General features: G+C 62.5%; 59 protein-coding genes and 1 tRNA gene (1 of these 60 cut by a window edge). 34 read left to right on the top strand and 26 right to left on the bottom strand.

The window, feature by feature from the left end:
- The 3 genes from CFB17_RS08325 to CFB17_RS08315 form a co-directional block, all read left to right on the top strand.
- Positions 1–279: the 3' end of a lysine-2,3-aminomutase-like protein gene (locus CFB17_RS08325; RefSeq protein WP_088561059.1), read on the top strand. It extends 774 nt beyond the left edge of the window; 279 of the gene's 1,053 nt are visible here — the last part of the coding sequence; its start codon lies off the left edge, out of view; its stop codon occupies positions 277–279.
- A gap of 137 nt (positions 280–416) precedes the next feature.
- A complete protein-coding gene (locus tag CFB17_RS08320; protein ID WP_088561057.1) occupies positions 417–587 on the top strand; it encodes a DUF1328 domain-containing protein in 171 nt (56 codons plus the stop codon).
- A 132-nt stretch (positions 588–719) separates the two neighbouring features.
- The gene (locus CFB17_RS08315; protein ID WP_088561055.1) at positions 720–2,039 is read left to right on the top strand and encodes an amidohydrolase family protein; all 1,320 of its coding nucleotides are present in this window, start codon (positions 720–722) and stop codon (positions 2,037–2,039) included.
- On the opposite strand, the gene CFB17_RS08310 is transcribed toward CFB17_RS08315, so the two are convergent.
- The 10 genes from CFB17_RS08310 to CFB17_RS08265 form a co-directional block, all read right to left on the bottom strand.
- Complete coding sequence (locus CFB17_RS08310; protein WP_088561054.1) at positions 2,015–2,926, bottom strand: DnaJ C-terminal domain-containing protein; 912 nt, start codon at positions 2,924–2,926, stop codon at positions 2,015–2,017. The genes CFB17_RS08315 and CFB17_RS08310 overlap by 25 nt on opposite strands.
- 191 nt (positions 2,927–3,117) lie before the next feature.
- Positions 3,118–3,567: an Hsp20 family protein gene (locus tag CFB17_RS08305; RefSeq protein ID WP_088561052.1), complete on the bottom strand. Its 450-nt coding sequence runs from the start codon at positions 3,565–3,567 to the stop codon at positions 3,118–3,120.
- Between the two features lie 163 nt (positions 3,568–3,730).
- Positions 3,731–4,354 (bottom strand): urease accessory protein UreG, encoded by a 624-nt coding sequence (gene ureG, locus CFB17_RS08300; RefSeq protein WP_407642404.1) that lies wholly within the window; start codon positions 4,352–4,354, stop codon positions 3,731–3,733.
- Positions 4,348–5,067 (bottom strand): urease accessory protein UreF, encoded by a 720-nt coding sequence (locus CFB17_RS08295; RefSeq protein WP_243389810.1) that lies wholly within the window; start codon positions 5,065–5,067, stop codon positions 4,348–4,350. Before CFB17_RS08295 ends, ureG begins: the two co-directional genes overlap by 7 nt.
- Positions 5,027–5,476: an urease accessory protein UreE gene (ureE, locus tag CFB17_RS08290; RefSeq protein WP_088561048.1), complete on the bottom strand. Its 450-nt coding sequence runs from the start codon at positions 5,474–5,476 to the stop codon at positions 5,027–5,029. The genes CFB17_RS08295 and ureE overlap by 41 nt, the downstream gene beginning before the upstream one ends.
- Positions 5,477–5,478: 2 nt before the next feature.
- A complete protein-coding gene (gene ureC / locus CFB17_RS08285) occupies positions 5,479–7,185 on the bottom strand; it encodes an urease subunit alpha (RefSeq protein ID WP_088561046.1) in 1,707 nt (568 codons plus the stop codon).
- Positions 7,186–7,233: 48 nt separating this feature from the next.
- Positions 7,234–7,539, bottom strand: a complete 306-nt coding sequence (locus CFB17_RS08280; RefSeq protein WP_088561044.1) for an urease subunit beta — start codon at positions 7,537–7,539, stop codon at positions 7,234–7,236.
- Positions 7,540–7,552: 13 nt separating this feature from the next.
- Positions 7,553–7,855: an urease subunit gamma gene (locus CFB17_RS08275; protein ID WP_088561042.1), complete on the bottom strand. Its 303-nt coding sequence runs from the start codon at positions 7,853–7,855 to the stop codon at positions 7,553–7,555.
- An 18-nt stretch (positions 7,856–7,873) separates the two neighbouring features.
- Positions 7,874–8,722, bottom strand: a complete 849-nt coding sequence (locus CFB17_RS08270; protein ID WP_088561040.1) for an urease accessory protein UreD — start codon at positions 8,720–8,722, stop codon at positions 7,874–7,876.
- Positions 8,716–9,000: a hypothetical protein gene (locus CFB17_RS08265; protein WP_133063868.1), complete on the bottom strand. Its 285-nt coding sequence runs from the start codon at positions 8,998–9,000 to the stop codon at positions 8,716–8,718. Before CFB17_RS08265 ends, CFB17_RS08270 begins: the two co-directional genes overlap by 7 nt.
- A gap of 121 nt (positions 9,001–9,121) precedes the next feature.
- Here CFB17_RS08265 and CFB17_RS08260 point away from each other — a divergent pair, with 121 nt between their 5' ends.
- The 7 genes from CFB17_RS08260 (at position 9,122) to CFB17_RS08230 (ending at position 16,845) form a co-directional block, all read left to right on the top strand.
- Positions 9,122–10,354, top strand: coding sequence for a mitochondrial fission ELM1 family protein (locus tag CFB17_RS08260; protein WP_088561036.1), 1,233 nt, complete (start codon positions 9,122–9,124; stop codon positions 10,352–10,354).
- Positions 10,355–10,431: 77 nt separating this feature from the next.
- A complete protein-coding gene (gene msrA, locus CFB17_RS08255; protein ID WP_088561034.1) occupies positions 10,432–11,091 on the top strand; it encodes a peptide-methionine (S)-S-oxide reductase MsrA in 660 nt (219 codons plus the stop codon).
- Positions 11,092–11,542: 451 nt separating this feature from the next.
- Positions 11,543–12,934, top strand: a complete 1,392-nt coding sequence (locus tag CFB17_RS08250) for a cytochrome ubiquinol oxidase subunit I (protein WP_207761985.1) — start codon at positions 11,543–11,545, stop codon at positions 12,932–12,934.
- A 5-nt stretch (positions 12,935–12,939) separates the two neighbouring features.
- Positions 12,940–13,956, top strand: a complete 1,017-nt coding sequence (gene cydB / locus CFB17_RS08245) for a cytochrome d ubiquinol oxidase subunit II (protein WP_088561030.1) — start codon at positions 12,940–12,942, stop codon at positions 13,954–13,956.
- A gap of 235 nt (positions 13,957–14,191) precedes the next feature.
- On the top strand, positions 14,192–14,857 hold the full coding sequence (locus CFB17_RS08240; RefSeq protein ID WP_088561029.1) for a glutathione S-transferase family protein: 666 nt from the start codon (positions 14,192–14,194) through the stop codon (positions 14,855–14,857).
- Entirely contained in the window at positions 14,838–15,986 is a 1,149-nt protein-coding gene (gene queG, locus CFB17_RS08235) for a tRNA epoxyqueuosine(34) reductase QueG (protein WP_088561027.1), read from the top strand. Before CFB17_RS08240 ends, queG begins: the two co-directional genes overlap by 20 nt.
- Positions 15,979–16,845, top strand: coding sequence for an SDR family oxidoreductase (locus CFB17_RS08230; protein WP_088561026.1), 867 nt, complete (start codon positions 15,979–15,981; stop codon positions 16,843–16,845). Before queG ends, CFB17_RS08230 begins: the two co-directional genes overlap by 8 nt.
- Here the strand turns inward: CFB17_RS08230 and CFB17_RS08225 are convergent.
- Positions 16,840–17,595, bottom strand: a complete 756-nt coding sequence (locus CFB17_RS08225; protein WP_088561024.1) for an alpha/beta fold hydrolase — start codon at positions 17,593–17,595, stop codon at positions 16,840–16,842. The genes CFB17_RS08230 and CFB17_RS08225 overlap by 6 nt on opposite strands.
- Positions 17,596–17,750: 155 nt before the next feature.
- Here CFB17_RS08225 and thrS point away from each other — a divergent pair, with 155 nt between their 5' ends.
- From thrS to CFB17_RS08210, 3 genes are all read left to right on the top strand, one after another.
- Positions 17,751–19,739, top strand: coding sequence for a threonine--tRNA ligase (gene thrS, locus CFB17_RS08220; RefSeq protein WP_088561022.1), 1,989 nt, complete (start codon positions 17,751–17,753; stop codon positions 19,737–19,739).
- Positions 19,740–19,897: 158 nt separating this feature from the next.
- On the top strand, positions 19,898–20,425 hold the full coding sequence (infC, locus tag CFB17_RS08215) for a translation initiation factor IF-3 (RefSeq protein ID WP_088561020.1): 528 nt from the start codon (positions 19,898–19,900) through the stop codon (positions 20,423–20,425).
- Complete coding sequence (locus tag CFB17_RS08210; RefSeq protein ID WP_088561018.1) at positions 20,422–22,200, top strand: aminopeptidase P family protein; 1,779 nt, start codon at positions 20,422–20,424, stop codon at positions 22,198–22,200. Before infC ends, CFB17_RS08210 begins: the two co-directional genes overlap by 4 nt.
- On the opposite strand, the gene phnF is transcribed toward CFB17_RS08210, so the two are convergent.
- A complete protein-coding gene (phnF, locus tag CFB17_RS08205) occupies positions 22,197–22,931 on the bottom strand; it encodes a phosphonate metabolism transcriptional regulator PhnF (protein WP_243389808.1) in 735 nt (244 codons plus the stop codon). The genes CFB17_RS08210 and phnF overlap by 4 nt on opposite strands.
- An 86-nt stretch (positions 22,932–23,017) precedes the next feature.
- Between phnF and phnG the strand changes: the two genes are divergently transcribed.
- The 9 genes from phnG to CFB17_RS08160 all read left to right on the top strand — a co-directional run bounded on the left by phnG (position 23,018) and on the right by CFB17_RS08160 (position 29,763).
- Entirely contained in the window at positions 23,018–23,479 is a 462-nt protein-coding gene (phnG, locus tag CFB17_RS08200; protein WP_088561014.1) for a phosphonate C-P lyase system protein PhnG, read from the top strand.
- Entirely contained in the window at positions 23,479–24,084 is a 606-nt protein-coding gene (phnH, locus tag CFB17_RS08195) for a phosphonate C-P lyase system protein PhnH (protein WP_088561013.1), read from the top strand. Before phnG ends, phnH begins: the two co-directional genes overlap by 1 nt.
- Complete coding sequence (locus tag CFB17_RS08190) at positions 24,075–25,169, top strand: carbon-phosphorus lyase complex subunit PhnI (protein WP_088561011.1); 1,095 nt, start codon at positions 24,075–24,077, stop codon at positions 25,167–25,169. Before phnH ends, CFB17_RS08190 begins: the two co-directional genes overlap by 10 nt.
- Positions 25,166–26,047, top strand: a complete 882-nt coding sequence (locus tag CFB17_RS08185; protein WP_088561009.1) for an alpha-D-ribose 1-methylphosphonate 5-phosphate C-P-lyase PhnJ — start codon at positions 25,166–25,168, stop codon at positions 26,045–26,047. Before CFB17_RS08190 ends, CFB17_RS08185 begins: the two co-directional genes overlap by 4 nt.
- Entirely contained in the window at positions 26,044–26,820 is a 777-nt protein-coding gene (phnK, locus tag CFB17_RS08180; protein WP_088561008.1) for a phosphonate C-P lyase system protein PhnK, read from the top strand. Before CFB17_RS08185 ends, phnK begins: the two co-directional genes overlap by 4 nt.
- Entirely contained in the window at positions 26,817–27,542 is a 726-nt protein-coding gene (gene phnL / locus CFB17_RS08175) for a phosphonate C-P lyase system protein PhnL (RefSeq protein WP_088561006.1), read from the top strand. Before phnK ends, phnL begins: the two co-directional genes overlap by 4 nt.
- Positions 27,539–28,684, top strand: coding sequence for an alpha-D-ribose 1-methylphosphonate 5-triphosphate diphosphatase (locus tag CFB17_RS08170; protein ID WP_088561004.1), 1,146 nt, complete (start codon positions 27,539–27,541; stop codon positions 28,682–28,684). The genes phnL and CFB17_RS08170 overlap by 4 nt, the downstream gene beginning before the upstream one ends.
- Positions 28,681–29,238 (top strand): phosphonate metabolism protein/1,5-bisphosphokinase (PRPP-forming) PhnN, encoded by a 558-nt coding sequence (phnN, locus tag CFB17_RS08165; protein ID WP_207761984.1) that lies wholly within the window; start codon positions 28,681–28,683, stop codon positions 29,236–29,238. Before CFB17_RS08170 ends, phnN begins: the two co-directional genes overlap by 4 nt.
- 126 nt (positions 29,239–29,364) lie before the next feature.
- Entirely contained in the window at positions 29,365–29,763 is a 399-nt protein-coding gene (locus CFB17_RS08160) for a response regulator (RefSeq protein WP_088561002.1), read from the top strand.
- Here CFB17_RS08160 and CFB17_RS08155 read toward each other — a convergent pair.
- A complete protein-coding gene (locus CFB17_RS08155; RefSeq protein ID WP_088561295.1) occupies positions 29,749–30,492 on the bottom strand; it encodes an IclR family transcriptional regulator in 744 nt (247 codons plus the stop codon). The two genes, CFB17_RS08160 and CFB17_RS08155, sit on opposite strands and share 15 nt — an antisense overlap.
- Before the next feature lie 191 nt (positions 30,493–30,683).
- On the opposite strand from CFB17_RS08155, the gene CFB17_RS08150 reads away from it, so the two are divergent.
- The 5 genes from CFB17_RS08150 to CFB17_RS08130 all read left to right on the top strand — a co-directional run bounded on the left by CFB17_RS08150 (position 30,684) and on the right by CFB17_RS08130 (position 36,210).
- Positions 30,684–32,000: an MFS transporter gene (locus tag CFB17_RS08150; protein WP_088561000.1), complete on the top strand. Its 1,317-nt coding sequence runs from the start codon at positions 30,684–30,686 to the stop codon at positions 31,998–32,000.
- A 14-nt stretch (positions 32,001–32,014) separates the two neighbouring features.
- Positions 32,015–33,196, top strand: coding sequence for an L-rhamnonate dehydratase (rhmD, locus tag CFB17_RS08145; RefSeq protein WP_088560998.1), 1,182 nt, complete (start codon positions 32,015–32,017; stop codon positions 33,194–33,196).
- 25 nt (positions 33,197–33,221) lie between these two features.
- Complete coding sequence (locus CFB17_RS08140; RefSeq protein ID WP_088560996.1) at positions 33,222–34,079, top strand: fumarylacetoacetate hydrolase family protein; 858 nt, start codon at positions 33,222–33,224, stop codon at positions 34,077–34,079.
- Complete coding sequence (locus CFB17_RS08135; protein WP_088560993.1) at positions 34,076–34,828, top strand: SDR family NAD(P)-dependent oxidoreductase; 753 nt, start codon at positions 34,076–34,078, stop codon at positions 34,826–34,828. The genes CFB17_RS08140 and CFB17_RS08135 overlap by 4 nt, the downstream gene beginning before the upstream one ends.
- Before the next feature lie 98 nt (positions 34,829–34,926).
- A complete protein-coding gene (locus CFB17_RS08130) occupies positions 34,927–36,210 on the top strand; it encodes an MFS transporter (RefSeq protein ID WP_088561294.1) in 1,284 nt (427 codons plus the stop codon).
- An 85-nt stretch (positions 36,211–36,295) separates the two neighbouring features.
- Here the strand turns inward: CFB17_RS08130 and CFB17_RS19610 are convergent, their stop codons facing one another.
- From CFB17_RS19610 to CFB17_RS08080, 10 genes are all read right to left on the bottom strand, one after another.
- A complete protein-coding gene (locus CFB17_RS19610) occupies positions 36,296–36,433 on the bottom strand; it encodes a helix-turn-helix domain-containing protein (protein ID WP_279311733.1) in 138 nt (45 codons plus the stop codon).
- 282 nt (positions 36,434–36,715) lie between these two features.
- Complete coding sequence (mgrA, locus tag CFB17_RS08120) at positions 36,716–37,747, bottom strand: L-glyceraldehyde 3-phosphate reductase (protein ID WP_088560991.1); 1,032 nt, start codon at positions 37,745–37,747, stop codon at positions 36,716–36,718.
- Between the two features lie 86 nt (positions 37,748–37,833).
- Positions 37,834–38,424: a hypothetical protein gene (locus tag CFB17_RS08115; RefSeq protein WP_088560990.1), complete on the bottom strand. Its 591-nt coding sequence runs from the start codon at positions 38,422–38,424 to the stop codon at positions 37,834–37,836.
- Between the two features lie 345 nt (positions 38,425–38,769).
- A complete protein-coding gene (locus tag CFB17_RS08110; RefSeq protein WP_088560988.1) occupies positions 38,770–39,984 on the bottom strand; it encodes a M24 family metallopeptidase in 1,215 nt (404 codons plus the stop codon).
- Positions 39,981–41,201 carry a M20 family metallopeptidase gene (locus CFB17_RS08105; protein WP_088560987.1) on the bottom strand — a complete coding sequence of 407 codons (1,221 nt, stop codon included), beginning with the start codon at positions 41,199–41,201 and terminating at the stop codon, positions 39,981–39,983. The genes CFB17_RS08110 and CFB17_RS08105 overlap by 4 nt, the downstream gene beginning before the upstream one ends.
- A 10-nt stretch (positions 41,202–41,211) precedes the next feature.
- The gene (gene nikE, locus CFB17_RS08100; RefSeq protein WP_207761983.1) at positions 41,212–42,888 is read right to left on the bottom strand and encodes a nickel ABC transporter ATP-binding protein NikE; all 1,677 of its coding nucleotides are present in this window, start codon (positions 42,886–42,888) and stop codon (positions 41,212–41,214) included.
- Positions 42,885–43,703 carry an ABC transporter permease gene (locus CFB17_RS08095; RefSeq protein ID WP_088560985.1) on the bottom strand — a complete coding sequence of 273 codons (819 nt, stop codon included), beginning with the start codon at positions 43,701–43,703 and terminating at the stop codon, positions 42,885–42,887. The genes nikE and CFB17_RS08095 overlap by 4 nt, the downstream gene beginning before the upstream one ends.
- Positions 43,696–44,646 (bottom strand): ABC transporter permease, encoded by a 951-nt coding sequence (locus CFB17_RS08090; protein ID WP_088560983.1) that lies wholly within the window; start codon positions 44,644–44,646, stop codon positions 43,696–43,698. Before CFB17_RS08090 ends, CFB17_RS08095 begins: the two co-directional genes overlap by 8 nt.
- A 4-nt stretch (positions 44,647–44,650) precedes the next feature.
- The gene (locus CFB17_RS08085; protein ID WP_133063867.1) at positions 44,651–46,201 is read right to left on the bottom strand and encodes an ABC transporter substrate-binding protein; all 1,551 of its coding nucleotides are present in this window, start codon (positions 46,199–46,201) and stop codon (positions 44,651–44,653) included.
- Positions 46,202–46,276: 75 nt separating this feature from the next.
- Entirely contained in the window at positions 46,277–47,449 is a 1,173-nt protein-coding gene (locus CFB17_RS08080) for a M24 family metallopeptidase (RefSeq protein ID WP_165769497.1), read from the bottom strand.
- Positions 47,450–47,654: 205 nt separating this feature from the next.
- Between CFB17_RS08080 and CFB17_RS08075 the strand changes: the two genes are divergently transcribed.
- From CFB17_RS08075 to CFB17_RS08055, 5 genes are read left to right on the top strand one after another with little or no spacing between them, the layout of a single operon-like run.
- Entirely contained in the window at positions 47,655–48,314 is a 660-nt protein-coding gene (locus CFB17_RS08075; protein ID WP_088560977.1) for a GntR family transcriptional regulator, read from the top strand.
- Positions 48,311–49,624 carry a Zn-dependent hydrolase gene (locus CFB17_RS08070; RefSeq protein ID WP_088560975.1) on the top strand — a complete coding sequence of 438 codons (1,314 nt, stop codon included), beginning with the start codon at positions 48,311–48,313 and terminating at the stop codon, positions 49,622–49,624. Before CFB17_RS08075 ends, CFB17_RS08070 begins: the two co-directional genes overlap by 4 nt.
- Positions 49,625–49,626: 2 nt before the next feature.
- Positions 49,627–50,586 (top strand): NAD(P)-dependent oxidoreductase, encoded by a 960-nt coding sequence (locus CFB17_RS08065; RefSeq protein ID WP_088560974.1) that lies wholly within the window; start codon positions 49,627–49,629, stop codon positions 50,584–50,586.
- Positions 50,559–51,347: a 5-oxoprolinase subunit PxpB gene (gene pxpB, locus CFB17_RS08060; protein ID WP_407642393.1), complete on the top strand. Its 789-nt coding sequence runs from the start codon at positions 50,559–50,561 to the stop codon at positions 51,345–51,347. Before CFB17_RS08065 ends, pxpB begins: the two co-directional genes overlap by 28 nt.
- A complete protein-coding gene (locus tag CFB17_RS08055; protein WP_088560972.1) occupies positions 51,347–52,309 on the top strand; it encodes a 5-oxoprolinase subunit C family protein in 963 nt (320 codons plus the stop codon). The genes pxpB and CFB17_RS08055 overlap by 1 nt, the downstream gene beginning before the upstream one ends.
- 22 nt (positions 52,310–52,331) lie before the next feature.
- Here the strand turns inward: CFB17_RS08055 and CFB17_RS08050 are convergent, their stop codons facing one another.
- Positions 52,332–53,093, bottom strand: a complete 762-nt coding sequence (locus CFB17_RS08050; RefSeq protein WP_088560970.1) for a LamB/YcsF family protein — start codon at positions 53,091–53,093, stop codon at positions 52,332–52,334.
- A 114-nt stretch (positions 53,094–53,207) separates the two neighbouring features.
- Here CFB17_RS08050 and CFB17_RS08045 point away from each other — a divergent pair, with 114 nt between their 5' ends.
- Positions 53,208–53,909 carry a type 1 glutamine amidotransferase gene (locus CFB17_RS08045; RefSeq protein WP_088560969.1) on the top strand — a complete coding sequence of 234 codons (702 nt, stop codon included), beginning with the start codon at positions 53,208–53,210 and terminating at the stop codon, positions 53,907–53,909.
- A 21-nt stretch (positions 53,910–53,930) separates the two neighbouring features.
- On the top strand, positions 53,931–55,061 hold the full coding sequence (locus CFB17_RS08040) for a M24 family metallopeptidase (protein ID WP_088560967.1): 1,131 nt from the start codon (positions 53,931–53,933) through the stop codon (positions 55,059–55,061).
- Between the two features lie 16 nt (positions 55,062–55,077).
- Here the strand turns inward: CFB17_RS08040 and CFB17_RS08035 are convergent, their stop codons facing one another.
- The gene (locus CFB17_RS08035; protein WP_088560965.1) at positions 55,078–55,422 is read right to left on the bottom strand and encodes a LysR family transcriptional regulator; all 345 of its coding nucleotides are present in this window, start codon (positions 55,420–55,422) and stop codon (positions 55,078–55,080) included.
- Positions 55,423–55,536: 114 nt separating this feature from the next.
- Positions 55,537–55,613, bottom strand: a tRNA-Met gene (locus tag CFB17_RS08030).
- Between the last annotated feature and the right edge of the window lie 2 nt (positions 55,614–55,615).

Genomic DNA, 55,615 nt, shown 5'->3' with positions numbered 1-55,615 from the left:
GTGGAGGCGCGCATCAAGCCCTATTATCTGCATCACCTGGATCTGGCGCCTGGGACCGGCCATTTTCGCTCAAGCGTTGCCGCGGGACAATCGATCGTGAAGGCACTGCGCGGCCGCTGGTCGGGCCTTTGTCAACCTGCCTACGTCCTCGACATCCCGGGCGGCTACGGGAAATCGCCGCTTCAGCCAGCCTACGCCGATCCTGAGGAGGGTGGCTACACAATCGAGGATTTCGAAGGACGACGGCATTTCTATCCTGATGACGTCAGCGATCAATAGGCATTACAAGCTTGGCCTGATACTGCCTGAAGGTCTCGATGAGCGATGTTGGACGGAACCGTCCTGGCAGGCATTCGTTCTCGGCCAAGCTATCCCACGACGTCTGGTATCGCCGCTAAAGAAGAAGGATCGAAAACATGCTTCGATGGGCTCTCATCTTCCTCGTCATTGCGCTCATCGCGGGCGTGCTCGGATTTGGAGGCATTGCCGCCGGAGCAGCGCAGATCGCCAAGATCATTTTCATCGTCTTCATCGTACTTTTCCTGATCGGCTTGATCATGCACGTGGCGCGCGGCCGAAGCGTCTGACCCTGCGGCTGGAGACTTGCCATCTAGCTTGAAGGCTCGACTTCGGTCTCGCATCCTGCGCTCCTGCTAGAGGATGGCGGCCGTTCAAGCCTTGAAGGCTGATGGAAGTCGCTTGCGGGACCAGGAGAGAGAATGAGCGCCGATCTAGTCGTTCGCCGGGCCACGTTGCCGGACGGACAAACGAACCAGGACATCATCATAGCCGAAGGTCGGATCGCCGAGATCCGACCTTCGAGTGATACTCATGGCGAACGCGAGATCGACGCGGCTGGCAAACTCGTCACCGCGCCTTTCATCGACTGCCACTTTCATATGGACGCGACCTTGTCATTGGGCCTGCCCCGGCTCAATCGCTCGGGCACACTGCTCGAAGGGATCGCCCTCTGGAGCGAACTGAAGCCGCTGTTGAAGGTAGAGGCGGTCGTCGAACGGGCGCTTGCCTATTGCGACATCGCTGTTGCTCAAGGCGTCGGCGCCATTCGCAGTCATGTCGACGTCTGTGACGACCGACTAGTCGGTGTCGAAGCCCTTTTGGAAGTCAAGCGCCGTGTCGCGCCTTATCTCGAGCTACAACTCGTGGCTTTCCCACAAGACGGGCTCTATCGCTCGCCAACTGCCTTGGCCAACCTTGTCCGTGCTCTCGACATGGGCGTCGAGGTTGTGGGTGGCATTCCCCATTTCGAGCGAACGATGGCGGAGGGCGCGCGCTCCCTTCGCCAGCTTGTCGAGATTGCTGCGGAACGTGGGCTGATGGTCGACATTCATTGTGACGAGAGCGACGATCCCATGTCGCGGCATATTGAGACGCTCGCCTACGAGGCGGAACGTAACAAGCTGCAAGGCAGGGTGACCGCATCGCATACTACATCCATGCACAGCATGGACAATTACTACGTCTCCAAGCTGTTGCCACTCGTCGCCGAGGCTGGTGTCGCGGCGATTAGCAATCCACTGGTCAACATGGCGATCCAGGGACGGCAGGACACCTATCCAAAGCGTCGGGGTCTAACACGCGTGCCGGAGATGCAGGCCCACGGGATTCCCGTAGCGTTCGGCCAGGATTGCTGCATGGATCCCTGGTACGCGATGGGATCGGGCGACATGCTGGACGTGGCACATATGGCCGTTCACGCACTGCACATGACGAGCCAGGATGAAATCCGTCGTTGCTTTGAGAGCGTTACCACCACGCCGGCGCAAATCTTGGGACTGAAGGGCTATGGCCTGCAGGTGGGTGCAAAGGCAAACCTTGTGCTGCTTGAGGCCGCTGATCCCTTCGAGGCCATCCGTCTGCGGGCAACTCGCCTTCAGGTCATTCGCGAGGGTCGGATCATTGCTTCGACACCGCCACGCCATGCCAGTCTATCGCTAGCCGGACGGCCGGAACGTGTCGAATTCATGCACCAGCCTCTCGCCCGAATGGTGGATCAATCCGCAGCTTCGGCGGGCTGATGGGCGTCGGCCCAGTTTCGCAATTGATCGTCGATCGTCGATGGAAGTTCGACCATCACCCGGACGAGTTGGTCACCATCGAGCTTTCCCTTGACGCCCGGAATGCCTTTGCCACGCAGACGCAAGATCTTACCCGAACTCGTACCCGGCGCCACCTTCAGGCTCACCTGACCGGTCAGGGTCGGGACCCTGAGCCTACCGCCTGCGATGGCCACGGTGAGCGGCAAAGGACAATCAATGAGAATGTCCCGCCCGTCGCGCTTGAACTGCGGATGATCGCGAACCGTTACCTCCACCAGCGCGTCGCCAGCGCCTCCTGCTCCCGACCGGCCCTTGCCGCGTAGGCGCAGCACGTTCCCCGTCTCGGTACCCGCTGGAATATTGAGGTCGAGTGTGCTGCCGTCAGGCAAGTTGACGCGCTTCTTCGCGCCAAGCGCGGCGTCGACAAAATCGAGATCGAGTGAGAGGCGAATATCTTCGCCCATCGACGGCCGTCCGCGTGCACCGCGCCCACCTCCGACACTGCCGAACAAATCGTTCAGCACATCCTCAAAGCCGCCTCCGCCCTGAGAAAAATCAAAGCGCATACCGGCACCGGGCCCGGCTCCGGCACCATTGAAGCCGCCACGTGGATTGAAACCGCCTCCGGCGAACCCCCGCTCCCGGCCGTCCTCATCAATCTCGCCGCGATCGTAAAGCGCCCGCTTATTCTTATCGAGAAGAATATCGTAGGCAGCCGTAACGTCCTTGAACGTGTCCTCAGCCTTCTTGTCGCCCGGATTAACGTCCGGATGATATTTCTTGGCGAGCTTTCGATATGCCTTGGTGATCTCGGCGTCCGTGGCATTACGCTCGACGCCAAGCTTGTCATAGAGAGACCGAGCCATCTGCCATCCATTACCTAGTTGTCAGCGAAGCCCGCTATCAACCGTCTCGTTACTTCACTCTCTGCCCCGCCAGGACGGCGTATAGTTGACAGAAGCGGGCGCAGCTTTGACGCCACGCCCGCCTATGTCGGATCGGTTACTGTCTAGACCACGTGGACCGCAATAGCGATAACCTATGCGATCCTGGCCTGTCACGCAGCCTGGGAAATCGACCTGTCGGCGGGCACAGTGGCTTTACCGATCGCAATCGTACGAGGCTTTAGAGCCTCGGGGATCACCCGCTCAAGTTCGATCTCCAACACCCCGTTGGCTAGATTGGCCGACTTGACCTGCACATGCTCGGCCAGCGCAAAGCGCTGTTCGAAAGCGTTGTGGGAGATTCCTCTACGGATCCATTTGAGCCCGTCGGAGGCACTCTCCTCGCTCTGTTTGGGCTCACCGCGAACGATCAACGTGCCGTCATCGACGGTAAGACTGAGTTCCGTCTCCGCATAGCCAGGCACGGCTAATGCAAGCTTGAAATTATGCTCGCCCTGGGCGACGAGATCATAAGCAGGCGCCAATGGCTTGCGCGCTCCATTGGCAGGAAAGAGTTCGAGACCGCGGAAAGGATCGAAGCTGCTGTTGAAGACGATTGACATAACTACCCTCCATTGAGCGATAGATCAGAGACGCACCCACCAAGTCGAGCCACGTCACTTCTTACAAAACGCTACGCCCAACACTTTGGCACGCTGCGTGTCATACATTTGGGAAGCTGCCGCTCTCCGTCAAGATGCATCGGTCCGCGCCGCCACGGAAAATTCAGGCAGCCCTCAGCCCGCCTTCACGGGCGATGAATGCGACCACTTCGGCTACGCCCTGGTTCGCCTTGATGTTGGTGAAGACCCAGGGACGCTCCTTGCGCATGCGCGCCGTATCGGCTGCCATGACGTCGAGAGACGCCCCCACCATTGGCGCAAGGTCGATCTTGTTGATCACGAGTAGGTCCGATCGAGTAATACCTGGGCCACCTTTCCGCGGGATCTTCTCCCCGCCTGCCACGTCGATCACGTAGATGGTAAGATCGGCCAGTTCAGGACTGAAGGTGGCCGCTAGATTGTCGCCGCCCGATTCGATCAAGAGGAGTTCCAATCCCTCGAAGCGACGGTTCAGATCGGCAATGGCGGCCAGGTTGATCGAGGCATCCTCACGGATGGCGGTATGTGGGCAACCACCGGTCTCGACGCCGACGATCCGCTCGGCATCAAGAGCTCCTGAGACGGTCAGGAGCCGCTGGTCTTCCTTGGTATAAATGTCGTTGGTGACGACAGCCATGTTCCAGCGGTCGCGCATGGCCTTGCAAAGCATCTCGCAAAGGGCGGTCTTGCCGGAGCCCACCGGGCCGCCAATGCCAACGCGAAGAGGTCCATTCGATGCATTCATGATCTGAAAAGCCTCGTATATTGCGTTTCATGCCGCATCGAGCACCAGTCGACCATCAACGTGGCGGTACCGAGATCGTCCAGTGGTGCGAGACGGGCCGCCTCGGCCATCTCGACACATACAGGCTCGAGATTGGCAACGATGCGCTGTCCATCGGTCTGGCCCAATGGGATGAGACGGACTCCGGCCGACGTCAAATTGGCGACAAAGGCATGCAGATAGGCTTCGAGCGCCGGCAGCATCGGAATGGCTGCTACCGCGGCGGCGGCACCGACGGCAATCGGGTAGGCCGGCAGCCTGTCGGGGAGAAGCTCCGCCAGTCGCTCAAGGTCCGGCCAGGCCGCGAGCGTGGTTGTACGAAACGCCTCGCCCTGCGAGAGGGTCTCCAGAGCCAGTTCACGTGTCGGAGCCAGCGCTTCGCCAAGATCACGCAGGCCCACGAGCGTCGGCCGGTCACCTAGCGCCGCAGCCGCGTAAGCATGGGCGCAAAGGATGGCGTCAATTCGGCCCCCGCCATGCCGAAGGACATCATCGAGCCAGTCCTCAAGGCTTGAGCGATCGCCAACGAGCCGTTGCTCCACCGCCCATTCGAGACCATGACTATAGCTGAAGGCGCCGACCGGATAGGCAGGCGAAAGCCAAGCCATCAGGCGATAGAGCCAGGCCGCGGCCGCCTCAGTGGTCATGGTCGTGGCGACCATGATTATGCGTGGCATAGGCACCGCTCTCGGGGTCGAACGCCGCCCGATGCCGCTCGCAGATCAGACCCAATCCGGCAAGCATCGCTTCGAGCACGTGGTCGGGATGAAGACGCAGGCGTCCGGGCAGGATCTGTACTGGCGTGTGGCGATTGCCCAGATGCCAGGCGATGCGGGCAAGTTCGAGCGGCTCGGCCAGCGCCACCTCGATCACGTCCTCCGGCGCGGCGCGAACACGCACGGCAGTTCCGTCATCGAGGGCCAGGACATCGCCCTCCCGGAGGGCGCGCGCCTCCGGAAGGTCGAGAAGAAACTCTGCTCCCTGGTCGGTCGTCAGGCGAAGCCGGCGGCGATGACGCGCGCCATGGTCGAGCGTGACGGTGGCACTGGGCTCGATATCGCCGGTCAGGTGAGTGGCGCGTCGCATGGTCAAAAGAGAAAGTAGCGCTGCGTCATCGGCAGCTCGGTTGCAGGCTGGCAGGTCAATAGTTCGCCATCGGCACGCACCTCGTAGGTTTCGGGATCGACCTCGATATGCGGCGTGGCGTCATTCAGAACCATGGAGGCCTTGCCGATGCCGCCACGCGTGTTCCGCACCGCCGACAAAGGCCTGGTCAGGCCGAACGCATGGGCGATGCCCGCCTGCACGCCAGCGTCGCTGACGAAATGAAACGCGACCTGCGCCGTGGCCTTGCCATAGCCGGCGAACATCGGTCGGTAATGGACCGGTTGGGGCGTGGGGATCGAAGCATTCGGATCGCCCATCGGCGCCGTGGCGATCATGCCGCCCTTGATGACGAGGTCCGGCTTCACACCAAAGAATGCCGGTGACCAGAGGACGAGGTCGGCAAGCTTGCCCTTCTCGATCGACCCCACCTCGTGCGCGATGCCCTGGGCTAGGGCACAGTTGATCGTATATTTGGCAATGTAGCGCCGGACGCGAAGGTTATCGGCGCCATCCTTGTCGCCCGGCAGCGCGCCCCGCTGCTGCTTCATCTTGTGCGCCGTCTGCCAAGTGCGGATGACCACCTCACCTACCCGTCCCATGGCCTGGCTGTCCGAGCTCATCATCGAGATGGCGCCCAGATCGTGCAGGATATCCTCCGCTGCGATCGTCTCCTTCCTGATCCGGCTCTCGGCGAAGGCCACGTCCTCGGCGATATTCTTCTTCAGGTGATGGCAGACCATGAGCATATCGAGATGCTCGTCGATCGTGTTGACCGTAAAAGGCCGCGTCGGGTTGGTCGACGAAGGCAACACGTTGGGGAGACCCACGACCTTTAGGATGTCCGGCGCATGCCCCCCGCCAGCCCCTTCGGTATGGAAGGTATGGATCGTTCGCCCCTTAAAGGCGCCGATCGTATTCTCGACGAACCCCGATTCGTTCAGCGTGTCGGTATGGATGGCAACCTGGATGTCATATCGGTCCGCGACGTCCAGGCAGCAATCGATAGCACCCGGCGTCGTGCCCCAGTCCTCATGCAGCTTCAAACCACAGGCACCAGCTTCGACGACCTCGTGGAGGGCGCCTGGCAAGCTCGCATTGCCCTTGCCGAAGAAACCGAAATTCATGGGCCATGCCTCGGCCGCCTGTAGCAGTCGGGCCATGTGCCAGGGGCCGGGCGTGCAGGTCGTGGCAGCCGTACCGGAAGCTGGTCCGGTCCCACCGCCAAAGAGGGTCGTAATTCCGGCTGTCAGGGCCTCCTCGATGATCTGTGGGCAGATGAAATGGACATGCGTGTCGATGGCGCCCGCCGTCAGGATCTTGCCCTCGCCGCCGATCACCTCCGTACCGGGACCAACGATGATGTCGACCCCGGGCTGGACGTCGGGATTGCCTGCCTTGCCGATCCCGGCAATGCGGCCATCCTTGATCGCCACGTCAGCCTTGATGATCCCCCAGTGGTCGATGATGATGACGTTGGTGATGACCGTGTCGACCGCACCGTCCTGGCGGGTCACCTGGCTTTGGCCCATGCCGTCGCGGATCACCTTGCCGCCGCCGAACTTGACCTCTTCGCCATAGATCGTGCGGTCGGCCTCGATCTCGATGAACAGGTCGGTATCGGCCAGGCGAACCCGATCGCCGGTCGTGGGGCCATACATGTCGGCATAGATGACACGGCTGAGCTTCATGTGGGGCCTCCGAGGCCAAGACGTCTTGGGATGGAAGAAGGGCCTGGCCTAGAGGGCGCCCATCACTTTCTGATTGAAGCCGAAGATCTTGCGTGCGCCACCGATTTCGACCAGCGCCACCTCGCGGCGCTGGCCGGGTTCGAAGCGAACCGCGGTGCCGGCGGGGATCGCCAGACGCATACCCCTGGCCTGATCGCGATCGAAGGCCAGCGCATCGTTCGTCTCAAAGAAATGATAGTGCGAGCCCACCTGGATCGGCCGGTCTCCGGTATTGGCGACGGCAAGTGTTATCGTCCGCCGTCCGGCGTTCAACTCGATTTCGCCGGGCATGGTGATAATCTCTCCGGGTATCATGACGATGCCCCTTTCATCGGATGGGTTCGTGCACGGTAACGAGCTTGGTGCCGTCCGGGAAAGTCGCCTCGACCTGGACGTCGTGGATCATCTCGGCAATCCCTGGCATGACCTGGTCGCGGCTTATCACCTTCGCGCCCTCGCTCATGAGTTCGGCCACCGACCGGCCGTCCCTCGCCCCCTCGACGACGAAGTCGGTGATGAGCGCAACGGCCTCGGGATGGTTCAGCTTGACCCCACGCTCGAGACGACGTCGCGCCACCATGGCCGCCATGCTGATAAGCAGCTTGTCCTTCTCGCGGGGCGTCAGATTCATGACCGGATTCGTTCTTTCTCAACAGGACCAGAGACGGGGCAAGGGCACGGTAGCGCCTGCCAAAGCAGATCGAAAGCGGCTGAGCAACAGGCTCATTGCCATGCGCAGTTGATCGCCATCGGCAGCTAGGCAACGCAGAGCAAGAAGCTCGCCACGCGCCGAGCAGCCAGCGCGGATCGGCAAGGCTTCGCACCATTCGCGGACGGCCTCCTGCCGGCTTTCGGCGTCGGCCCCGACATAAAGGATGCTGGCAAAAGCGCGCGCACCATCCAGGAGCGCGGGTCGCCGGCCAAGAGCGCCAATCGCTCCAGTGAGCCGCAAGCGGTCGGCCCAGATCGGCTGTCCTTCGCGCCGGATCATCCAGGAATCAGCGAACTGCCCCCGCTCCACGACCTCGCCGCGTGCCGTCCTGCCAAGGACGACGCTCTCGGCGGCAAGGAGCGTGGCCCCGGGTGCCAAGTCGACCTCGAAGCTGCGCTCAAGCATGCCACTCTCGAACAGGATCGTTTCCTGCGGCAGCCATTCGACATGGCTTCCCAATGCGGCATCCAGACGGACGTCAAGCCGTGCCGCCGCCATCCCGTGGCGTGCCCGGTAGACCTTTTCGGCTGCCTGGCTCGTAAGCAGAAGGCGCGCCTTTTCTCCTGCCTTGACCCGCAGAGTAAGACGGTCACCGTCGGTGAGGCCACCGGCACTGTTGATCCAGACCGCCTCGAAGCCGGCTGGATCGTCGGCACGCGGAAAACGCAGCTTGGCAGCACCCTCTTCCAAAGCGTGTGCCAGCCGCGTCCGGCCATCTTGCCACTTGACCTCCAACTCGGCCCGGCCCTGCGCGCGCGGGAGAAAAGCAGGCTCATCCTTCACCACGCCTTGAGAAAACCACCGGGCGCACCCACGGCCTCCCGATCAGCCAGGGCCAGACCGTGTAGGTCATGGGAACCGTCCGTGACATAGAAGGCTGGTCGTGCCGTGCGCCCGGCAGCTCGATTGAGAGGAGGTTCGCCGGCAACCGCCGCCGCAACGGGACACGTGCCTTGCAGCCTTGCCAGGATGATGCGTGCTCGCTCAGACCGCCCGAGGCAAAGGGCAGCCCGACCATCGATGACCTTGTCCGCGCCTTGATGCGGCAAGTGCTCCTCGTTCAAGATCGACCCCATCCGGATGCCCTTCCTTAAGGTGGCGGGGCCTGCTTAGCCCAGGGCGACGGCTTCATGAAGATGCCAGGGCGGATTTACAGCCGATGCGTTGCGCCCTAGACGACCGCCCATGTCGAAGAACGAATCCGTCGCAGCCGAAGACGCCGTTGCCTCCCCAGAATGGCGGCCCCCGCGCACCTGGCTGATGATGGGACATAAAGCCGGCGACAATTCGCAGATCCTGGCACTGGCCGAGGCCCTGGGCTGGCCGTTTGAGATCAAGCGGCTCGCGTATCGCAAGACTGAGATCCTTACCAACCTTTTCGCTGGCCCGACCCTTAAGGGACTGATCCAATCGAGATCCGACCGGTTGGAACCACCCTGGCCGGAATTGATCATCTCCGCCGGCCGTCGCAACGAACCATTGGTGCGCTGGATCCAGCGCGAAGCGGGCGGCCCGGATAAGGTCAAGCTTGTCCATGCCGGCCGTCCCTGGGCACTGCATGAATGCTTCGACCTGATCGTTACGACACCGCAATACCGGCTGCCGGAGAAGCCCAATATCCTGCAAAACGAGGCCCCTTTGCATCGTGTCACAAAGGCGCGCCTCGATGCCGCGGCGGCAAGGCTGGCGCCTGCCCTGGCCGATCTGCCGCGCCCTTTCATCTCGGTGATCATCGGCGGCAATGCCGGCCCCTACGTGCTCGACCGGGAGAATGGCGCCCTTCTGGGATATCACGCTTCCAAGCTGGCCGAATCCATGGGCGGCTCGCTCCTCGTCACGACCAGCGCCCGCACGCCGGCCAAGGCCATCGATGCCTTCATGAGCGAAATCCGCGTCCCTGCCTTCGTCTATCGCTGGCGCAAGGACGACCCCGACAATCCTTATTTCGGCATCCTGGCGATGGCTGACAGACACATCGTCACGGCGGACTCGATGTCGATGATGGTCGAGGCCTGCGTCACCCGAAAGCCTGTGCTGCTCTTCGATTTCAGTCGCGGGCCCGGTAATCACCGTCCGCCCTTGCCGACGGATCATCGACTTCAAGGAAGCAGTTGGCTGGAGCGCCTGCAGGACTGGAAGCTTCAGCCCTACAGCTTCCGCTTCGGACTTCGCTACGCACCCACGCGGCTCACACGCGACGTCACGCTGATCCACAAGCGCCAGGTTGAAATCGGCCGCTGCGTCTGGCTTGGAGAACCCTGGCCGGACGACCGTCCCTTGCCGCCACCCATGGCCGATGTGGAACGCGCGGCGGACCGCGTCCGGGCCTTGTTCGATCCGGCGAACCGGACGACGACGCGCCGTGTGCCCAAGGGGCCGCCCCTGATGCCCGCGTTTTTGAGGCGCTTTTTCCAATAAAGAGCCGCAGCCACTAGCCGACGTTGATGCAGCCTCACTCCAACCCCATTTAGCTGTATGGCAAAGGGGAGATCGCCATGGTGTTCGGCTATCGTAAGAAAGCGGAAATGGTGGACGCGGCCGACGCGCTCGCGGGGCGCCCGGCACGGCCCTTCAAGCTCTCGGGCCGACATGCGGTATCTGGCCATTCAATATTCGCTCCCTATCCCGAAGGGATGGAGCAGGCGATTTTTGGCCTGGGCTGCTTCTGGGGCGCTGAGCGGCTCCTTTGGAACCAACCGGGAGTCCATGTCACCTCGGTCGGCTATGCAGGTGGCTTCACGCCAAATCCGACATACGAGGAAGTTTGTACGGGTCAGACGGGGCATGCGGAGGTTGTTCACGTCGTGTTCGACCCGAAGGTCATCTCCTACGAGGCCCTCCTCAAGATCTTCTTCGAAGCTCATGATCCAACGCAGGGCATGCGTCAGGGCAATGATGTGGGCACGCAGTATCGCAGCCTGATCCAGACCTTCGATCAGGTCCAGGCCGAGACCGCTCGGTCAACCATGGCGGCGTTCGATAAAGCGCTTGCCGAAGCGGGCCATGAGAGGGTGACGACAACGATCGAGCCCGCAGGTGAGTACTGGTATGCGGAGGAAGACCACCAGCAGTATCTGCACAAGGTTCCTTGGGGCTATTGCGGCCTCGCTGGGACTGGCGTGACCTGCCCCACGGGCCTGATCGCCGCAGCGTGACGAATAGCCTGGACGGCGGGCGATCCTTTCGGCCTCCCTCGCCTTACAGTGAGCGGCGCTGGCTCGCCCTCGTCGCAAAGCGCCATGACTGATTGGCGGTTTGGCCGCTCGCTGCTTAGCTCCCTATGCCATACGGGCCAAAGCGCGCCCTTTGGTTTTCAAATCGATGCATTCATCTTCCTTTTCAACGTATCTGCGCCGTGCCTGGCGCGTTCAATGTCCTAAGCTCGCCGGGCCCAGGGCTTCTCAGGTGTTTGTCCCTGCAGGCGGGCCGAGCCGCTGATCAAGTCAATCGCGCAATTCTCGTCGTCCTCGGGGTTTGTCGCGCTATTTTAACCATTTTGACTGGCCCACAAGGCCATACCGGGGCTCGTCTCACCGCGCGAAGTCGTCCATATTGGAAAGTGACGGATTAAAAGCGCTGCAGGCTTAGTGCAAAGGGCGAGGGATCATGGATTCTCTTGACGCGGCGACCCTGGCACGAATTCAGTTCGCCTTCACCGTCTCGTTCCACATCCTCTTCCCGGCCTTCACGATCGGACTGGCCAGCTACCTTGCGGTGCTGGAGGGCCTGTGGCTAACGACGAAACGCGCGATCTACCTCGAACTCTTTGAGTTTTGGGGAAAGATCTTTGCCGTCACCTTTGGCATGGGCGTGGTCTCGGGCATCGTCCTTTCTTATCAATTCGGCACGAACTGGGCACGCTTTTCCGATGCGACAGGGCCGGTGTTGGGCCCCCTCCTCGGCTACGAAGTTCTGACCGCCTTTTTCCTTGAGGCGGGCTTTATCGGCATCATGCTGTTCGGACGAAAGAAAGTCGGGCCGAGACTGCATTTCCTGGCGACACTCCTGGTGGCGATCGGCACGCTGATTTCGGCATTTTGGATCCTGTCCGCCAATAGCTGGATGCAAACACCGGTCGCCTTCGAAATCGTCAACGGCCAGTATAGGCCGCTGGATTGGTGGGCGGTGATCTTCAATCCCTCTTTCCCTTACCGCCTCGTTCACATGGTACTGGCCGCCTATCTGACGACGGCCTTCGTCGTCGGCGCTACAGGCGCCTACCATCTTTTGCGCCGCCCGGGCGATGAGAGCGCCCGAATCATGCTCTCAATGTCCATGTGGATGGCCGCCATCGTAACGCCAATCCAGATCATCGCCGGCGATTTGCACGGGTTGAACACGCTTGAATATCAGCCGGCCAAAATTGCGGCCATGGAAGGCCATTTCGTGCCGGACGATGGGCCGGTACCGCTGCTCCTCTTCGGATTGCCCGACAACGAGGCGGCTACGGTCCGTTATGCCTTCGGCATCCCCTATCTGGGCTCGCTGATTCTGACTCACTCGCTGAGCGGAGATTTTCCGTCGCTGAGCGAGTTTCCGCGTGAACAGTGGCCAGACTCCCGCTCGCTCTTCTGGTCGTTCCGTCTGATGGTCGCCCTGGGCATGCTCATGCTGGCCATCGGCGTCACCAGCCTGTGGCTACGCCTCAAGGGCCGGCTCTACGATACGCGATGGTTTCTGAAAGTCTGCCTTATGGCAGGGCCGATCGGCTTTCCCGCCATTCTGTTCGGCTGGTACACTACCGAACATGGCCGTCAGCCCTGGCTGGTCTATGGAGAGATCCGCACGGCCGATGGCATCTCCGCCGTCTCGACATCAGCGGTACTAACGACGCTGATCATGTTCGTCGTCGTCTACTGCCTCGTCTTCTCTGTCGGCGCCATCTACATGATCCGCATGATGGCCAAGGGTCCCGGGCGTCTGCGCGACGATCCGCGCGGGCCCCAACGATCGGCACGGCCGCTCTCGGCGGCCGCCAGCCTCGACGCGACGGAGTAGCGAAGATGGACTGGAGCTACGACCTCCCCCTCATCTGGACGGCGCTGATCGGCATCGCTGTCTTCATGTACGTGCTGATGGATGGGTTCGACCTCGGCGTCGGCATCCTCTTTCCCTTTGCCAGGGGCGAGCGGGAACGGGACATCATGATGAACAGCGTGGCACCCATCTGGGACGGCAACGAGACCTGGCTCATTCTGGGCGGCGGCGGTCTGCTCGGCACCTTCCCGATTGCCTATGCCGTGCTTTTGGAAGCCCTCTATATGCCGCTCATCGTCATGTTGCTCGCCTTGATCTTTCGCGGCGTGGCATTCGAATTCCGCTTCAAGAGCCGTCGCAACAAGCACCTCTGGTCCGCCGCGTTCGCGCTGGGCTCGGTCATCGCGACCTTTGCCCAGGGCGTGGTCCTCGGTACTTTCATCCAGGGCTTTGAGGTGGATGTCGCCAACCGCATTTTCACCGGCACGGCACTTACGTGGATCTCACCGTTCGCCCTCGTCTGCGGGGCTGCCCTGGTCGCGGGCTATGCTCTTTTGGGAGCTACCTGGCTCATCATGAAGACCGAGGAAGAATTGCAGGCTTGGTCCTTTGAGATCGTCGCGCCTATCGGGCTCCTGGTAATGATCGGGATCGGGATCGTCTCGCTCCTGACTCCCTTCATCAATCCGCATATCTATCAGCGCTGGTTCGCGTGGCCGAACCTTCTCTATTTGTCACCCGTGCCGGTCCTGGTCGTGCTGACCGCCTTCCTTTTCTGGCGAGCGGTCGAGAATCGCCACGATTACTGGCCATTCCTGCTGGCCATGGCGTTGTTTGCCCTCTCCTATCTGGGGATTGGCATCAGCATGTTCCCCCATATCATCCCCTATAGCGTGACGATCTGGGAAGCAGCCTCACCACCCATGAGCCAAGGCTTCCTGCTGGTGGGCGCCTTGGTGCTCTTACCCGTCATCCTGGCTTATACCGGGTACAGCTATTGGGTATTTCGCGGCAAAGTAGCTGATGCTGAGGGTTATCATTGAGTCGTTCGCGGGGTGCTCTGGCAAATTCGCGCGGCCGGCGTCTACTCTGGTTTGCAGGCCTGTGGCTGGCTGGCGTATGCGTCGTTGCGATCGTCGCCTTCGTGCTTCGCGGACTTTTTAGCTTGGCCTGAAAGCCTGTTCGGCAACCAGGAAGCTTGCCAGGGCGCTCGGCATCGTCTTTCTATGCGCCGACACGGTCCCTTTTGCCCAACCCGGGGCCGACGACACGGACCTCATGCTGCGCCTTTATCACGTTCCCCTTTGCCCATATTCACGCAAGATTCGTCTGGCCTTGCGCGAGAAGAATCTCGTGGCCGAGCTGATCGAGGTTGAGCCCTGGGAGCAAAAAGACGAGTTCCTGGCGCTTAACCCGGCTTCGGAAGCCCCTGTGCTCGTCGATGACGACCTCGTGATCTGCGATTCGCAGGCGATCGCGGACTATCTCGAGGAGGCCTTCCCCGAGACGACGCTCTATGGCCGCTCCCTTGAGGAGCGTAACGAGACGCGACGGCTCGTTGCTTGGTTCGACACGAAGTTCACCCGCGAAGTGACCGACCCACTCTGGCGCGAAAAGATCGTCAAGCGCTGGGCGAGGCGTGGCTTTCCTCGCACCGATGGCCTACGCGAGGCGGTGGCCAATATCCGCTTCCATCTGGCTTACATCGATTGGCTCTACCAAAGCCGTCGGTGGCTGGCAGGCGATCAGCTCACCATGGCCGATCTGGTGGCAGCAGCGCATCTCTCGGTGCTCGATTACATGGGCGATATCAACTGGGAGCACGCTGGCGCGGCGCGCGACTGGTACGCCAAGATGAAGTCGCGCCCTTCCATGCGGCCGATCCTTCTTGAGCGGGTCCGCATGCTCACGCCGCCCGCGCATTATGACGATCCGGATTTCTAAGGCCGAGTTGCCTGGGCGTATCCGCGAGCGCGCTGAGGCGCTCGGGTTTTCAAGCATCCGCTTCACCAAGGCGGACCTGCCGCCTGTCGTCCAGGACCGTTACCGTCAGGCGATCGGCCTCGGCCGACATGGCAGCATGGCCTGGCTAGCGGCCGAGCCAGATCGTCGCTCCTCGCCCGTCCACCTCTGGCCGGAGGCGCGATCGGCCATCACGCTGGCCATGAATTACGGTCCAAGCGCTGATCCGCGCCCCGAGCTCGAGGCCAAGGGCCGCGCCTATATCTCCGTCTATGCGCGCCACCGCGATTATCATGAGGTGATCAAGGGAAGATTGAAAGAACTCGGGCAGTGGCTGCACCGTGTTGGAGGCGGCGAGATCAAGGTCTTCGTCGACACCGCCCCTCTCCTGGAGAAGCCGCTGGCGCAACAGGCCGGGCTTGGTTGGCAGGGCAAGCACACGAATCTCGTCTCTCGCCAGTTCGGCTCCTGGCTCTTCCTGGGCGAGATCCTCACGAGCATCGACCTGCCGTCCGATCCGCCGGAGGCCGACCATTGCGGCCAGTGTCGCCGATGCCTGGACGTCTGTCCGACGGCCGCCTTCCCAGCACCCTATCAACTCGATGCCCGGCGTTGCATCAGCTATCTGACGATCGAGCATAAGGGCCCGATCGATCGGGAATTCCGCCATCTCCTGGGAAACCGGATCTATGGTTGCGACGATTGCCTGGCCGCCTGCCCCTGGAACAAGTTCGCCAGCGCCGCCAGCGAGGTGAAGCTCGCGGCACTACCGGACCGTGTGACCCCTAGCCTGGAAGAACTGTCCCACCTGGACGATGCCAGTTTCAGGGTCCGTTTCAGCGGCAGTCCGATCAAACGCATCGGTCGCGACCGATTCATGCGAAACGTCGTCCTGGCGATGGGCAACAGTGGCGATGCGAGATTCGTTCAACCCCTGACGCGCCGCCTGGGAGATGCCTCGCCCCTCGTAAGGGGTGCTGCCGTCTGGGCGCTGGCGCAACTCGTGTCCCAGGCGGAACTGGAATCGTTTGCCAGCGCCCATGCCGGCGAGTCCGATCCCTCGGTTCGAGAGGAATGGCGTCAGGCCAGCAGGGACAAGGCCTTTGCCTGAAGTCCTCTTCTGCTTTGGTCTGGGCTACACGGCCAAACGATTGGCCGCGGCCCTGGCGTCGAAAGGATGGATCATTCGGGGAACGGCGCGTACAGCCGCGAAGGTCGCAGAACTCCGTCAGGAGGGGATCGAGGCCTTCGAATTCGCCGGGCTCGGGCCCTTGCAGGAGGCGTCGACCGCTCTCTCCAGCGTGACGCATGTCCTGCACTCGATTCCGCCAGATCCAGAGGGCGATCCCGTGCTGAGGTGGCACGCGGCGGACTTGGCCGCCCTCCCTGGCCTTGCCTGGCTGGGCTGGCTAGGGAGCACCTCGGTCTACGGTAATCGCGATGGTGCCTGGGTCGACGAGGAGACGCCGCTCCTGCCGGCGATCGCGCGCGCGGATCGCAGGGCGGCGGCCGAGCGGGACTGGCTCGCCAGTGGGCTGCCCACGCATATTTTCCGGCTGGCCGGGATCTACGGACCCGGTCGCAATGCTTTCGTCACGCTGCGCCAAGGCACGGCTAGGCGCATCGTCAAACCGGGCCAGGTCTTCTCGCGAATTCACGTGGACGATATCGTTCGAGTGCTCATGGCCTCGATCGCCAAGCCCTCGCCCGGACGAATCTACAATGTTTGCGACGACGAGCCGGCACCGTCCCAGGACGTCGTTGGCCATGCGGCGAAACTGATGGGCGTCCCGCCGCCACCGGAACTGCCCTTCGAGACGGCGGAGCTGCCGCCGATGGCCCGAAGCTTCTACAGCGCCAATCGCAGGGTGCGAAACGAGAGAATCAAGCGGGAGCTTGGCGTGACCCTCGCCTTTCCCACCTATCGAGAGGGTTTGGCGGCACTTCTGCGCGAGGCGGAGAACTCATAGGTCCGCCTGTTGCATCACCCGGTCGACTGCCTGCTCGAGACGATAAAGATCGTCCGGCCGTGAGAGACGGTGATCACCGTCCTTCACGAGCTCGACCGTAACGGCGCGGCTCTCGAGACAACTGGCCAGCTCCAAAGCGGTGCTCCAGGGAACCTCGCGGTCCTCCTGGCCGTGCAGCAGATGGACCGGGCAGCGAATGGCAATGCTGTCCTGCATGACCAGATGCCGGGCAGCGTCGCGCATGAATCCCGCCGTCAGCGGCAAAGGCTCGCCATATGGATTAGGCACAAGCAGCTTGCCGTCGCGCGCGAGTGTGGCCCGCGCTTCTGCATCGAGTGCTGGCTCGACAACGCGGGCAGTGAAGTCGGGAGCGGCGGCAATCCCTATCAAGCCTCGGATGCGCTGGGGGAGCCGCAGCCCCGCAAGCAGCGCCTGCCAGCCGCCCATCGACGAGCCCACAAGGATGAAGGGCCCGTCAACGACCTGTTCCAGCATCGCCATCGTGTCGGCGTGCCAGTCGCCGATCCCATGCTCCTCGAACAGGCCCTCGGAGCGTCCATGACCGCGATAGTCAAAACGCAGGAAATTCTGGCCCCTGCTCCGACAGAGATCGGCCAAGTGACTGGCCTTGCTGCCGGTGAGATCCGAACGCAGCCCTGAAAGGAAGACCAACGTCGGCCCGTCGCCGGGAATCCGCTCGAACGCCAGACGATAGCCGGCGCCGACCTTGAGATAATCGACCTCGCTCATGCGCCAGAAGATGGCTTGGCTTCGGCAGGAGGGCAACGTTTCGCGCGCAGAAGTACCATATCTGAGCTCCTGCCCTCCCATTCCGTCGTGCGGCGTGGCAGGATGCGCGCCCTTTCCACCGGGCCCCTGGCCCCAGCTCGAGTTGTCCGACCATCATGTCCAATGTCGTCGATTCCGCAAAGCCCGAGGAACGGGCAGGCGTTGCTCACGCCAGCGGGAACAGGGTTGCCATCACCCTGCCTGACGGGACGACGCGGACCTTCGACGCGCCGGTCACCGGCAAGGAGGTCGCAGCCTCGATCGGCCCGGGCCTTGCCAAGGCCGCTTTAGCGATCGAGGTGGACGGCGTGTTACGCGATCTCGATTGGCCCATCCTGGCCGATGCGCACGCTAAGATCGTGCGCGCGCAGGATGCGGACGCGCTGGGCCTTATCCGGCATGACGCCGCGCATGTGATGGCAGAGGCCGTACAGGCTCTCTTCCCCGGAACGCAGGTAACGATCGGCCCCGCGATCGAGAATGGCTTCTACTACGATTTCTATCGCGCCGAGCCGTTTTCGAGCGAGGACTTGACGAAGATCGAAGCGAAGATGGCTGCCATCGTCGCTGCCGATCGGCCATTTCGCCGGGAGGAAGTCAGCCGGGAAGAGGCCCGGGAGCGCTTCGCCGCGATGGGCGAGGATTTCAAGCTCGAGTTGCTGGATGCCATCCCGGCGGATCAAAGGATCACCCTTTATCATCAAGGCGAGTGGTTCGACCTTTGTCGCGGACCGCATGGGCCATCGACCGGCCGGATCGGCGCTTTCAAGCTCATGAAGGTGGCCGGCGCCTATTGGCGCGGCGATGCGCGCAATCCGCAGTTGCAGCGCATCTACGGCACGGCATTCGCGACGAAGAAAGAACTCGACGCCCATCTGCACCAGCTCGAGGAGGCGGAGCGCCGCGATCACCGCCGGCTCGGCCGCGAGATGGATCTCTTTCATATTCAGGAAGAGGCAGCGGGCTCGGTCTTCTGGCATCCCAAGGGTTGGACGCTCTATCGGATCGTCGAGGACTACGTGCGACGTCGCATCGCCGCCGATGGCTATCAGGAGGTGCGTACGCCGCAGCTGGTCGACCGCGTCCTCTGGGAACGCTCCGGGCACTGGGACAAGTTCAGGCAAAACATGTTCACGGTCGAGACCGAGGACGATCGCGCGCTTGCAATCAAGCCAATGAACTGCCCCTGCCATGTGCAGATTTTCAACCAGACGCTGCACAGCTATCGCGATCTTCCGCTAAGAATGGCGGAGTTCGGCTCTTGCATGCGCAACGAACCTTCTGGCGCTCTTCACGGCATTATGCGGGTGCGCGCTTTCACCCAGGACGACGCGCACATTTTCTGCACACCGGAGCAGATCGGCGAGGAAAGCCGGCGTTTCTTCGAGCTGCTGAAGAGCATCTATGCCGATTTCGGCTTCACCGACGTCAAGGTGAAGTTCTCGGATCGTCCCGAGGTGAGGGCTGGCAGCGACGAAGTGTGGGACCAGGCGGAGGCAGCTCTCTCGGCGGCTGTCGAGGGTGCCGGGATGGAGACCACCCTCAATCCGGGCGAAGGCGCCTTCTATGGGCCCAAGCTCGAGTTCGTCTTAAGGGACGCGATCGGCCGGGATTGGCAGTGCGGCACACTGCAGGTCGACTTCATCCTGCCCGAACGGCTCGATGCCGAATATGTGGGCTCCGACGGTGCCCGGCATCGACCGGTCATGCTGCACCGGGCGGTGCTGGGTTCGCTCGAACGGTTCATCGGCATGCTGATCGAGGAGCATGCCGGGCGCATGCCCCTTTGGCTGGCCCCGGTCCAGGTCGTTGTCGCTACCGTCACGAATGAGGCCGACGCCTACGCCTACGAGGTGCGGGATCTGCTGAATGCCAAGGGCGTGCGGGTCAATGTCGACACCAGCCCGGATAAGATCTCCTATAAGGTCCGGCAACATAGCCTGGCCAAGGTGCCGCTTCTCCTTGCTGTGGGCGCACGTGAGGCGGCTGAGCGGACGGTGAGCCTGCGGCGCCTGGGTAGCCAGTCGCAGGAGAGCTTGTCCCTTGACGCCTTTCTTGCATTGTGCCAGCGGGAGGGCGCAGCGCCCGATCTCCGCACGTCTTGAAAACGCGCCAGCGAAGGCTCACGTGAGTTTGGCTGTCTTTCGCATGAAAGGACGGTCATTCTATTGCATAATCGGCAGTGTCGGTTCGGATGATCGACCTGTTCTTCAGCCGGCCATGCCGGATTAGTCGCCACAACGTCGGAGGATGACGGGCACATATGTCTCAGCAGCAGCGCAGCAGCGAAGAATATCGGATCAATGGTCTCATCGATGCACGGGAAGTACGACTCGTCGATGCGGACGGATCTATGATCGGTGTCGTTCCCCTTCGCGACGCTTTTCTTCGTGCCGAGGATGCCGGGCTGGACCTTGTTGAGGTCTCGCCCACTGCAACCCCGCCCGTTTGTAAGATTCTCGACTATGGCAAGTTCAAGTACGAGGCGCAGAAGAAGGCTGCCGCCGCGCGCAAGAAGCAGCGCGTGATCGAGGTCAAGGAAATCAAGATGCGTCCGAGCATCGATGACAATGACTACTCGATCAAGATGAAGAAGGTGAAGGAGTTCCTCGACGAAGGCGACAAGGTCAAGGTGACTATGCGCTTTCGTGGTCGTGAGATGGCCCACCAGCACTTGGCCATGGACATCTTGAATAAGGTTAAGGACGAGGTCGCCGAGCTTGGCAAGGTCGAGCAGATGCCCAAGCTCGAGGGCAGGCAGATGATCATGGTGATGGCGCCCTTGAAGTGAGCAGCCGAGCCGAAAGGCTGACGGCGCTCCGCGGCTGGTTGCAGGAACGCGGTCTCAGCGGTTTCTACCTGCCACGAACCGATGAGTTCGGCAGCGAGTATCTGCCGGCCAATGCTGAACGCGCGGCTTGGCTCACGGGTTTCACCGGATCGGCGGCGGTCGTCGTAGTGTTGACCGAGAAGGCGGCGGTCTTCTCCGACGGCCGCTATACCGTGCAACTTGCCGCTGAGGTGGACCCCGAGCTTTTCGAGCGTCGCCATCTCGTGGAGGAGCCGCCGTCCGCCTGGATTGCGGCACGCGTGCAGCCCAAAGCCAGGATCGGCTACGACCCGATGCTGATGCGTCGCGCCGAGATCGCGCGGCTCCGATCGGCGCTGGAACCCGTTCAGGGCGAACTGGTAGCCTTGGATACGAATCCGCTGGATGAGGTCTGGATCGATCGTCCAGGTCCGCCCAAGGCTCCGGTCAGCCTTCAGGACGAACTCTACGCCGGTGAGCCGAGCGCCGCAAAGCGCGGCAGAATCGGCGGCGAGGTTGCCGAAAAGGGTGCGGACGCCCTGTTCGTAACGGCAGCTGATTCGATCGCGTGGCTGCTGAATATTCGCGGTCGCGACATTCCTTTCAATCCGTTATGCCTCAGTCATCTTCTCCTCGAAACGGACGGCAGATGCCGCTGGTTCGTCGATCCGGACAAGCTGCCAACGGGCTTTCGACTGGACAACGCTGTGGCCGTCGAGCCGCCCTCGGCATTGGCTGCAGCACTTGCCGACCAGAAAGGACGGCGCGTCTTCGTCGATACGACCCTCGTGCATGAAGGCTATCTGCTCAAGCTCGAGGCGGCCGGTGCCAGGCTCGTCACCGGCGATGATCCAATCGTGCGCGCCAAGGCCAGAAAGAATGCCAGGGAGATCGATGGAGCAATAGCGGCACAGCTCCGTGATGGTGCGGCCGTCTCGCGCTTCCTTGCCTGGGTCGACGCACAGCCGGTCGGCAGCATCGACGAATTGGCGGCCGCCGAACGACTTTTGGCATACCGGCAGGCGGACCCTTTGTTTCGCGGCGAGAGCTTCCCGGCAATCTCGGCCTATGGGCCGAATGCGTCGCTGCCGCATTACCGCTGTTCGCCCGAGACCAATCGGCCATTGAGTGGCGGCGCGCTCTACCTGATCGACAGCGGCGGCCAATACCAAGATGCCACCACCGACATCACCCGGACCGTGGCCGTAGGCGCCGTGCCGGACGAGATGAAGACGCACTTCACGCTCGTCCTCAAGGGCCATATCGCGATCGATCAGGCGCTCTTCCCGCGCGGCACGACCGGCGCACAGATTGACGCGCTGGCCAGGCTGGCCCTTTGGCGGCACGGCCTCGACTTCGATCACGGCACCGGCCATGGCATCGGCGCTTATCTTTGCGTCCATGAAGGGCCGGCCCGGATCAGCAAGGCCGGCAACGTGCCGCTCGAGCCCGGCATGATCCTGAGCAATGAGCCGGGCTTCTATAAAAGCGGTGCCTACGGCATTCGTATCGAGAACCTTCTTCTCGTCGAGGAGAAGCCGGCGCCGGTGGGCGCGGAGCGGGCTATTCTGGGCTTTCGCACCCTCACACTGTGCCCGATCGATCGGCGCCTTATCCAGTTGCCGCTGCTGAGCATCGACGAGATCGCCTGGATCGATGCCTATCACGCGCGTGTGCTGACAAGCCTGCGGCCGCTTCTCAGCGGGCCGGAGGCGGCATGGCTCGAGATGAATTGCGCCAGATTGGGCCCAGCCTAGTCTTCGCCAAAATGCAGTTCGATGCGATCGGCGACAAAGCATGCCTGACCGGCATCGATCGGCGTGCCGTCAAGATCGACGTCGACGCTGTGCACCACCAGGAGAATCCGCCCCGGGGCAAGGTCGAGAAGATCCGCTTCCTCGGGCGTTGCCGGGCGCGCTGAGACCGTGCTGCGCGTGCGACGATAATCGCTGATCCCATAGGCGAGGAGGGCGTCGGTCATCCGCTCAGCCTGGCGACGAACGTCCTCCAGACCGGCGAAGCGCGGCAAGGGCAGATGGGAGCGCCCCAAAGAGACTGGCGTACCGTCGACGAAGCGTCGCGTCCTCAATCTGAGGACCGACTGGCCGGGCTCGATCCTCAATTGCTCCGCCAGGTCAGCGGTCGCCGGGATCTCCTCGGCACCGAGGATCTCGCCACCCGCCTGCCGGCCGCTGCGCAGGACGTTCTCGCTAAAGCGCGTCCGCGTGCCGATGTGGTAGGCGATGGGTGACTGCTCGACGAAGGTGCCCCTTCCTTGCGTCGCGCGCACGATACCCTCGTCGGCAAGCGCCCGGATGGCGCGTCGAACGGTATGACGGTTAACGCCGAACCGAAGGGCCAGTCGCGCCTCGGTCGGAAGTTGGCTGCCCGACAGGAGCTGACCGCTGCGAATTTCCTCGCCTAGTTGGTCGGCGATTTGCCGCCATGCTGCCACACCCGCCCCGCGTTCGATGCGTTCCAGCGTCACGCGGTCATTACTCTGTTCAATTATTGTCATCCTGTTGTATAGATAAATAGACAAATTGCCGATGGCAGATAATTTGGTAGGTGGCGATGTTGGGCTCTGAGGTCAATTCGGAGACTGAGGCGCGACGCGCGGTCATGGGCCTCTGCGCTGCAGCGACCGGCGACGAGGTAGGGATTCTTCTCAAGGCATTGCCCGAATCCGGTGCGGCGATCGATCTTCGCCCGCCCAAGGTCGGACTGATAATGCTTCGGGGGCGCATGGGTGGCGAAGGCGCCGCCTTCAATCTTGGCGAGGCGACGGTAGCCAGGGCCTCGGTCCAGTTGAGCTCCGGCACGGTGGGCTTTGCCTACCATCTGGGCCGGGATCTGGTGAAGGCACGGCGTGCGGCGCTCGTGGACGCACTCTGGCAGGAGGAGGCGACACGCGAGCGCGTCGAGACGGCGCTGATCCCAATTCGCCGACGGCTGTCAGCGATAGCAGCCCTTCAAGCCCGGCAAACGGCGGCAACGCGCGTGGAGTTCTTCACGATGATACGAGGCGACAATTGATGCTCACCGCGGGATTCACGGATCCGGTCGAGCAGGCGCAAGGAATCTTCCATGCGGTCATGACGGCATTGTCGCAGCCAGGCACCCTGCGGAAGTTGGGCTCAGGACTGCAATCACCGCCGCTGCGCGCCGACATGGCGAGCATTGCCCTCTCGCTCTGCGATCACGAGACGCCGATCTGGCTGGATCCGGCCCTGCCGGCGACCGACGCGGTGTCGAAATATCTGGCATTCCATACGGGCTCCCCGCTGACGGCGGACAAGAAGACGGCAACCTTCGCCTTTGTCGCCGAGGCTTGCAGCCTTTCTTCCCTCGATGAATTTGCCCTTGGCAGTGATACCTATCCCGACCGCTCGACGACAATCATAGCCGCAGTGACCGGCTTCGATCGGGGCAAAAGCTGGAGGGCTAGCGGCCCCGGCATCGACGGAACAATCGCCTTTCTCGTCGACGGGCTGCCCGTGAATTTTGCCGCCCGATGGGCCGGCAACCATAGCCTGTTTCCGCGCGGCGTCGACCTTCTGCTAGTCGACGGCACCGACGTTCTGGCTCTACCGCGCAGCGTCGTCCTGACCCCGGCCGAGGAGCAAGCCCCATGTATGTAGCTGTCAAAGGAGGCGAGCGCGCCATCGCCAACGCGCACGAGCTCCTGGCGCATCAGCGCCGTGGCGACGCCAGCGTCCCGGAGATCGCGCCCGAGCAGATCGAGGGGCAGTTGCAGCGTTCGGTCGACCGGGTCATGACCGAGGGGTCGCTCTACGATCCTGCGTTGGCGGCCCTGGCGATCAAGCAGGCGCAGGGTGATCTGATCGAGGCGATCTTTCTCATCCGCGCCTTTCGAACGACGGTCGAGCGGTTCGGCTACGCAGTGCCCACCGAGACGGTCGCCATGACGATCGTCCGTCGTGTCTCCGCCACCTTCAAGGACCTTCCCGGCGGACAGATCCTGGGCCCTACCTTCGACTACACGCACCGTCTGATCGACTTCATGCTGGCGGCCGGCGTCGAACCAGCGCCACCGGCGGAGGGCCAACCCGTCGCGGACGAGAGGGTCGTGCCGCTTACCGAGCTTTTAGACCAGGACGGTCTCATCGAGGCCGTTCCCTCCGCCGACACGGACGACGAGGTCGGCGATCTGACGCGTGATCCCCTCGATTTCCCGGCCGCCCGCGATCTACGCCTCCAGGCGTTGGCCCGCGGCGACGAGGGCTTTCTGCTCGGCCTCGCCTACTCCACGCAGCGCGGCTATGGCCGTACCCATCCCTTCGTCGGCGAGATCCGCATCGGCGAGATCGACGTGGCGTTCGAGGCGGAGGAAGTGGGCTTCGCCGTACCGCTCGGCCGGGTGATGCTCACCGAGTGTCAGATGATCAATCAGTTTGCTGGATCGGCCACGCAGCCGCCGCAATTCACCCGAGGCTACGGACTGGTCTTCGGCCAGAGCGAGCGCAAGGCCATGAGTATGGCGCTGATCGATCGCGCCCTCCGCGCTGATGAGCTTGGCGAGGAGCGCCAGGCGCCCGCGCAGGATGAGGAGTTCGTCCTTGCCCATTGCGACAATGTGCAGGCCACAGGCTTCGTCGAGCATCTGAAGCTGCCGCACTATGTCGATTTCCAGGCCGAGCTCGATCTGGTGCGCCGCATGCGGCAGGAACATACGGTCGGCAGCAGCGAGGAGGCTGCGGAATGAACACCGTGAGCGGACTTAAGGCCACGGGTTACAATTTCGCCTATCTGGACGAGCAGACGAAGCGGATGATCCGCCGCGCGATCCTGAAAGCAATCGCCATTCCGGGCTATCAGGTGCCGTTCGCCTCGCGTGAGATGCCGATGCCCTACGGCTGGGGGACGGGTGGCGTGCAGGTGACCGCCTCGATCCTGGGCAAGGCCGATGTGCTCAAGGTGATCGACCAAGGGTCGGACGACACGACCAACGCGGTCTCGATCCGTAAATTCTTCGAAAAGACCGCCGGTGTGCGGACGACGACGCACACCGGCGAGGCGACAATCGTCCAGACCCGCCACCGCATCCCAGAGCGGCCGTTACGCGCGGACCAGATCCTTGTCTACCAGGTTCCGATCCCCGAGCCGCTCCGCTATCTCGAGCCGCGCGAGACCGAGACCAGGAAGATGCATGGCCTCCGCGATTACGGGCTGATGCACGTCAAGCTCTACGAGGATATCGCGCGGCACGGCCATATCGCCACGACCTATGCCTATCCGGTCGAGGTGGCTGGACGCTACGTGATGGACCCCTCGCCCATCCCGAAATTCGACAATCCGAAAATGGATATGAGCCCGGCTCTGCAACTCTTCGGTGCCGGGCGCGAGAAGCGGATCTATGCCGTGCCACCCTACACTCACGTGCGAAGCCTGGACTTCGAAGATCATCCCTTCGAGGTGCAGCGCTTTTCCCGCCCCTGTGCGCTCTGCGGCGCCGAAGATGCCTATCTGGACGAGATCCTGTTGGACGATCGCGGCCAGCGCATGTTCGCCTGCTCCGATACCGACTATTGCGAGGAGCGGCGGGCGTCGGGGCACACCGGCTTGCAGGGAGACGCAGCATGAGCGCCAAGCCGCTTCTGGACGTTACCGGCCTCACCAAATTCTATGGCCAGCGGCTGGGTTGCGAAGATGTGAGCTTCGATCTCTTCGAGGGCGACGTGCTGGCCGTCGTCGGCGAGTCGGGCTCGGGCAAGTCGACGCTGCTCGGTCTGCTCGCGGGCGAGTTGGAGCCGACCGCCGGCCACATCGACTATCGGCAACAAAACGACGAGACGGTCGAGCTTGGTTCCCTTGACGAGGGTGCGCGGCGCGCGCTGATGCGCACCGAATGGGGCTTTGTTCGCCAAGATCCGCGCGAGGGACTACGCATGGCCGTGACCGCTGGCGGGAATGTCGGCGAGCGGCTGATGGCGAAGGGTGACCGTCATTACGGCCAGATCAGGCAGCGCGCCGGCGACTGGCTGGAGAAGGTCGAGATCGAGGCGCAACGGATCGACGAGACGCCGCGCAGTTTTTCCGGCGGCATGCGACAGCGGCTGCAGATCGCGCGCAACCTCGTAACGCATCCGCGCCTCGTTCTCATGGACGAGCCGACCTCGGGCCTCGATGTTTCGGTGCAGGCGCGCCTCTTGGACCTGATCCGGGGCCTTGTGACCGACCTGGGACTGGCCGTCGTCATCGTCACGCATGATCTGGCCGTGGCCAGGATCCTCTCGCATCGGATCATGGTGATGCGCCGAGGCCGCGTGATCGAGCAGGGCCTGACCGATCAGGTGCTGGACGACCCAGCCGACGCCTACACGCAACTTCTCGTCGCCTCGGTGCTTGCCGCATGAGCAAGAAATCCGTTCTCACCTTCGTCGACGTCGGCAAGGCCTTCACCCTGCATCTGCAGGGGAGCGCCGATCTGCCGGTCGTCAGTGGCGTTACCTTCGATCTGCATGAGGGCGAATGCGTGGCGCTGGGCGGCCCCTCGGGCATCGGCAAATCCTCGCTCCTTAAGATGGCCTATGGCAATTATCGTTGCTCCGAAGGGCACATCCTGTTCCATGCCGAGGCGGCCATCGTCGACATTCCGCATGCCTCGCCCCATGCCATGCTGGCGCTGCGGCGGAAGAATATCGGCTATGTGAGCCAGTTCCTGCGTGTCATTCCACGCGTGCCGACGCTGCAGATCGTCGAGGCCGCAGGCGTCGAAGGTGGCCTCGACGAGAGCGCGGCCAAAAACCGTGCTCGGGATCTGCTCAGCAGGCTGAATGTGCCGGACCGGCTCTGGTCGCTGCCGCCCGCAACCTTCTCGGGCGGCGAGCAGCAAAGAGTGAATATCGCCCGGGGTCTCTGCGCCGAGCGACGTCTCCTTCTTCTGGATGAGCCGACAGCGTCTCTCGACGCGGCGAATGGCGCCGTCGTCGTCGATATCGTCAAGGACATGAAACGCCGCGGCACCGCCGTCCTGGGCATCTTCCATGACGACGCGGTCAGGACGAGCCTCGTGGATCGAGTGATCGACATGCGCCGCTATGCCGGTGCTGGGACCAGTGAAGCGAGCGCGGCATGAACAGCCTGACCATGATCGAAAATGCGCGTCTCGTCCTACCCGAAGAGATTCTGGATCAAGGCTGGCTCGCTGTCGTCGACGGCCGGATCGCGGAACTGGGCCAGGGCCGGCCACCGGAACGCGGCGTCGACCTTGGGGGCGATCTGCTCCTGCCAGGCCTGGTCGAGCTACATACCGATCATATAGAAAGCCACTTCACCCCCCGCCCCAAGGTGCGCTGGAATGCCCTGGGGGCAGCCATCTCCTATGATGCGCAAATGGCGGCTTCAGGGATCACGACGGTCTTCGATTCGCTGCGTATCGGCTCGGATTTTGACCAGGATGACAAGTCCGACGATATCTGGCTGCTGGCCGAGTCTATCCAGACCGCGCGGCAGGCCGGCAGGCTGAGGGTGGAGCATCGCACTCACCTGCGCTGCGAGATCGCGGCAGGCGACGTCGTCGATCAGCTCCAGCGCTTCGCTGAGCGCTACCCCGTCCACCTCATGTCCCTGATGGACCACACGCCGGGTCAGCGACAATTCCGCGATATCGCCATCTGGAAGACTTATTACTGCGGCAAGACCGGGCGCTCCGGCAACGAGGCCGATGCGCTGATCAGCCATCGTCGTGCGCTGAATGAGCGTAACGCGCAAAAGCATCGGCTGATGATGGTCGAGTTCGCTCAGACGCACGGCATTCCTCTTGCCAGCCACGACGATACGACCGAGCAGCACGTTGCAGAGGCGGTGGCCGATGGCGTGGCCATCGCCGAGTTTCCGACCACTCTGACTGCTGCTGAGCACGCGCACGCACATGGCATCAGCGTCCTCATGGGGGCGCCCAACATTGTCCGTGGTGGCTCGCATTCGGGCAACGTCGCGGCTCTCGAACTGGCAAGCCACGGCCTGCTCGACCTCCTTTCGTCCGACTATGTCCCCTCCAGCCTCCTCATGGCGGCCTTCGAGCTCACGGCCCGCCTCCCCGTCATCAAGCTTCCACGGGCGGTCGCAATGATAAGCCGCAATCCCGCGCGGGCGGCGGGTCTCGATGATCGTGGCGCTCTCGTGGCTGGGCTGCGAGCCGATCTGGTCAGGGTTGCCATGCTGGGCGACCAGCCTGTACCGGTCGCGGTCTATCGAGAAGGGAAACGGGTGGCATGAAGATGGGACGGCTCGTCCTCGTCGTCGGGCCAAGCGGCGCCGGCAAGGACACGTTGATCCGTGGCGCTCGCCGCCAGTTAGGCGACGATCCTCGCTTCGTTTTCGTCCGCCGCGCCATTACGCGCGCTTCGTCCGTTGACGAGGAATGCATCGAGCTCGATCGGGAACGTTTCGCCACGCTTGCAGCGGAGGGTGCCTTTACCCTGCACTGGACAGCCCATGGGCTGTCCTATGGGCTCCCGCGCGCGATCGAGGATGCCCTAAAGGAGGGACACATCGTCGTGGCGAACGTTTCGCGCGGGGTTGTCCAAGAGGCACGCGACCGATTCAAGGAGAGCTTCGTCATCGAGGTGACGGCGAGTGATGCCGAGTTGGCCCGTAGACTGGCACAACGCGCGCGCCCCGAGGACGGGGATCTGAACAGACGATTCGCACGGCGCACGGAAGTCTCTGCCCTGCAGCCTGACGCCAAAATCTTTAACGACACTACACCCGAAAATTCAACTTCGGGTTTTGTTCGGTTGCTTTGCGACCTGGCTGACGCGCACGCCTGAGGTGCGGCTTCTTAGATACGTCCGAAGTAAATTTCGAGGGCGAGCGGATTGTCAGTGCAACATCTGACGTGAAGATATATTAAGACGCTTATAAGGTAGAAGGATCTTCCCCCGAGGCTGTTTGCAATGTGCGTTTTGGTCGTCGAAGACGAGTGGCTCATACGTTCGTTGCTCGTCGAGATCCTTTCGGAGCATGGTTTCGAGGTGAGCGAGGCCTCATCCGCCGATGAGGCCGTCGACCTCGTTCGTCGTGCCAATGACGGAAAATCACGCTTTTCCCTCTTGGTCTCGGACATCAACCTGCCCGGCGGGCAGGATGGCTTCGGCGTCGCGGCGGCGTTTAGGCGAAACTATCCAGGCGCACCGATCGTCTTCGTCACCGGTCGGCCTCACACCATCGGCGATTTTCCCGAACGCTTGCCTTCGGACATCCTCCTGATGAAGCCCTTTCGCCCTTCTCAGCTTCTCAAGATCGTCACCAGCCTCATCGGCAGGCCCGAAGCAGACCCGCTAGCGAGGCATTGAGCTCTGTGCGGGGTGCCAGCCGAGGTCGTGGCTGACGTTCTTGGCCGTATCGACGACCAATGGCGTCAGTTCGTCCATACGCTCGTCGGTCATATAGCGATTGAGACTCGAGAGGCTGATGGCCGCCACGATCCGGCCGCTTGCATCACGCACCGGGGCTGCCACGCAGCGGATCTCCGGCTCGTTCTCCTCAAGATCGAAAGCATAGCCTAGTAGGGCGTAAGCGCGCATTCGATCGAGCCATTCGGCCAGATCCTGCGTCTGCCCATCACCGTGCGCCTCCCCCCGCGCGAAGAAGGACCGCCAGGTTGCCTCATTGCCGTCCAGGAGCAACGCCTTGCCGAGGCCGGTTGACCAGACGGGGTGTCGTTCACCCACCTGCGAACTGATTTCCACCCGCCGCATGCCCGGAATCTTATCGAGGTAGAGCGCCCACCATCCGTCCAGGACGCCCAGGTGCACTGTGTCTTCGGTTGCCGCTGCGAGCTGCTCCAAATGGCGCCGCGCCAGTCGCGTCAGGGGATTTTGATGCAAGGCATGCCAACCGAGCTCAAGGAGCTTGGAGCCGAGACCGTAGCCCTGCCCCGGCTGGAAGCGGAGATAGCCTCGAGCAACCAGCGTGCTGGCCAGCCGGTGCGTGGTGCTCCGCGTCAGACCCAGGTGGAGCGAAAGCCCCGCAAGGTCTGTGATTCCGCCTGCGACCACGTCGACGATGTCCAAGGCGCGCATCAACGATTGGCTGCCTTGCGGCGCGGCTGGTCGGTCCGTGCTGATGCCGTTGCTCCCTTCGAGCACGCGATTGACATGGCGCCTGAAGAATGGCTACGTCATCCACATAATAAAAACAAGTATCATATTGTGGGACACAGCGCAAAGCCGACCCGATATGGTGGCGGGCAACGCGCCCGAAGGAGGCTAATATGGAAGATCGCCGTCTCGATGGAGCGGTGACGCGGGCGCAGCGGCGACTCGTTCCATTCCTGCTGCTGATGTACGTCCTATCGTTTCTCGACCGGGCGAATATCGGCTTTGCCAAGGAGGCGTTTCAGGCCTCCGCCGGCATCTCTGCGGCGGCCTACGCACTGGGTGCCGGCCTGTTTTTCCTCACCTACGCGGCGACGGAACTGCCGAGCAACCTGATCATGCACAAAGTGGGCGCCAGGATCTGGATGTGCCGGATCATGGTATCTTGGGGGCTGATCTCGGCAGCGACGATGTTCGTTCGCGGCGAGATGTCCTTCTACGTCGTCCGCCTGCTCCTGGGTGCCGCGGAAGCCGGCTTTTTCCCCGGTGTCATCCTCTACCTCACCTACTGGTTTCCGGCCCGCACGCGAGGCCGCATCCTGGGCCTCTTCTACTTCGGCGCTCCCTTGTCCTTCATCGTCGGCGGGCCGCTCTCAGGGCTGCTAATCGAGATGCATGGCTATCTCGGCCTCGAGGGCTGGCAGTGGATGTTCATGATCGAGGGACTGATGGCCACGGCCGTCGGCGTCTGGGCCTACTGGTATCTGGACGACAAGCCGAGCGACGCCGCGTGGCTGCCGGCCGACGAGAGTCATGTCCTGACTGCGGCGATCGACACGGAGGAGCGGGCAAAGGCCCGCCACGGACTCTCTTCGCTGGGCGTGATCTTCCGCCTGCCGCGCGTCTGGCAGTTCGTGGTCATCTATTTTCTCATCCAGATGAGCGTCTATGGCGTCAGCTTCTATCTCCCTGCTCAGGTGGCGGCCCTCCTTGGCACCAGGATCGGTCTGGAAGTTGGCCTGGTCTCGGCCATTCCCTGGCTCTGCGCCTTGATCGCCACTTTCTTTCTCCCACGCTTCGCCGACCGGTACGGCGCGCATCGATGGCTGGCGGCGGCGACCCTGGCAGTGTCAGGCTTCGGCATCGCCGTCTCGGCCGGAGCGGGCCCAGCGATTGCACTGGTGGCCCTTTCCTTTGCCGCTGCGGGCTTCATCGCCGTGCAGCCCATGTTCTGGACCTTCCCGACCAATTATCTGGGTGGGGTGGCCGCAGCGGGCGGCATCGCCGTCATCAACGCCTTGAGCGCGCTGGGCGGTTTCACCGCCCCGAACATCAAGAACTGGGCCGATGCCAGCCTGGGTGCGCCAGCTGGCCTCTACACACTGGCGGGAACGACGCTGATAGGCGCCGTCTTCATCTTGGCCCTGCGCCGGGAGCCGACGGCGGAGCCGGCAACTGAACTCGCCGCCAGCAGCAGCCCTACCTCCGCCTGACTTGGGAAAACCACATGGCCACGCCAACGATTCGCCAGATCCGCGCTTATACCGTCAGAGGCGGTGGTGGCGATTATCACGACCAGAGCGGCGCGCATTGGATCGACGATCACGTCTCGACGCCGATGGCGAAATATCCGAACTACCGGGCAAGCCGGCGCAGCTTCGGGATCAACGTTCTGGGCTCGCTGGTGGTCGAGGTCGAGGCATCAGATGGAACGGTGGGCTTTGCCGTCACGACGGGTGGCGAACCCGCGGCCTGGATCGTCGAGAATCACCTGGCCCGCTTCATCGAGGGGGCCAAGGTCACCGACATCGAGCTTATGTGGGACCAGATGTATAACGCGACGCTCTATTATGGGCGCAAGGGCCTGGTCATCAACACGATCAGCGGTGTGGACCTGGCCCTTTGGGACCTTTTGGGCAAAGTGCGCCAGGAGCCGGTGTTCCACCTGCTGGGCGGCGCTGTGAGGGACGAGCTGCAATTCTATGCCACGGGTGCCAGACCCGATCTTGCCAAGGAGATGGGCTTCATCGGCGGAAAGATGGCGCTTCACCACGGCCCGGCCGAGGGCGAGGAAGGCCTGAGGAAGAATCTCGAGATCCTGACCGACATGCGTGCCAAGGTCGGGCCCGATTTCTGGCTCATGCAGGATTGCTGGATGAGCCTGGATGTCAATTATGCGACGAAGTTCGCTACCCGGGCTTGGCATGAGGCCGGCCTCAAATGGATCGAGGAGGCACTCTCTCCCGACGATTACTGGGGGTATTCCGAGTTGCGGCGAAATCTGCCGCGCGGGATGCTTTGCACGACCGGCGAGCACGAAGCCACGCGATGGGGCTTCAGGCTGCTCCTCGACATGAATTGCTGCGACATCATCCAGCCGGATGTCGGCTGGTGTGGCGGCGTAACCGAACTCATCAAGATTTCAGCGCTGGCTGACGCCCACGGCGTCCTCGTGGTCCCGCACGGCTCCTCGGTCTACAGCTATCATTTCGTTATCACCCGGCATAACAGCCCCTTTGCCGAGTTCTTGATGATGCACCCGGTTCCCGATCAGGTTGTCCCGATGTTCACGCCCTTACTTCTGGAGGAGCCAGTGCCGACCAAGGGGCGGCTCAAGCTCCCCGAAACGCCAGGCTTTGGCGTCAGGCTCAATCCGGAATGCAAGCTGCACCGGCCCTACACGCATTGAACCAACAGAGATCAGGTAAAACACCATGAAGCTACTTCGCTACGGTCCGCCCGGCGCCGAACGCCCGGGCCTGCTCGATCGCTCCGGCAGGATCCGTGATCTCTCAGGACATCTGAGCGATCTCGACGGCGCGGCCTACGCGGCAGAGAGCCTTGAGCGCTTGGCTGCGCTCGATCCCGAGAGCCTGCCACTGATCTCTGGCGAGCAGCGCTATGGCTGCCCCGTTGCCAAGGTCGGCAAGTTCATCGCCATCGGCTTGAATTTCTCCGACCACGCCAGGGAATCGAACCTGCCCATACCGACCGAGCCCGTCGTGTTCACCAAGGCGATCAGCTGCATTCAGGGCCCGAACGACGATGTCGTCATTCCGCGTGGGTCGACCAAGACCGACTGGGAGGTCGAACTCGGCGTCGTCATCGGCAAGCGCGCCAGTTATGTCAGCAAGGACGCGGCCCTCGACCATGTGGCTGGCTATGTGCTGATCAACGATGTCTCCGAGCGGCACTACCAGGCCGAACGCGGTGGCACGTGGGACAAGGGCAAGGGCTGCGACACGTTCGGGCCGATCGGTCCCTGGTTCGTCAGCAAGGACGAGGTGGGTGACGTGCAGAAGCTTGGCATGTGGCTGGACGTCAACGGCAAGCGCATGCAGACCGGCAATACCGCGACGATGATCTTCGATGTGGAGACCATCGTCTCCTATCTCTCGGAGTTCATGACTCTGATGCCCGGCGACGTCATCACCACTGGTACGCCGCCCGGTGTCGGCATGGGGATCAAACCCGAGCCGGTCTACCTCAAGCCCGGCGATATCATCACGCTTGGCATCGACAAATTGGGCGAGCAGCGGCAGGTCTGCGTCGCCTGGGAGCAACGCGCATGAGCGAATTTGCAGGCCGCTTCAAGGACAAGATCGCCGTCGTGACCGGCGGCGCCGCCGGCATCGGCCTGGCGGTCGTCAAACGGATCCTGGCCGAGGGCGGCAGGGTCGCGGTCTGGGATCGCGACCAGAAGCAGATCGATGCGACGATAGCCAGCCTGGGCGAAGGTGCCCTCGGGATCGTCGTCGACGTCGCCGATTGGGCCTCGGTGGAAAAGGCGGCCGCCAAGACGGCCGAACAGTTGGGCGGCATCGACGTCCTGGTCGCCAGTGCCGGAATCACCGGACCGAATGCCACCACCTGGACATACCCGATCGAGGACTGGAAGCGGGTCTTCGACGTCAATGTCCATGGCGTCTTCTATTGCGATCGGGCGGTCGTGCCGTTCATGCAGGCCAAGGATTATGGCAGAATCGTCAACATCGCATCGATTGCCGGCAAGGAGGGAAATCCCAACGCGCCCGCCTACAGCTCATCCAAGGCGGCCGTGATCGGCCTGACCAAGTCGCTGGGCAAGGAGTTGGCCAAGACCGGCATTACTGTCAATTGTGTGACGCCGGCAGCCGTCCGCACGGCCATCTTCGATCAAATGAGCCAGGAGCATATCGACTTCATGCTCTCGAAGATTCCGATGGGTCGCTTCGGCCAGATCGAGGAAGTGGCAGCACTGATCTGCTGGCTGGCCTCGGAGGAATGCTCGTTCACCACGGGTGGCGTCTTCGACGTTTCGGGCGGCCGCGCCACCTACTGAGCCAAGAGAACAACGGCTGGCACGCGTAAGGACCGGCCGACAAGCAACGCCAGCACGATCGACTAAAATCCATCAAGGAGGCTACAGAATTGGCCGTCATGACGACCCCACCCCGGGTGCGGCGCACCCAGCGGGCGGCTCTCATCCTGCTCGTCATCGTGGGAACGATCAACTATGTCGACCGTGCGACCCTGGCCGTGGGCGGCACGCTCATCCGCGCCGATCTCGGCCTGACGCTGGGCGAGATGGGCATGCTGCTCTCGGCCTTCCTGTGGGCCTATGCCTTCGCCCAGTTGCCAGGTGGCGCGCTGATCGACCGCTTCGGCCCGAGGCGGCTCCTCGGAATCGGCCTCTTCATCTGGTCAGTGGCCCAGGCGGCGGGCGGCATCGTCAGCAATTTCAGCCAGTTTGTCGTTGCCCGCATCTTTTTGGGACTGGGCGAGGCGCCGATGTTCTCGTCGGGTGCTCGAGTCGTAAAGGACTGGTACAATATCCGCGCCCGTGGCCTGCCCACGGGTATCTATAACTGCACCTCAACGCTCGGGCCAACAATTGCGCCGCCGATCCTGACAGCGTTGATGCTGGCCTTCGGCTGGCGCTGGATGTTCATCATCGTTGGGCTAGCTGGCGTCGTCGTGGCGATGATCTGGTTCATCATCTATCGCGAACCGGACGAGGTCGACCTTACCGCCGAGGAGAAGAATTATCTCCAGGACGGAGAGGAGCCGCAACCGCACGCCCCAATCACCCTTGCCGAATGGAAGCGCCTCTTTTCATTCCAGGTGAGTTGGGGGCTGATCCTGGGCTTCTTCGGTGTCGTCTATCTGCTTTGGCTTTTTCAGGCGTGGCTGCCCGGCTATCTCGAGATGGAGCGTGGCATGAGCCTGCAAAAGACTGGATGGGTCGCCGCGATCCCTTATGCCTTTGGCGTGATTGGCAGCATCGGCACAGGCAAGGTTGCCGATCTCCTGATGGCGCGCGGATTCACGCCCATCGACAGCCGTCGCATTCCGGCGGTCATCTCGCTGCTGGCCATGGCCTGCTTCACGGTCCTGGCCGCGCTGACGCCAAGCAACACCCTGGCGGTCGCCTGCATCGCCGTCGTGATGTTCGGCGCAGGCTCTTCGAGCGCCATGGCCTGGGCGATGGTCAGCGTCTGCGCGCCCGAAAACAATACGGGCTCGATTGGCGGCATCATGAATTTCGGCGGCTATCTGGGTGGCGCCCTGGCGCCGCTCATCACGGGTTTCATCGTCCAGGCCACCGGCCATTTCATGCCGGCTCTGATCGTCGGCGCCGTCATCGGCTTGGCCTCCGCCCTTGCCTACATCTTCGTCCTGCCGAGCCAACCCATCTCAGTCGCCGACGTCGCCGGGAAATAGATGCCTTTCACACATCGGCGCTCAGGAACTGCGAATGCGATTGCGCAGTGAGGATCGGGCTCCCACCAAGGCCGCCTGCACGGGACTACGCGACGGGGATGCCGCGCCGATAGCGGCGGGGCGGGCATCCCATGACCCGGCTAAATGTCGTGCTGAAGGCTGACTCGGCGGTGTATCCGGCTGCGCAGGCGATCTCGGCTAGAGGATCGCGCGAATGCCGCAGGCGGTCAGCCGCCTGTTACATGCGCCATCGGGTCAAATAGCCCAAGGGTGGCTCGCCTACGATCTGGCGGAACCGTGCGGCGAACGTTGTTCGCGACATGCCCACCAGCCTTACGAGTTCGGGCAGCATCCATCGTCGGGATACTGGCGGCGCGTTGCTCCGGCAAAGTCGTTTTGCGGTCGCCATCGACGTGACGATGGCAGCGGCCAGCCGCGGGCTTGGCAACCGGCGAGGCCGACCCAGTTGTCCCACCTCTCTGCCGGACCGGAAAGCCGGGCAGACCTATGAAAACGCGGTCGAGACCTTCCAGTAATCGGTGTCGCCGTCGATGGCGAACGGATCGATCTCGGCAAGCTCGGCCGGCGTGAAGTCCAACCGCTCGAGGGCCCCCAGCGAATCGTCGAGTTGCTCGACGGTCCTGGCCCCGATCAGCGATGAAGTAACTCGAGGATCGCGTAGCGTCCAGGCAATCGCCATCTGCGCCAATGTCTGCCCGCGTCGCCCGGCGATTTCATTGAGTGCGCGGATGCGCTCCAGGATATCCTCGGTGAGCGCTGAACTGTTCAGCAGCCGTCCCTTGGCGGCACGCGCATCGTCGGGGATGCCGCCCAGATATTTCGAGGTGAGTAAACCCTGCGCCAACGGCGAGAAGGCGATGCAGCCCGCACCGGTCTCCTCCAGCGCATCGAGCAGGCCATGCTCGATCCATCGGTTGAACATTGAATAGTTCGGCTGGTGAATGAACAGGGGGACGCGCTCTTCCTTCAGGATGGCGGCGGCCTTGCGCGTCAGTTCGGGCGAGTAGCTGGAGATGCCCACATAGAGCGCCTTGCCCTGCCGATGGAGATGGGCGAGCGCGCCCATGGTTTCCTCAAGCGGCGTCATGGGGTCAACGCGATGCGAATAGAAGATGTCGACATAGTCGAGCCCCATGCGCTTGAGCGACTGGTCGAGGCTGGCAACGAGATATTTCCGGCTACCGCCGATACCGCCATAAGGGCCGGGCCACATCTCCCAGCCGGCCTTGGTCGAGATGATGAGCTCGTCGCGATAGGGTGCCAGATCGCCGGCCATCACTCTCCCGAACATTTCCTCGGCCGAGCCTGGAGGCGGCCCGTAATTATTCGCGAGGTCGAAATGCGTGATGCCGCGATCGAAGGCCCGGCGCAGGATCGCGCGGCCGGCCTCGTAGACGTCGACGCCGCCGAAATTGTTCCATAGGCCAAGTGAGATCGCCGGCAGGTCGATGCCGCTTTGACCGCAGCGACGATAGGACATGGCAGCGTAGCGATCGGGAGCCGGTGAAAACGGCATGGGAGAATTCCTTGGCTCTGTTTTTCCTGGCAGCACGGCCCGCCGGCCTCGTCGGCTCAGGGGCACCGAGACGGCAGGAGCGCCTGTCAAAACAACGTATAATACTCTGAGAGCGCCCAGACGATCTCAGAGAACAGGGCGGCAATGGCGAAGGCGGTCTGGAACTTCACGCTCTGGACCATCATCGCGGCGGCACTGCCAAGGACATAAAACGCCAACCGGAACCACAATCCCAGCCCGAGCGAGGCAAGATAGTCGGCCCCCTTGATCCTGCTATCACCGATATCGAGGAAGAAGATCGCGATAAGTATACCAAAGAACCAGACTCGTCGGGACACGAAATAGTCCGCGAAGCCCGTGTACTCATACATGGTGTCAGGGAAGAGCAATGTACAGAGAATGAAAATAAGCCCCGCGTAGAGCGCGGAAAAACAATATATGGCAAAATTCCAGTGAACGGTTCCCAAGTGGAATTCCCACCACCAGAAGTGAATGACATAGACCAGCATGAAGAAGGTCCATGCAAGGTGAGCGCCGAAAATCTTCTGCTGCTTGGGATGCTGGATGAAACGAGCGATGCCGGTGAGGAGCCGGCCGATGCTGAGCCCGACGATGATGCTGATGACGGTACGGACATAAGCGAAGATCGCGGGATCGATGGGTGGGATCTGGCCCATGACGAATCCTCGCACTGATTAGTGGGAATATAGCCTCTGACGAGTGAAGTATCTCGACGACGCGGACAATTGTCCGGTCAATCAAGCCCAGGTCAACATGTGAACCGCAAAGCCCGAGACGTCGTTGTCCTCAGGTTGTCGGGGGCAAACCCATCATTCCCAGGCGCGAAGGCCGGGACTCGGTCGAGTAACGTTCGACCTGGTTGCGCAAATCCAAGCCGTTTAGACCGGCCAATTTCCATGAGCGATCCCTGCACAAGGACCATGCGAATGCCAAGCCGCAGCGGGACGTCGGCGCCCCTCCACGAGGCGGTGCCGCGTGACCCCGGATGCGGCTTGCCGGCGTCAGCAGCAGTAAAGCTGCACTGGCAGATCGCTGAAGACCTCTGGTGCGCCATCGGTGATGGCGAAGGTCTGGCCAACTCCCGCCGTCAGGCCCGTCGACGCATCGGGGATCATGATGTGAACGAAGAATACCATCCCCGGCGTCATGATGAGGGGGTTTCCGGAATAGATCATCGGCGGCACGTCCATCCAGGTCGGCTTGAAAGTGCAGCCCAGGGCGTAACCGCAGGCGGCGTAGCGAGCCTTGGCAAAGCCGGCATCATCCAGCACCTTGCGATGAATGTCGTCGAGCGTTCCCAGTGCCGTCCCTGCCCGCGCGGCATCTTTAATCTGGTCGAGAGCGTCCTTCGCCACCTTGAGCATGTCGCGTTGACGCGGATCTGGCTTGCCAGTCACCAGCGTGTGCTCGATGCAGACGTGATAACGGCAATGGGAGCCGGCGAGCTCGACCAGGATCTGGTCTTGTTCCTCGATCGTTCGAGGTCCGCCAATGCCGCGACCGTACAGCGCCCGCGGGCCGGAATTGACCAGAGGTCCGCCCGAGGGGATGTCGCCGCCGCCGGCAAGCATTGCGGTCAATGCCGCGGCGGTCAGGACAGTATCTGGAATGCCAGGCCGGGTGGCGTCGATCGCCGCCCGGACAGCGGCGTCGGCGAGCTTGCCCGCCATGCGCACATGCTCGAGCTCGGCCCTGGACTTCACCAACCTGCCCTGCCGCACGATGTCGGAGGCATCCTCGGTGACGCAGAAACCGTCGAGCGCTCGATCGACCATGCGGGCATTGGCACCCGTCAGGCCGTAGGTCGCATATTCGACGCCGACCTTTTTGCCCCTGAGGCCCTTCTCGGCCAGAATGTCACGCAGGTCCTGGGCAGGATTGGCGTTCTCGGCATTGAGCCAGACCCGGATATCGTCATAGAGCGAGGCGACATTGGCCTGCCTGAGATCTGGCGTACGAGTGAGGAGCACCGTGTCGCTGCCATCGTCGGCGAGGACGAGACCGGCCTGGAAGAAAACGTAACCCGCCGTGTCATAGCTGGTCAGCCAGTAATGACTCTCCTGGGCAAACACGATCAGTGCGTCGAGCCCGCGCTCCCGCAGGCGGCGGCGGGTGGCGGCAAGGCGACCCGCGAATTCGGCCGGCTTGAACTTCAAGAGGACGTTGCGACCGCTTCTTGAGGTCGCCGCGAATTCCTCGGGCACATGCATGGTCATGCCAACTCGCAGATGTCTGTCATGGTGATGAGATAGATGCGGACCATGTCGAGATAGTCGACGATATCGACCCGTTCGTCCGGCATGGTGTTGTAGCGCCCGCCTGGTCCGCAGACGACGCCTTCCATGCCGCCTTCCACCCAGAGATGGCCGGCATCGGTGCCGAAATAGGCGGGCGGCGCAATCGGGCCGGTCGGCTGCTTGTCGCCGCGCACGGCCTCGTAGGCCGCGTTGATCGCCTTGACGATGCGCGCTTCCTTCGAGACCGCGAAAGCCGGCATGGTCGGCTGATCGTTCCTGGTCTCCGCATGGACCTTGGCCTTCAGGCCGGGATGGCATTCGGCCAGCCCGTCGAGGACGCGCTGGATGTCAGCCAGAGCATTCTCCCGGCTCTGGCCCGGCCCATAGCGGCCAGATCCCTTGAGACGGACGAAGTCTGCCACCTGCGGCGGCCGCCATTCATGCAGATCGCGTCCGAGTGCGCCATGGATGACGCCGACATGCACGCGGTTGACCGCCTTGTGCTCTTCCGTCGGTGCATCGGAGAACGTCATGGCGCTTAGTTGCGGAATCAACTCGCAGGCCGCACGGATGGCGTCGACGGCAGCCTCGCGCTTGGACAAATGCCGCGTGACGCCTTCAAGCTCGATGATGAAAGTGAAGGCCGCCGCATGCATGGTGATCGCCTGCAGGTCGGATGGCTCGGAATTGATGAAATAGTCGGCGCGGGTACCGGCCCGCACCGCCTGCAACGTCCCGATGCCGCCCTGCAACTCGCCGATCACATACGTTAGCACGACATCACCCTTCAGCCGGATGCCGTTGTCGATCAGAGTCTTGACGGCGCAGAGCGACGACGCGTCGCCGGCCTTCATGTTCGAGACGCCGATGCCGTAGATGAATTCGTCATCGACGACGCCGCCCCAGGGATCGACGGTCCAGCCCTCGGTCGCCGGATTGGTGTCCAGGTGGCCGTTGAACAACAGGCTCTTGCCACCGCCTGAGCCGCGCCAGATGCCGATGGCGTTGACCCGGTCGCCGGTCACTGGCTGCAACGTCACTTCCAGCCCCATGTTGCGCATGATGTCGGCCATGTGCTCGGCCAGGATGCGCTCGCCCGGAGTTTCCGAATAGCTCTTGTGCCGCACCAGGTCGGCCAGGATGTCGATACAGGTCTGGCGGTCGACCTTGTCTGCGAGCTCCAGCGCTGTCGTCATGGATGAACCCTCATGCTGCTGCGCTGGACGACTGAACCGGAACAGCGTCAAGGAGCGCTTTGGTATAGGGGTTGCGATCGTCCGCGCGGGCGTCCCGGCGGTCGAAGAAGTCCACGAGCACGCCATGGCGCATGACCGCGATCCGGTGCGCGAGCTGACGGATCAGATTAAGGTCGTGCGTGATGAACAGGCAGGCCGTGCCGGTATCCCGTTGCAACTTGACCAGAAGTTCGGCCACGGCCGCCTGCACCGACACGTCGAGCGCTGCGGTCACCTCGTCGCAGATGACGAGTTCCGGTTCAGCGGCGAACGCGCGGGCGATGGCCACGCGCTGCTTCTCGCCGCCCGAGAGCTGATGCGGATATCGCTTGGCGTAGGCGGCCGGCAGACGAACCATTTCGAGCAGTTGCCCGACACGTATCTTGACCTGCCGGCGCGGGACTATCTGGTAGAGCTTCAGCGGCCGGCCGATGATCGTGCCAATCTTCTGGCGCGGGTTGAGCGAGGCGTCGGGATGCTGAAACACGATCTGCACCCGGCGGCGATAGGCACGGTCGATAGCCTTCCGGCTGCCGATCGTCCTGCCGTCCACTTCGAGCGTCCCCTCAAAATCCTGCAGCCCGGCCAGCACCTTGGCGATCGTCGATTTGCCGGAGCCGCTTTCACCCACAACTCCCAGGAGTTCTCCCTTACGGATGTCGAGGCTGACGTTTCGAGCCCCCCAAAAGCCGACCTTTCCGGCTTCCTCTGGCTGGAATATCCTCTGCAGGAGGCTGGGGCCGCCATAATGCACGCCGGCATTCGTTAGCCGAATCAGCGTCTGCGGGACCGCTGGTGCCTCCACACCGATCCAGCGCTCCGGGTCCGGCACGGCCCCGATCAGTTGGCGGGTATAATCCGCCTTCGGGTGCCGGAACACCTCGTCGACCGACCCGTTCTCGACGATGACGCCCTTGTGGATCACGGCGACCCGGTCGACGACGCGCGAGACCAGGCCCAGATCGTGGGAAATATAGAGAGCCGACACGTTCGTCTCTTCGCGCAGCCGGGTGAACAGATCGAGGATCTGCCGTGCGGTCAGGATATCGAGCGCTGTTGTCGGCTCATCGAAAATGATCAGTTCCGGCTCACAGGCGAAGGCCGTGGCGATGACGACGCGTTGTTTCTCGCCACCCGAGGCCTCATGAGGATAGCGCTGCAGCATTTCCTTGGGATGCGTGATGCCGGTTCGTGCCAGCGCCGCTTCCGCCTCGGCGTAGGCCTCGGCCTTCGTCAGGCCCCGGTGGCGGATCAGTACCTCGGCGATCTGTTCGCCCAGCCTGATCGTTGGATTGAGCGAGGTCGACGGATCTTGAAAGACCATCGGCACCCGGCTGCCGCGGATCGTCGCCATTTCGTGCGGCGTGTAGTCGAGAATCTCTTCGCCTGCGAGGCGGATGGCACCACCCTGCTCCACCGCATTGGGCGGCAGATAGCGCATGATCGACCAGGCCATCGACGACTTGCCCGAGCCGGATTCGCCAACAAGGCCGACGGTCTCACCTTTGGCGATGGTAAGGTCGATGTTCCTCAGCGCCGCGATAAGGCCGGCCTCAGTGCGATAGGAGAGCGAATATTTGTGCACAGCGAGGGCCGGCTTTTCCTTGCTGGCAGCCTTTGCCTCGGCCGAGGTGAGCGCGGCGCTCAATGGCTCCTCCTTGGGTCGAGGGCATCCCGCAAAGCGTCGCCGAACAGGTTGAAGCCAAGGGCCGCCGTCGCGATCGATAGGCCGGGAATGGCGACACACCAAGGATTGCGGAACATGAACTGGCGGGCTTCGGAGACCATCAGTCCCCACTCGGTACTGGGCGGCTGGGCGCCCAGGCCCAAGAAGCCGAGCGTCGCGCCGATCATGATGGCGAAGGAGACGCGAATGGTGGCTTCAACGACAATGGGACTAAGCGCGTTCGGCAGGACTTCGCGGCCAACGATATAGAGTCCGGACTCGCCGCGCGCGACTGCCGCCCGGACATAGTCACGTGTACGGACCGACAGCACGGCACTGCGGGCAATGCGCGCCATACCGGGCGTGAAGGCAACGGCCACGGCCAGCAGCGCATGCTCCATGCCGCCCCCGAGGACGGTGACGATCAAAAGCGTGAACAGGAGGTCTGGAACCGCGAGCAGACCGTCGAGAATACGCATGATCGTGCTGTCGACCCAACCGCTGGAAACCCCAGCGATCACGCCGATGAGCGAGCCCACGACGACGCCGATCGTCGTTGAAAACACCCCGAATGCGATGGTCGCGGGCGCGCCGCTGAGGATGCGCGAGAGTAGGTCGCGGCCGAACTGGTCGGTCCCCAGCCAGTAGCTGGCCGAAGGGCCCTGAAGCCGTGCCAACGGATGGAACTCCTGCGGATCATAAGGAGCGATCAGTGGGCCGAACAAGGCAGCAAACAGGACGAGGACGAGCAAAGTCGTGCCGACGACAGCACTTGGCGAGGACAGGAATCTACGCATAGCGGACCCGCGGGTCGAGCTTAGCGATGATGATGTCCGAGACGAGATTGGACAAAGCGTAGATTGCCGCGAGAAGCAGGGTGACTGCCTGAATGACGGGCAGATCCCGATTTTCCAGTGCATACATTAAAACCCGACCCAGTCCGGGCCAGGCGAAGATTTCCTCGACGACGATGATGCCGCCCAGCAGATAGCCGATGTCGAGCGAGATGACGGCCACCGCCGGCGCCAGCGAATTCGGCAACGTGTGACGCCAGATCACCCGGCGCTCGCTCAACCCCTTGAGACGGGCAGCGCGGACATAGTCGGAGGCAAGCACTTCCGACATTTCCGATCGCACCTGGCGCGAGACATGAGCGAGCAGGATCAAGCCCAGCGTGGCGGCAGGAAGGATGACGTGGGCGGCAAAGCCCGCAAGATCCTCCCAGGGAGCAACGAAGCCGCCTGCGGGAAAGGGCCCGACGTTGGGCGCAGCCAGAAAAACGAGAAGCAGCGTGGCGGTGACGAATTCTGGCAGCGCCGTGCCTAGATAGCTGAACAGGCCGATCGCCAAGTCGATCACTGTGCCACGTTTCAATGCCGCGAGCACGCCCAGCGGGATGGCGACGATGATGACCGCGGCCAGCGCGGTCAGGGCCAGCATGGCCGAATTGAGGAATGCCTCGCCCACGACCTGGGTAACCGGCTGGGACAATCTGAGCGAGGTGCCAAAATCGCCATGCAGGATGCCGGCGACCCAACTTAGATATTGCATGTACCAGGGCTGATCGAGATGCAGCTGCCGCTCGAGGGCCGCCACCGCGTCCGGGGTGGCATATTCACCCAGGATCATGATGGCGGCGTTGCCCGGCAGTATCGTGGTGATCGCAAAGACAGCGAGCGTGACGATCGCCAGCACGAGGATGATGGCGAGCAGTCGCCGGATCAGGTAACCCCGGCTCATGCCATCAAGCCTTGTTGAGCCAGACGTTCTCGACGTAGAAATACCCAGACAGCGGCGCGGTCGTCCAGTCTTCCACACTCTTGCCGCTTGCCGTCAACACGTCTTCGAAGATTGGAACGATGTAGGGCGTATCCCTCAACATCAACTCTTGCGCCTTGGCATAGAGATCTCGGCGCTTTTCGGTGTCGGTGGTCTGACGGGCATCTGACACCAGTTGGTCGAACTCCTTGTTCTTCCAACCCGTATCTTCGTAGGAAGCGTTCGAGGTAAGTAACAGGTTGAAGGTCGCGTCCTCGGTCGCCTGCATGCCCCAATAGCCCATGTAGAACTGACCCTTCATCCAGATATTGGCCAGATAGGTGTCGTGGGACATGGTCTCGACATCGATGTCGAACCCCGCCGCCTTGGCCATTTCCTTGACGGCAACGGCCACCTGGGCGCGGATCGCCGGGCGGTTGGAGGCGACGAGCTTGATCTTGATGCCGTCAGGGTAGCCAGCTTCCGCAAGGAGCTTCTTCGCCGAAGCCGGGTCGTAGGGGATTTCCGGCGTCTGGATGGCATACTGAAATTCTGGCGACAGCAGGTTATCGTAAGCCGGGCGGCCCAGGCCTTCCAACACAATGTCAACGAGAGTCGGCCGGTCGATCGACATGGCCAGCGCCTTGCGGACGCGGACGTCATCGAACGGCTTTTGGTCCTGACGCATCGTGATATTGACGAACCGGCCAGATGGAATGCGCTGGGCCTTGATGCCGCTCGATGCCGCGATGCGCTGGAAATCGGCCTGTTGGACCGTCAGCATGACGTCCATCGCGCCATTCAGGAAGTTGGCGCTCTCGGCAGCCAGATCCGGGAACAGGTATAACTCGACTGCGTCGAGGTAGGGCTTGCCCTTGATGAAGTAGTTCTCGTTCTTGACCAGACGCACCATGCGAGCACTGTCATAGGTCTCGAGCTTGAACGGGCCGGTCCCATTGACGGTCGTGTCGAGTTTTTCCCTCGGTCCGGCAAGCGCTGCCTTGGAGAGGATGCGAGCGTTCGGATGCGCCGTCGAGATCGGCAGGTCGGCGAAGGGCGAGGCCAACGTGATCTTGACGGTCGTCGGATCCACGGCCTCGATCTTGTCGATCATGTTGAGGACGGAGCGGGCCGCTGCCGGAATGTCGGGGCTGAGGATCGCCTGGTAAGTCGCGACGACGTCGTCGGCCGTGCAGGGCGAGCCGTCGTGGAATGTAATGCCCTCCCGCAGGTGGAAGGTAAAAGTCTTGGCATCGGCACTGGCCTCCCAGCGCTGGGCCAAGTCGGCCATGGGCTTGTTGTCTGGACCCATGCGCGTCAGGCCGGAATAGAGCATGTCGACGGCCGGATATTCGGCCGGACCAGAGCAATTCAGCACATTCAGTGTTGCGATGCGCGTCGAATGGCTGATCCTCAGCGTGCCGCCTGGCTTCGGTGTCGCGGCGGCAAGCGCATCTTGAAGGTCCAGGCCGGGAACGAGTGCCGTCGCCGCCAGACCCATGACCACGTTGCGGCGGGTAAGCATGAATTTCGTCACTTCGCCCTCTTGGTTGGTTCGAGATGCAAGCCGGGCGGCAGTGTACTCATGATCTTCCCGGCGGGATTTTCGCGCTTAGCCGACCACCGTCAATTCATCCGGCAAAGCCGTCAGAATTTCCGGCGCACCCTCGGTGATGAGAAGCGTATGGCCAACGCCCATGGCGAGGCCGGTGTCGCTGTCGCCGTTCATCACGTGGTAGAAAAGCGTCATGCCCGGCCGGCATTCGGTCGGGTTGCCGGCGTAGATCATCGGCGGAACGTCCATGCTGGTCGGCGCGAACGTGCAGCCCACGGCGTAGCCAGTGGCCCCGTATCGGGCGCGCCCGTAGCCGCCTTTGTCGAGACCCTCCGCGTAGAGATCGAAGATCTCACCCAGCGTCGTGCCGGGACGGGCCACATCGGTCATCTTTTGCAGCGTCTCGCGACCGACATCATACATCTTGCGATGCGCGTCCGAAGCCCTGCCGAACAAGATGGTCCATTCCGTTTTTACATTATAGTGCCGATAGGCCACGGGATATTCGATGAGGATCTGGTCCTGCTCTTCGAGCCGGCGCGGATCCGACACGCCGCGGCCATAAACCGCCCGGGGCCCCGAATTGAAAAGTGGCGGGTTCGGCGGCATGTCAGCACCCTGCCCGAGGATCGCGGTCAGGTAGACGGCTTTAAGGTCGCTATCGAGAATGCCTGGACGAGCCGCCGCGATCACGGCTTTGAGCGAATCGTCAAGAATGCGGCCGGCCTTGCGGGTATAATCGATCTCGGCTGGAGACTTCACAAGCCGCAACCAGCGGATCAGATGCCGGTCGTCCTCGAGCTTACACCAGTCGCCGATCGCCCGCTGCGTGCGCCAGAGATTCCAGCCGGTGAGGCCATGGGTATTGAGTTCGATCGCGATCCGGGCGCCGGCAAGGCCGAGCTCGTGCAAAATGGACTTCAGGTCTTCGGCCGGATTGGCATCTTCGGCATCCCACCATATGCGGATATCTTCGATGATGCTGGTCTGTCTGGCCTGAATGAGGTCGGGCCGGCGCGTCAGAAGGACGGGTTGACGTCCATCGGTCGGGACGACCAGGCACTGATAGAAGACGAAGCCGCCAGTGTCGTACCCCGTCAGCCAGTACATGCTCTCCTGGGCAAACACGAGCATGGCATCGACGCCGCGCGCCGCGAGTTCAGTCCGCAGCCGCTCCTGGCGCTGCAGATGCTCCTCTCGGCTGAACGGCAAATGCGGCGTTGTCGTCACGATAGCGTCCGTTCTGGACAGGCGAATGCTGCCCGTTGTCAGAACGGTAAAGTTTGGTATACCAATCGTCAACCAAAGGAATACTTAATTTTCTCGCTGTTGCTCACGGATTTTTTGGGGACAGTTTGTGTGGCAACAGCTGCTTCCCGTGGCGACAGACGCGGCATGGTTGGTCTTGAGCCGTCCGCCCAGAGGAACCAGTAAGATGCTGATCGAAACGGGGAAACGGCTGGCACTGCAGGCGTATGAGCAGATCCTCAACCTGATTGTCTCGGGACAGATCCCGCCAGGCGTCATGATTACCGAGCGCCGGCTTGCAGAAACGCTGAACATGTCGCGGACGCCGATCCGCGACGCGCTTTTGATGCTCGAGGGCGAAGGCCTCTTGATCCGGCAGGGAAGCCGCGGACTCCAGGTCAAGGAGATGCGCGTCGATGATTACATCAATGCGCTCCACATTCGGCAGCTTCTCGAGCCGGAAGCAGCGCGCCTGGCGGCAGGTCAAATATCCCGGGTCGAGCTCGATGCCTTGGAGACCGACTTGAGAGACCTGCTTGGCAGGACCTTAAGCGACGAAGGCAGGCCGGATCGTGGCTTGGTTCGTGATGTGGACGATCGCCTGCATGGCGGCATCGGCGCTGCCGCGGGCAACCCGCAACTGGCACAGATCGCGCGGATGTTGCGCCGCCAGACGCAGATCTTCGACCTGCGAAGCCTGCCCGAGAGATTCGAGGCGACCTGCCGGGAGCACTTGGAGATCGTCGAGGCCTTGCGGGACGGACGCGGCGATGATGCCGCTCTGGCGATGCGTCAGCATCTCGAACACATTCGAGACAGTATCGTCAGGAGATTGACGCGCGCATGAGCATGTATCCCGAGCGCGAGCGGCAGGCCGACGCCACGCAGCCTGACCTCGCTTCCGCGGATATCGACCTGGCGGAGCGTTTGTTCGAGGAATTGCGCCGCCGCACCGGCACCGATCGCGGCATCACGCGTGCATCCTATGGACTTGGAGAGCAGGTCGCCCACGACATCGTCAGGCGCGAAGGGCGCAAGCTCGGCCTTGAGATCGAGATGGATGCTGCCTGCAATCTCTACATGACCATGAAGGGTCGCGAGGAAGGGCCCGCCATCTTCATAGGCTCGCATATCGATTCCGTGCCGATGGGCGGCAATTTCGATGGCGCGGCCGGCGTTCTGCTCGGCCTTTGCGTCCTCTCCGGCTACGCGCGCGCGGGCATCCGCCCGCCCTGGAACATCACCTTGATGGTCATCCGGGCAGAGGAGAGCACCTGGTTCGGGGCTTCCTATATCGGCAGCCGGGCCGCGTTCGGCCTTCTGAGGTCGGACGAACTTGACGAGGTCAAGCGCTCATCGGATCAGATCGCGCTCGGTGCCGCGATCGAGGCTGCCGGCGGCGACACCGCCTTCCTGCGATCCGGGCGTTCCTTCCTCGATCCGGCTAGGATCGCCATGTTCATCGAGCCGCATATCGAGCAAGGCCCGGTCCTCGTCGAGCGGGGCCTACCGATTGGCATCGTCACCGGCATTCGCGGATCCTTCCGCTATCGCGAGGCGAAATGCCTGGGGGTCTATGCCCACTCCGGCGCGACGCCGCGCGAATACAGGCAGGATGCGGTGCGCGCAGCAGCCGCCCTGGTGGTGGAACTCGACAAGGCCTGGACGCGACTGGAGGAAGAAGGGGCGGATCTCGTCGTGACCTTCTGCCAGTTCTACACCGATGCGTCCGAGGCCGCCTTCAGCAAGATCGCCGGCCGCCTGACCTTCGCTCTCGATGTTCGCAGTCAGGAAGCCGCCACGCTGGAGCGCGTGAAGCGGATCGTTGCCGACACCGCGGCCAGGATCGAAACGGAGCATCGCGTGCGCTTCGATTTCGGTCACCTGACCGGCAGCGCCGCGGCGAAAATGGATGCGGATATCGTCAGGTCCCTATCGGCGCTGGCCAGAGAACATGGGATCAGGGCCATGAGGATGGCTTGCGGGGCTGGTCACGATGCGGCCGTTTTCTCCGCCGCCGGCGTGCCGACCGGCATGATCTTCATCCGCAATGCCAACGGCAGCCATAATCCCGACGAACACATGGCGATGGCTGATTTTGCCGAGGCCGCGCGCCTCCTTTCGGCCCTCTGTCTCGATCCTCCGTTGAGGGCTTGACCATGACGGCGCCTTACTGCGGTGAATGCTTGGTCGTGCAGCCGATAGCGGTAACGGCGATCAGGCTCCTGGAAGAAGCCGGCCTTCAAGTCCATGTAGCCGAGAACACCGACTTCGAAACGCTGCGCCCGCTGCTGGCCGGAGCTTGCGCCATCATCACCCGTAATCACGGACTCTCCGCCCGGGAAATTGCCGCCGCCCCAAATCTCCTGGTTCTGGGCGTACACGGCACGGGAACCGAAAAAGTCCACAAGCCGTCGCTGGCAGCACGCAACGTTTCGCTGGTCAATACGCCGGGTGCCAACGCACAGTCTGTCGCCGAACTGACCATCGCCCTGATGCTCGCCTGCTCACGTTTGCTGATCCAGGCCGACACGGCATCGCGCCAGGGGGATTACCATTTCCGCGAGACTCGCCGTACGTTCGAGATGGCGGCTCGCCGACTAGGGCTGATCGGGTACGGTCATATCGCAAGGCTCGTTGCCCGCTTCGCGTCGGCGATCGGCATGCAGGTGGCGATCTATTCCCGTTCCACCCCGGCCCACCAACTGGCCGCGGAGAACATGCTGGCGATGCCGGATATCGACAGCTTATGCGAATGGGCGGACGTGGTCTCGCTGCATGGGGTGCCCGATGGGACACCCGTGATCGACGCCAGCCGTCTGGCGCTGATTGGCCCGCAAGGCATGCTTATCAACACCGCCCGCGGCGCGCTGGTCGATGAGCCGGCACTTGTCGAGGCGTTGCGAAGCGGTGTTATCTTCGGCGCGGGCCTCGACGTGGCGGTCGTTGAGCCGATCCGGGCAGATGACCCGTTGCTCGATTGCCCAAACCTCATTCTCACCCCTCATGTTGGCGGTTTGACGATCGACGCACTGGAGAGAACGGGTAGACAGGTCGCGACAAGGGTTCTTGAAGAGTTGCGCCTTATCAGGTGCCAACGGGCGGCGATATCGACGTGACCAGAAACTCCTGTTCAAACCCAGCCCCGATCGATAGCGCGACGTCCTATCCCCGAATCGTTCGCAATGGCGATCAGGCGGTAAGCGTGGAGTTTGCCGACACCGTCAACGAGACCGCGAATCTGAAAGTACTGGCCCTCAGCGCCTCGATTTCATCAAATCCGATCGTGGGCGTGCGTGAGACGATCCCCACCTATCGGTCCTTGACGCTTATCTACGATGCCCGATTGGTGCGCGGATCCGTGCTGGCGGAAGAGTTGATGCGGCGCGCGCGATCGGATGCGTCCTATGAGCCTCCACCCGGGCGGCGCTTCGAATTTCCGGTGTTCTACGGCGGCGAACATGCCACCGACCTTGAGGAACTCGCGGCCATCAAGAACCTCTCCGTCGACGAGGTGATCGGCCTGCATCTTGCCGGCGAGTATCGGGTCTACTTGATCGGGTTCGCGCCGGGCTTCGCCTATCTGGGTGGCCTTCCTGAAATTCTGCACACGCCACGGCTTGCCACGCCGCGCCAGCGGATCGAAGCCGGCGCCATCGGGATAGGAGGGCGCCAGTCCAGCATCAATTCAGTGCCCGGCCCCAGCGGCTGGCGCTTCATCGGCCGGACTCCTTACCTGCTATTCAATCCGCTCCGCGCCAGACCATTCCTGCTCCGAGCGGGCGACCGGATTCGCTTTCGCCGCATTGATGCCGACGAGGCCGCCCATCTGGACGAACGCGCCGGACAAAGCGATTTCGAGCTTGTGGGAACCGTCTGATGGCCGCTGCTCTTTCCGTCATTCGCTCCGGCCCGCTGATGTCCATTCAGGATCGTGGTCGCTATGGCTATCGATCATACGGAGTGTCGCGATCCGGGCCGGTCGACCGGGATTCGCATGTAATCGCCAACGCGCTTGTGGGTAACGACGCCACAGCAGCCGCCATCGAGTTCGCTCTCGTCGGCGGATCGATCCGCGTGGATGAGGACGTCCTGATCGCCGTCACCGGCGGTGACTGCAAGGTCGAGATCGACGAGAAACCGGTCCTGCCCTGGCAGAGCCATATCCTGCGCGCCGGCCAGACATTGACCATCGGTCTCCTGCAAGGTGCTGTCTGGGGCTATCTTGCCGTGTCAGGTGGGATCGCCAACGCGCCGGTACTCGGCAGCCGTTCGACGCACGTGCGCACCGGCCTTGGCGGCCTCAACGGCAAGGCGCTGGCGGCAGGAGACATCCTGCCGCTCGCACGCTCAAGAACGCCGCTGGAGCCTCTCATTTTGACGCAACCTTATGTGCGCCGACCGGGCCCCGTGGATGTCGTGCCAGGTCCCCAGGACGACTATTTCGACACCGAGGCCTGGAAGCTGTTCCTGACGCAGCCCTTCCAGACCACGGCTTCGCGGGACCGGATGGGGATGGTACTTTCTGGCCCCCGCCTCCAGGCCTTCAAGGGTCATGACATCGTATCCGATGCCACGGTGACGGGTTCCATCCAGGTGCCCGGCTCCGGCAAGCCCATCGTCCTTACAGCCGATGGACAGACGACGGGAGGCTACCCGAAGATCGCGACAGTGGCCTCGTCCGATCTGGCCAGGCTCGCCCAGATGCCCAACGGCAGCACCTTCACCTTCCGCGCGATTTCCGCCGATGCCGCGGAGGAAGCCCTCATCTACGCTCAAGAACGGCTTGAGGCGATCATCGCCGGCCGCCGCCGGCCAGACGACAAGGGGTCGCGGGATTAGCCAGCAGGAAACATCGGCATCATCAGCCACGGCTCGACGCAATCGTCCAGCCGGCGGCCTCCAGGCCCTGGCGGAGCCGACGCGCCATGGCCACCGCACCGGGCGTGTCGCCATGCACGCAGATGGAGCTGATGGGCACTGTGAGGCGCTTGCCCGATGTCGAGGTGAGGCATCCTTCCGCGACCATGGCCATCACACGCTGCAGCACGAGGTCGGGATCGTGCAGGACCGAGCCGGGTTCCGATCGGGGCGAGAGGTTGAATGAGTCGGCATAGGTCCGGTCGGCATAGATCTCGTTGATCACCGTCAGCCCGAGACTGTCGGCGGCACGGGCCGTGGCCGTGCCCGGCATGACCATGTAGGCCAGCTTGGGATCGACCGCCCGGATGGCGCGGCCCACGGCAAGCGCCATTGCGTCATCGTCAGCGCAGACATTACCGAGGGCGCCATGGGTTTTCACATGGGTCATGGGATGTCCTTCGAGCGCGCAAATCGCGGCCAAGGCGCCGACCTGGTAGGCAACGAGCGATTCGACCTCCCCTACCGTGATGCCGGGAAGCCGGCGACGGCCGAAGCCGATCAGATCCTGGTAGCCAGGATGCGCACCCACCGCGACACCGCGCTCACGCGCTAAACGCACCGTCGCCCGCATGATGCGCGGATCGCCGGCATGGAAGCCACAGGCGATGTTCGCGGTGCTGACGACCTCCAGCATCGAGGCGTCATCGCCGAGTGCCCAAGGACCGTAGCCTTCTCCTAGATCTGAATTCAGATCGATACGCATGTGGCCTCCGTCGATCGCAGGCAACGCGGATGGCCTATCGACATGCCACCGGCGTTGCACCTTGAACACCACTGGTATACCGATGCCATCCGCAAATCGTAAGCGGTGAATGGCATGGCAGGACGCCTTCTTTATCTCGGCAATGGACGACGCCTGCAATCAGCGTCCAAGCTGGACGACAGGTTCGAGACCTGGGGCCTCAACGTCGATCGCTATTGGTCGTATGGTGGACAGTTTCCATCATCACTCAAGGGATATGACGGGATCTTCCTCTCGGGCAGCCCGCATGGCGCCTATGAAGCCATTCCTTTCATTCGACGCGAGCACGAGTTGATCCAGGATGCGGCGGCCCAACGGATTCCGATGCTAGGCATTTGCTTCGGCAGCCAGATTTTGGGCTCGGCGCTATGCGGGCGCGATCAGGTCTTTCGCCGAGCTTATTGCGAAATCGGCTACAAGACCCTGCCACTAACCGAGGCAGCCCAGGACGACAAGCTGACCTGTGACCTTGTGGGCAGCGTCGATATGTTCGTCTGGCACAATGACGAGGTACGGGCGAGCCATCCCGACATGACCGTCCTTGCCTATTCCGACGATTGTCCCAACCAGATCTGGCGCTACCGGGATGCCGACATCTGGGGCATTCAGGGACATCCCGAAGTGACGAAGGCCCAGGCCCTGCTCTGGTTCGAGGAAAACCGCAGCCGCATGGAGGCAGACGGCGCCAGCATCGACGACTTGAAGGCAAAAGCGCATGAGGCACTCGATGCAAAGACCATGCTGACCCGCTTTGCCGAACTCGTCCAGCACGGCTAATCGAAGGGAGGGAATGTCCGCATGGTAACGTCGGCCTTCTGCTTCGAACGTCAGGAATTTCTAGCGCGCCTGGCTCGTGTCCAATCCGCATTGCGCGAGAAACAGCTGGACGGGCTCATTGCATTCCTGCCGGAAACGGTGACATGGCTGACAGGTTATTTTACCCGCGCCTACGGCACGCTGCAGTTTGCCATCGTTCCCGCCGAGGGCGAGCCGACGATGTTCTGCCGCGACGTAGAGGAATATTACCTTGAGAGCACGTGCGTCTTCCCAGACCGCGTGATGTGGACGGACGGCGATGATCGGATGAAGGTCGCCGCCGGTGCGATCGCCAGCCGCATCGGCACTTCCGCCCGTCTCGGCATCGAGCTTTCCGCCTGGCCGCTTTCGGCTGGACGTTACGAATATCTGAAGGCCGCCCTGCCCGGCATCGTCTGGCAGGACGAAAGCAGCCTGACGCCGACGATGCGGCTGATCAAGTCGCCGGCAGAAATCGCCTACCAGCGGCGTGCCGCCAAGGCGGCCGAGGCGGGTATGCAGGCGGCGATCGACAGTGCGGCCGTGGGCGTCACCGAGCGTGAGATGGCAGCGGAAATCTGCGCTGCCATGATCCGGGCCGGCAGCGACCTGCCCGGCCCCGGCGTCATGTCCTCCGGCGAACGTGCCTTCCACCTGCATGGCGGTTATTCGGATCGCGCGCTGGAAGCGGGCGACATCGTCCAGATCGAGACCACGCCGAACGTCAAGAATTACCACGCGCGCTTCATGCGTCCGATCCGGATCGGTCCCGCCCGGGATGACGATCATCGCGTCGTCGAGCAATTGATCGCCATCCAGGACGCCGCTCTTCGTGCGGTGAAGCCCGGCATTCCTGCCAGCGTGCCGGACACGATCTACCGAGAGGGCGTGCTCGCCGCCGGGTTGCGCGACAGCTACACGAACAAGACCTTCTACTCGGTCGGCCTGCTGCTGCAGCCCAATGGCGGCGAGCCGCTTGAGGCCGCCCCGGGCTGCACCTGGACGTTCGAGCCCGGCCAGACCTTCCACACCTACGTCCTCGCCCGCGGTTTCGGCATGTCGGAGACGATCGCGATCACCGAGGACGGCTTCGAACTGCTCACCAATTTCCCAAGGCAACTCTTCGTCAAATAAGCAATGGCGGGCATCTTCAACACGTCAAGATGCACCCGGGCTGCTGCTCTCGATAGGCTCTGGTGATACGCGCCAGCGTGCACGTCATCACGTCTTCCGATGCTGCCGGCCGAAGCCGTCCGCGCTTGCCGCAGGCCACCGACCGTGCCGCCATCTTGGCCCGGTCCAGGTTCTCGAACATCGCGCGCACGTCACTGAGAAACGCGCGGCCGACTTCAGTCAGCCGTGCGCCATGCCCTGGTTCGGGAAGAAAAAGGTCAGCGCTCAAATCCGCTTCAATGTCGCGGACATAGCGTGAGACAATAGATGGATCGGCATTCAGTCGTGGCGCTGCACGGCGGAATTTCGACTCTTCCGCCATCCACGACAGCCTCGGTAATGTCAAGCATAAGCGATCAGGCGCAGTATCCAGCGGATGCCACGCCCCACAGCGCTCCGGTGATTAAATCGAGACGGTGGTTGTTTTATGTGGATTTGGTTGCGGGGACAGGATTTGAACCTGTGACCTTCAGGTTATGAGCCTGACGAGCTACCGGGCTGCTCCACCCCGCGTC

Source organism: Arboricoccus pini (assembly GCF_900187945.1).
In the GTDB taxonomy this organism is placed as follows: Bacteria; Pseudomonadota; Alphaproteobacteria; order Geminicoccales; family Geminicoccaceae; genus Arboricoccus; species Arboricoccus pini.
Note: the sequence above shows the minus strand (reverse complement) of the source record. Positions and strands in the feature narration are given on the sequence as shown.

Excerpts from the sequence above, each read along its gene's own strand:
- CFB17_RS08070 (WP_088560975.1), top strand. The coding sequence starts at position 48,311 with ATGAGCATGTATCCCGAGCGCGAGCGGCAGGCCGACGCCACGCAGCCT.
- CFB17_RS08190 (WP_088561011.1), top strand. The coding sequence starts at position 24,075 with ATGTATGTAGCTGTCAAAGGAGGCGAGCGCGCCATCGCCAACGCGCAC.
- CFB17_RS08130 (WP_088561294.1), top strand. The coding sequence starts at position 34,927 with ATGACGACCCCACCCCGGGTGCGGCGCACCCAGCGGGCGGCTCTCATC.
- CFB17_RS08090 (WP_088560983.1), bottom strand. The coding sequence starts at position 44,646 with ATGAGCCGGGGTTACCTGATCCGGCGACTGCTCGCCATCATCCTCGTG.
- CFB17_RS08115 (WP_088560990.1), bottom strand. The coding sequence starts at position 38,424 with ATGGGCCAGATCCCACCCATCGATCCCGCGATCTTCGCTTATGTCCGT.
- CFB17_RS08140 (WP_088560996.1), top strand. The coding sequence starts at position 33,222 with ATGAAGCTACTTCGCTACGGTCCGCCCGGCGCCGAACGCCCGGGCCTG.
- CFB17_RS08155 (WP_088561295.1), bottom strand. The coding sequence starts at position 30,492 with ATGCGCGCCTTGGACATCGTCGACGTGGTCGCAGGCGGAATCACAGAC.
- msrA (WP_088561034.1), top strand. The coding sequence starts at position 10,432 with ATGGTGTTCGGCTATCGTAAGAAAGCGGAAATGGTGGACGCGGCCGAC.
- CFB17_RS08315 (WP_088561055.1), top strand. The coding sequence starts at position 720 with ATGAGCGCCGATCTAGTCGTTCGCCGGGCCACGTTGCCGGACGGACAA.
- CFB17_RS08310 (WP_088561054.1), bottom strand. The coding sequence starts at position 2,926 with ATGGCTCGGTCTCTCTATGACAAGCTTGGCGTCGAGCGTAATGCCACG.
- CFB17_RS08135 (WP_088560993.1), top strand. The coding sequence starts at position 34,076 with ATGAGCGAATTTGCAGGCCGCTTCAAGGACAAGATCGCCGTCGTGACC.
- mgrA (WP_088560991.1), bottom strand. The coding sequence starts at position 37,747 with ATGCCGTTTTCACCGGCTCCCGATCGCTACGCTGCCATGTCCTATCGT.
- CFB17_RS08305 (WP_088561052.1), bottom strand. The coding sequence starts at position 3,567 with ATGTCAATCGTCTTCAACAGCAGCTTCGATCCTTTCCGCGGTCTCGAA.
- CFB17_RS08110 (WP_088560988.1), bottom strand. The coding sequence starts at position 39,984 with ATGACCATGCATGTGCCCGAGGAATTCGCGGCGACCTCAAGAAGCGGT.
- CFB17_RS08260 (WP_088561036.1), top strand. The coding sequence starts at position 9,122 with ATGTCGAAGAACGAATCCGTCGCAGCCGAAGACGCCGTTGCCTCCCCA.
- ureE (WP_088561048.1), bottom strand. The coding sequence starts at position 5,476 with ATGCGACGCGCCACTCACCTGACCGGCGATATCGAGCCCAGTGCCACC.
- cydB (WP_088561030.1), top strand. The coding sequence starts at position 12,940 with ATGGACTGGAGCTACGACCTCCCCCTCATCTGGACGGCGCTGATCGGC.
- CFB17_RS08250 (WP_207761985.1), top strand. The coding sequence starts at position 11,543 with ATGGATTCTCTTGACGCGGCGACCCTGGCACGAATTCAGTTCGCCTTC.
- phnG (WP_088561014.1), top strand. The coding sequence starts at position 23,018 with ATGTTGGGCTCTGAGGTCAATTCGGAGACTGAGGCGCGACGCGCGGTC.
- CFB17_RS08295 (WP_243389810.1), bottom strand. The coding sequence starts at position 5,067 with ATGCCACGCATAATCATGGTCGCCACGACCATGACCACTGAGGCGGCC.
- ureC (WP_088561046.1), bottom strand. The coding sequence starts at position 7,185 with ATGAAGCTCAGCCGTGTCATCTATGCCGACATGTATGGCCCCACGACC.
- CFB17_RS08280 (WP_088561044.1), bottom strand. The coding sequence starts at position 7,539 with ATGATACCCGGAGAGATTATCACCATGCCCGGCGAAATCGAGTTGAAC.
- CFB17_RS08105 (WP_088560987.1), bottom strand. The coding sequence starts at position 41,201 with ATGACGACAGCGCTGGAGCTCGCAGACAAGGTCGACCGCCAGACCTGT.
- CFB17_RS08095 (WP_088560985.1), bottom strand. The coding sequence starts at position 43,703 with ATGCGTAGATTCCTGTCCTCGCCAAGTGCTGTCGTCGGCACGACTTTG.
- CFB17_RS08185 (WP_088561009.1), top strand. The coding sequence starts at position 25,166 with ATGAACACCGTGAGCGGACTTAAGGCCACGGGTTACAATTTCGCCTAT.
- CFB17_RS08050 (WP_088560970.1), bottom strand. The coding sequence starts at position 53,093 with ATGCGTATCGATCTGAATTCAGATCTAGGAGAAGGCTACGGTCCTTGG.
- CFB17_RS08045 (WP_088560969.1), top strand. The coding sequence starts at position 53,208 with ATGGCAGGACGCCTTCTTTATCTCGGCAATGGACGACGCCTGCAATCA.
- CFB17_RS08065 (WP_088560974.1), top strand. The coding sequence starts at position 49,627 with ATGACGGCGCCTTACTGCGGTGAATGCTTGGTCGTGCAGCCGATAGCG.
- infC (WP_088561020.1), top strand. The coding sequence starts at position 19,898 with ATGTCTCAGCAGCAGCGCAGCAGCGAAGAATATCGGATCAATGGTCTC.
- CFB17_RS08040 (WP_088560967.1), top strand. The coding sequence starts at position 53,931 with ATGGTAACGTCGGCCTTCTGCTTCGAACGTCAGGAATTTCTAGCGCGC.
- phnN (WP_207761984.1), top strand. The coding sequence starts at position 28,681 with ATGAAGATGGGACGGCTCGTCCTCGTCGTCGGGCCAAGCGGCGCCGGC.
- CFB17_RS08170 (WP_088561004.1), top strand. The coding sequence starts at position 27,539 with ATGAACAGCCTGACCATGATCGAAAATGCGCGTCTCGTCCTACCCGAA.
- CFB17_RS08150 (WP_088561000.1), top strand. The coding sequence starts at position 30,684 with ATGGAAGATCGCCGTCTCGATGGAGCGGTGACGCGGGCGCAGCGGCGA.
- phnL (WP_088561006.1), top strand. The coding sequence starts at position 26,817 with ATGAGCAAGAAATCCGTTCTCACCTTCGTCGACGTCGGCAAGGCCTTC.
- CFB17_RS08320 (WP_088561057.1), top strand. The coding sequence starts at position 417 with ATGCTTCGATGGGCTCTCATCTTCCTCGTCATTGCGCTCATCGCGGGC.
- CFB17_RS08035 (WP_088560965.1), bottom strand. The coding sequence starts at position 55,422 with ATGGCGGAAGAGTCGAAATTCCGCCGTGCAGCGCCACGACTGAATGCC.
- rhmD (WP_088560998.1), top strand. The coding sequence starts at position 32,015 with ATGGCCACGCCAACGATTCGCCAGATCCGCGCTTATACCGTCAGAGGC.
- phnK (WP_088561008.1), top strand. The coding sequence starts at position 26,044 with ATGAGCGCCAAGCCGCTTCTGGACGTTACCGGCCTCACCAAATTCTAT.
- phnH (WP_088561013.1), top strand. The coding sequence starts at position 23,479 with ATGCTCACCGCGGGATTCACGGATCCGGTCGAGCAGGCGCAAGGAATC.
- CFB17_RS08225 (WP_088561024.1), bottom strand. The coding sequence starts at position 17,595 with ATGAGCGAGGTCGATTATCTCAAGGTCGGCGCCGGCTATCGTCTGGCG.
- CFB17_RS08160 (WP_088561002.1), top strand. The coding sequence starts at position 29,365 with ATGTGCGTTTTGGTCGTCGAAGACGAGTGGCTCATACGTTCGTTGCTC.
- queG (WP_088561027.1), top strand. The coding sequence starts at position 14,838 with ATGACGATCCGGATTTCTAAGGCCGAGTTGCCTGGGCGTATCCGCGAG.
- CFB17_RS08240 (WP_088561029.1), top strand. The coding sequence starts at position 14,192 with ATGCTGCGCCTTTATCACGTTCCCCTTTGCCCATATTCACGCAAGATT.
- thrS (WP_088561022.1), top strand. The coding sequence starts at position 17,751 with ATGTCCAATGTCGTCGATTCCGCAAAGCCCGAGGAACGGGCAGGCGTT.
- CFB17_RS08075 (WP_088560977.1), top strand. The coding sequence starts at position 47,655 with ATGCTGATCGAAACGGGGAAACGGCTGGCACTGCAGGCGTATGAGCAG.
- CFB17_RS08055 (WP_088560972.1), top strand. The coding sequence starts at position 51,347 with ATGGCCGCTGCTCTTTCCGTCATTCGCTCCGGCCCGCTGATGTCCATT.
- CFB17_RS08275 (WP_088561042.1), bottom strand. The coding sequence starts at position 7,855 with ATGAATCTGACGCCCCGCGAGAAGGACAAGCTGCTTATCAGCATGGCG.